35 protein-coding genes, 2 tRNA genes and 1 pseudogene (1 of these 38 cut by a window edge) are annotated in these 45180 nt (G+C 66.4%); 20 read left to right on the forward strand and 18 right to left on the reverse strand.

Features of this window, described 5'->3' with window-relative positions:
• Positions 1-607, reverse strand: partial view of an HAD family hydrolase gene (locus AB0B85_RS22940; RefSeq protein WP_357410463.1) — the 5' portion only. Its footprint begins 377 nt before the window's first position; the window shows 607 of its 984 coding nt (coding positions 1-607); it begins with the start codon at positions 605-607; the stop codon falls past the left edge of the window.
• A gap of 284 nt (positions 608-891) precedes the next feature.
• Between AB0B85_RS22940 and AB0B85_RS22945 the strand changes: the two genes are divergently transcribed.
• From AB0B85_RS22945 to AB0B85_RS22960, 4 genes are all read left to right on the forward strand, one after another.
• Complete coding sequence (locus AB0B85_RS22945) at positions 892-1146, forward strand: type II toxin-antitoxin system prevent-host-death family antitoxin (RefSeq protein ID WP_357410465.1); 255 nt, start codon at positions 892-894, stop codon at positions 1144-1146.
• Positions 1143-1517: a type II toxin-antitoxin system VapC family toxin gene (locus AB0B85_RS22950; protein ID WP_357410467.1), complete on the forward strand. Its 375-nt coding sequence runs from the start codon at positions 1143-1145 to the stop codon at positions 1515-1517. Before AB0B85_RS22945 ends, AB0B85_RS22950 begins: the two co-directional genes overlap by 4 nt.
• Before the next feature lie 350 nt (positions 1518-1867).
• Positions 1868-2260 carry a hypothetical protein gene (locus tag AB0B85_RS22955; RefSeq protein WP_357410469.1) on the forward strand — a complete coding sequence of 131 codons (393 nt, stop codon included), beginning with the start codon at positions 1868-1870 and terminating at the stop codon, positions 2258-2260.
• Entirely contained in the window at positions 2257-3027 is a 771-nt protein-coding gene (locus AB0B85_RS22960) for a DUF2637 domain-containing protein (protein ID WP_357410471.1), read from the forward strand. Before AB0B85_RS22955 ends, AB0B85_RS22960 begins: the two co-directional genes overlap by 4 nt.
• Here AB0B85_RS22960 and AB0B85_RS22965 read toward each other — a convergent pair.
• Positions 3011-3307: a hypothetical protein gene (locus AB0B85_RS22965; protein ID WP_357410473.1), complete on the reverse strand. Its 297-nt coding sequence runs from the start codon at positions 3305-3307 to the stop codon at positions 3011-3013. The genes AB0B85_RS22960 and AB0B85_RS22965 overlap by 17 nt on opposite strands.
• A 76-nt stretch (positions 3308-3383) precedes the next feature.
• Between AB0B85_RS22965 and pglX the strand changes: the two genes are divergently transcribed.
• Positions 3384-6836 carry a BREX-2 system adenine-specific DNA-methyltransferase PglX gene (gene pglX, locus AB0B85_RS22970; RefSeq protein ID WP_357410475.1) on the forward strand — a complete coding sequence of 1151 codons (3453 nt, stop codon included), beginning with the start codon at positions 3384-3386 and terminating at the stop codon, positions 6834-6836.
• A gap of 241 nt (positions 6837-7077) precedes the next feature.
• Here pglX and AB0B85_RS22975 read toward each other — a convergent pair whose 3' ends face one another.
• The 6 genes from AB0B85_RS22975 to AB0B85_RS23000 all read right to left on the reverse strand — a co-directional run bounded on the left by AB0B85_RS22975 (position 7078) and on the right by AB0B85_RS23000 (position 17624).
• Positions 7078-8922: a hypothetical protein gene (locus AB0B85_RS22975; RefSeq protein WP_357410477.1), complete on the reverse strand. Its 1845-nt coding sequence runs from the start codon at positions 8920-8922 to the stop codon at positions 7078-7080.
• A gap of 205 nt (positions 8923-9127) precedes the next feature.
• The gene (locus tag AB0B85_RS22980; RefSeq protein ID WP_357410479.1) at positions 9128-9964 is read right to left on the reverse strand and encodes a hypothetical protein; all 837 of its coding nucleotides are present in this window, start codon (positions 9962-9964) and stop codon (positions 9128-9130) included.
• On the reverse strand, positions 9961-14019 hold the full coding sequence (locus AB0B85_RS22985) for an AAA domain-containing protein (RefSeq protein WP_357410481.1): 4059 nt from the start codon (positions 14017-14019) through the stop codon (positions 9961-9963). Before AB0B85_RS22985 ends, AB0B85_RS22980 begins: the two co-directional genes overlap by 4 nt.
• A gap of 337 nt (positions 14020-14356) precedes the next feature.
• The gene (locus AB0B85_RS22990; RefSeq protein ID WP_357410483.1) at positions 14357-14851 is read right to left on the reverse strand and encodes a hypothetical protein; all 495 of its coding nucleotides are present in this window, start codon (positions 14849-14851) and stop codon (positions 14357-14359) included.
• Positions 14845-15219, reverse strand: coding sequence for a hypothetical protein (locus tag AB0B85_RS22995; RefSeq protein WP_357410486.1), 375 nt, complete (start codon positions 15217-15219; stop codon positions 14845-14847). The genes AB0B85_RS22990 and AB0B85_RS22995 overlap by 7 nt, the downstream gene beginning before the upstream one ends.
• Positions 15216-17624 carry an AAA family ATPase gene (locus tag AB0B85_RS23000; RefSeq protein WP_357410488.1) on the reverse strand — a complete coding sequence of 803 codons (2409 nt, stop codon included), beginning with the start codon at positions 17622-17624 and terminating at the stop codon, positions 15216-15218. The genes AB0B85_RS22995 and AB0B85_RS23000 overlap by 4 nt, the downstream gene beginning before the upstream one ends.
• Before the next feature lie 299 nt (positions 17625-17923).
• Here AB0B85_RS23000 and AB0B85_RS23005 point away from each other — a divergent pair, with 299 nt between their 5' ends.
• The 4 genes from AB0B85_RS23005 to AB0B85_RS23020 all read left to right on the forward strand — a co-directional run bounded on the left by AB0B85_RS23005 (position 17924) and on the right by AB0B85_RS23020 (position 25894).
• Positions 17924-19810 carry an SAM-dependent DNA methyltransferase gene (locus AB0B85_RS23005; RefSeq protein WP_357410490.1) on the forward strand — a complete coding sequence of 629 codons (1887 nt, stop codon included), beginning with the start codon at positions 17924-17926 and terminating at the stop codon, positions 19808-19810.
• 65 nt (positions 19811-19875) lie between these two features.
• Positions 19876-21447 carry a class I SAM-dependent DNA methyltransferase gene (locus tag AB0B85_RS23010; RefSeq protein WP_357410492.1) on the forward strand — a complete coding sequence of 524 codons (1572 nt, stop codon included), beginning with the start codon at positions 19876-19878 and terminating at the stop codon, positions 21445-21447.
• Positions 21440-22648, forward strand: a complete 1209-nt coding sequence (locus AB0B85_RS23015; RefSeq protein ID WP_357410494.1) for a restriction endonuclease subunit S — start codon at positions 21440-21442, stop codon at positions 22646-22648. The genes AB0B85_RS23010 and AB0B85_RS23015 overlap by 8 nt, the downstream gene beginning before the upstream one ends.
• A 48-nt stretch (positions 22649-22696) precedes the next feature.
• On the forward strand, positions 22697-25894 hold the full coding sequence (locus AB0B85_RS23020) for a type I restriction endonuclease subunit R (RefSeq protein ID WP_357410496.1): 3198 nt from the start codon (positions 22697-22699) through the stop codon (positions 25892-25894).
• 275 nt (positions 25895-26169) lie between these two features.
• Here the strand turns inward: AB0B85_RS23020 and AB0B85_RS23025 are convergent, their stop codons facing one another.
• On the reverse strand, positions 26170-26760 hold the full coding sequence (locus tag AB0B85_RS23025) for a BTAD domain-containing putative transcriptional regulator (RefSeq protein ID WP_357410498.1): 591 nt from the start codon (positions 26758-26760) through the stop codon (positions 26170-26172).
• A gap of 302 nt (positions 26761-27062) precedes the next feature.
• Here AB0B85_RS23025 and AB0B85_RS23030 point away from each other — a divergent pair, with 302 nt between their 5' ends.
• The 6 genes from AB0B85_RS23030 (at position 27063) to AB0B85_RS23055 (ending at position 32555) form a co-directional block, all read left to right on the forward strand.
• On the forward strand, positions 27063-27350 hold the full coding sequence (locus AB0B85_RS23030) for a hypothetical protein (RefSeq protein ID WP_357410500.1): 288 nt from the start codon (positions 27063-27065) through the stop codon (positions 27348-27350).
• A 488-nt stretch (positions 27351-27838) separates the two neighbouring features.
• Positions 27839-30307, forward strand: a complete 2469-nt coding sequence (locus tag AB0B85_RS23035) for an FtsK/SpoIIIE domain-containing protein (RefSeq protein WP_357410531.1) — start codon at positions 27839-27841, stop codon at positions 30305-30307.
• Positions 30304-30975, forward strand: a complete 672-nt coding sequence (locus AB0B85_RS23040; RefSeq protein WP_357410502.1) for a hypothetical protein — start codon at positions 30304-30306, stop codon at positions 30973-30975. Before AB0B85_RS23035 ends, AB0B85_RS23040 begins: the two co-directional genes overlap by 4 nt.
• Positions 30976-31040: 65 nt before the next feature.
• A complete protein-coding gene (locus AB0B85_RS23045) occupies positions 31041-31301 on the forward strand; it encodes a hypothetical protein (RefSeq protein WP_203173648.1) in 261 nt (86 codons plus the stop codon).
• 25 nt (positions 31302-31326) lie between these two features.
• Complete coding sequence (locus tag AB0B85_RS23050; protein WP_357410504.1) at positions 31327-31962, forward strand: hypothetical protein; 636 nt, start codon at positions 31327-31329, stop codon at positions 31960-31962.
• Positions 31963-32126: 164 nt separating this feature from the next.
• A complete protein-coding gene (locus AB0B85_RS23055) occupies positions 32127-32555 on the forward strand; it encodes a hypothetical protein (protein ID WP_357410533.1) in 429 nt (142 codons plus the stop codon).
• A 48-nt stretch (positions 32556-32603) separates the two neighbouring features.
• Here the strand turns inward: AB0B85_RS23055 and AB0B85_RS23060 are convergent, their stop codons facing one another.
• From AB0B85_RS23060 to AB0B85_RS23070, 3 genes are read right to left on the reverse strand one after another with little or no spacing between them, the layout of a single operon-like run.
• Complete coding sequence (locus tag AB0B85_RS23060) at positions 32604-33008, reverse strand: hypothetical protein (RefSeq protein ID WP_357410506.1); 405 nt, start codon at positions 33006-33008, stop codon at positions 32604-32606.
• Positions 33005-33286, reverse strand: a complete 282-nt coding sequence (locus AB0B85_RS23065) for a hypothetical protein (protein ID WP_357410508.1) — start codon at positions 33284-33286, stop codon at positions 33005-33007. Before AB0B85_RS23065 ends, AB0B85_RS23060 begins: the two co-directional genes overlap by 4 nt.
• A 1-nt stretch (position 33287) precedes the next feature.
• Positions 33288-33635: a hypothetical protein gene (locus tag AB0B85_RS23070; protein WP_357410510.1), complete on the reverse strand. Its 348-nt coding sequence runs from the start codon at positions 33633-33635 to the stop codon at positions 33288-33290.
• A 371-nt stretch (positions 33636-34006) separates the two neighbouring features.
• Between AB0B85_RS23070 and AB0B85_RS23075 the strand changes: the two genes are divergently transcribed.
• Both AB0B85_RS23075 and AB0B85_RS23080 read left to right on the forward strand, forming a co-directional pair.
• Positions 34007-34894: a helix-turn-helix transcriptional regulator gene (locus AB0B85_RS23075; protein ID WP_357410512.1), complete on the forward strand. Its 888-nt coding sequence runs from the start codon at positions 34007-34009 to the stop codon at positions 34892-34894.
• The gene (locus AB0B85_RS23080) at positions 34891-35094 is read left to right on the forward strand and encodes a DUF397 domain-containing protein (protein ID WP_203173654.1); all 204 of its coding nucleotides are present in this window, start codon (positions 34891-34893) and stop codon (positions 35092-35094) included. The genes AB0B85_RS23075 and AB0B85_RS23080 overlap by 4 nt, the downstream gene beginning before the upstream one ends.
• A gap of 139 nt (positions 35095-35233) precedes the next feature.
• Here the strand turns inward: AB0B85_RS23080 and AB0B85_RS23085 are convergent, their stop codons facing one another.
• Positions 35234-35905 (reverse strand): hypothetical protein, encoded by a 672-nt coding sequence (locus AB0B85_RS23085; protein WP_357410515.1) that lies wholly within the window; start codon positions 35903-35905, stop codon positions 35234-35236.
• Positions 35906-36536: 631 nt separating this feature from the next.
• On the opposite strand from AB0B85_RS23085, the gene AB0B85_RS23090 reads away from it, so the two are divergent.
• The 3 genes and pseudogenes from AB0B85_RS23090 to AB0B85_RS23100 all read left to right on the forward strand — a co-directional run.
• Positions 36537-37412 carry a replication-relaxation family protein gene (locus AB0B85_RS23090; RefSeq protein ID WP_357410517.1) on the forward strand — a complete coding sequence of 292 codons (876 nt, stop codon included), beginning with the start codon at positions 36537-36539 and terminating at the stop codon, positions 37410-37412.
• A 418-nt stretch (positions 37413-37830) separates the two neighbouring features.
• Positions 37831-38079, forward strand: coding sequence for a hypothetical protein (locus AB0B85_RS23095; RefSeq protein WP_357410519.1), 249 nt, complete (start codon positions 37831-37833; stop codon positions 38077-38079).
• Between the two features lie 87 nt (positions 38080-38166).
• Positions 38167-39204 (forward strand): annotated as a pseudogene (locus AB0B85_RS23100) (recombinase family protein); the annotation flags it as partial.
• 574 nt (positions 39205-39778) lie between these two features.
• Here the strand turns inward: AB0B85_RS23100 and AB0B85_RS23105 are convergent.
• The 5 genes from AB0B85_RS23105 to gyrA form a co-directional block, all read right to left on the reverse strand.
• Positions 39779-39851: transfer RNA gene (locus AB0B85_RS23105), tRNA-Ala, on the reverse strand.
• A 42-nt stretch (positions 39852-39893) separates the two neighbouring features.
• Positions 39894-40022, reverse strand: coding sequence for a DLW-39 family protein (locus AB0B85_RS23110; RefSeq protein ID WP_209444550.1), 129 nt, complete (start codon positions 40020-40022; stop codon positions 39894-39896).
• Between the two features lie 43 nt (positions 40023-40065).
• Positions 40066-40139, reverse strand: a tRNA-Ile gene (locus AB0B85_RS23115).
• Positions 40140-40290: 151 nt separating this feature from the next.
• Positions 40291-41196, reverse strand: coding sequence for a DUF3566 domain-containing protein (locus AB0B85_RS23120; protein ID WP_357410521.1), 906 nt, complete (start codon positions 41194-41196; stop codon positions 40291-40293).
• Between the two features lie 4 nt (positions 41197-41200).
• Positions 41201-44983 (reverse strand): intein-containing DNA gyrase subunit A, encoded by a 3783-nt coding sequence (gene gyrA / locus AB0B85_RS23125; protein ID WP_357410523.1) that lies wholly within the window; start codon positions 44981-44983, stop codon positions 41201-41203.
• Positions 44984-45180: the final 197 nt, after the last annotated feature.

Raw genomic sequence — 45180 nt, forward strand, 5'->3', positions numbered from 1 at the left:
CGAGGCCGCACCCACGGGCTGCCGCCTCGAGAATTTCACGTGCTGGCTTCCGGATGCCCAACTCCCCGGACACTGCCCAGGCATCGACGCATCGGTCCAGCCCCGTACGCCTGATCTTCCCTAGCTGGTTGTCGGCCTGACCGTTGGTCACGATCGCGACCGTCCAGCCGTCGTCACGCAGCAGTGTCAGCGACGCCAACACCTCTTGGGGGCAGCTCACCAACTCCGGCATCCGGCGTCGGTACTGCCTCCATGTCTCATCCACCGAGGCTGCCAGTCCGAAACGCTCGGTCACCTCGCCGAAGAACCAGTTACGGGGCACGGCCCCGTCCTGATCCGTAGCGATCAGCCAGGCCAACGCGTCATACGGCAGTTCGCGATCGGCGCAGAACTCGACCGCCCAGCGCCGGAATGCCTCCGAACGGTCCACGAGCGTGTTGTCGAGATCGAAGAGCGCCAACCGCTGCATGGTCAACAACCGTACCGGGCGGGTAAAGCGGATCTCCTCGTCGGGCAGTCGCCAGACCGTCCGGGGAGGCTGGTAGCCCTTGCGGTGCACGGTGATGGAGTTGCTGGGGCACTCCACGATCCGGATGACGGCCGACACCTACGCGCACGTCCCGCCGGCGCGGGCTCGTCAGGCTGCCTCAGTCATCGACCGGGTGCTGGGCGAGGAGGAGACGGCGTTGCCGCTTGGCCGTACTGATGGCTGCACTCGGGACCGAGATCAACCCGGGAAAGTGCTGGTGGGCCGGAGGCACCACCATGCGCACCACACCGCCACGATCGTCGGCGATCCGCTGCCGATGGGTTTGCCCAGCTCATTCGGTGCGTTCGTGACGACATCGGGTCGATTTGGCTAAGCTGTTAGCTAAAGGAGGAGGTTGAATCATGTCGGCTGAAGCAGTGCACTACAACATGCATGACGCCAAGACCCACCTGTCGCGCATCATCGAACGGGTGGAACGCGGCGAAGAGGTCATCATCGACCGGGCGGGCACTCCGGTGGCGAAGGTGGTGCCGCTCGTACGACGGGCCAACCGCACCGCAGTCGGCTCCCTCGCCGGGCAACTGGACCTGTCAGGCGACTGGGACTCCCCACAGACCAACGCCGAGATCGCCAACGACTTCGGCATCGGCGCATGACCCTGCTGCTGGACACCCATGTCGCGCTCTGGGCCATCACCGGCGATGCGACTCTCGGCACTGAGTTCCTCAACCAGCTGCGCCACGAACCAGACATCTTCCTCTCTCCGGTCAGTCTCTGGGAAATCACCATCAAGCAGAGCGCGGGGAAGCTTGCGGGCCCCCCTGACCTCGCCGAGCGAGTAAGGGACATGGGATTCCGTGAACTTCCGGTGACCCACGCCCACGCCATCGCCGCCGGCCGCCTGCCACCCCACCACCGCGATCCCTTCGACCGCATGCTCGTCGCACAGGCGATCACCGAGAGTTTGACCCTGGCCACCCGCGACGCGTCGATAGCGCTGTACGACGTGGACGTCCTCAAGGCGTGATCGGGCGGGCTCGTCCCGGCGTGCCGAAGAACCGCGCGGAGACATGCGCCGCCCCTTGCCGGACAGCGGCTCGATGCTTACCGAACGTCGCCCGGCAGAGCGCTAGTGGGAGTCACGTGACGTGCTGGGCGAACTCACTCGCTGAACGGCACGCAGTGGGGCGTCGGGCTCGGGCATGGCAGTGCTGCCGGACACCGGCCATGACCTGCATCTGGGCAGATCTTGGACCCCTCCGTCTGGGTATCCGTTTCGGTGGGCCGGAGGTACCACCATGCGAACCACACCGCCACGATCGTCGGTGACCCGCTACCGCTGACTTTGCCCAGCTCACGGGCGTCAGGCGGTGCCCGATGAACCCGGGCCGACCGACCGACCCGCCGGTGCGGGTCGCCGATGCGGAAGAGATCAACCCGTTCCAACTCCTTCTCGATCTTCATGACCATGCCGTTGCTCGGACGCCGGAATCCGGACTCGATGACGTCCTGGCGGAGCTGGCGTTGTCCGCTGCGGTGGTGTCCTGGTGGACTCGCTGGCAACCCTCGACGATCCACTCTGCTCTACGGGCGGGCGCGGACCTGACGGACATCGCGGAAGCGACTGGTCTCGACGCGAGCGACGTTGTCCGGCGGTGGCGGCGATGGGCTGATGTCCAGACGCGGCTGGACATCGACGGGCGTCCGTCCGTGGATCCCGTCGAGGTCCGGGCCATCGAGCGACGGCTCGGGTCGGGGGTGGTTCGATGACGCCGACCCGGCTTGCCCGAGACGTGAGCACGGTGGCGGTGGCTGGGATTGCTGCCTGGTCGTCGTGGAGTCACATGGTCGCCGTGGCGTTGAGGTTCGGTGAGCGTCCCGAGGTCGCCTACGTGCTCCCGCTGTCGGTCGACGGGATGCTGGTCGTCGCGTCGGCGGCCATGGTCGAGGACAAGCGCGCCGGTCGGAGGGTGCGCTGGTCGGCCCGGACGGCTTTCGCGGTGGGGGTGGCGGCCAGCGTGGCGGCGAACATAGCCGCCGCCGAGCCAAGCCTCGGCGCGCGGATCGTGGCGGCGTGGCCAGCGGTAGCGTTGCTGCTGGTCGTGGAGATGCTGACCAGATCCACCCCAGTCCTAGAGTTGGGATCTCAGCGGGATAATCTGGCCGCCGAGGACGGCCCCGCCCGTCGGCAACCAGCGCTTACTAATGTCGAGCAAACAACAGCGCACGCGCCGGAGATTGGCAAGCCGACAGAGGGAGTCCAGCCGGTTCCGGTCGTCAAACGTTCGGCGGCAGGTGGTAAACCAGCAGCGCCGCTGCGGCGTTCCGCCCGGACCATGCGCGATCGGCGTGGGGAATCCGGTGAGCGAACAGCAGACATTGTCGCCCGGCTACGCGCCGAACGCCCTGACGCAAGCCTGATCGAGGTTGCCTCCGCTGCGGGCGTATCACTACGTCACGTACGGCGCCTCATCGCCAACGAACTCGTACGCACCCGAACCAACGGCGCATCCCACCCGATCAAGGCGCAGCAGTAGAAGGGGCGGGCTGCACAGTCGGCTGGGTATCGCGACGGTCGATGGGCCTGTGGTGATAGACGGTACTCATCAGCTCGGGGATGCGGTCGGTGTCACTGCGGTCGATCGCCTTCTCGGCAACATCCAACTCGCGCAGACGCTCGCGGTACCTCAGATACCGATGGACGATGGGGAGGACCAGGAGGAGGACGATGACCACCTGCCAGGGCGCGCCAGCCAGCGCGACGGCGCCCATGCCAGACGGTACGGCGAAGAGTTGCCAGGAGTCGATCTGGGTCATAGCGGGCCCTCCGTCGTCATGGAGGTAGAGTAACAGCGCGCCGCTAACACCGTCAGACCTAATTTTCGGAGCCGGGATGATCGACACACCCCTCCTGCTGTCAACATTCAACCGACTTGTCCGACTCTTGACCGAATCCGTCTCGAGCCATCTCAACGGCGCGGAGCCACTCCACGCGGAGCTGCGCGCGAGCTACGACCAGGCAGTCTCGGCGGGACTTACGGCGGCACCTTGGGAGGAGTGGCGCGACGAGCAGGTGGAACAAATCGCTATCGGATGGCTGCTCGGCACGATCTTTGCCCGCTACGCGGAGGACAACGGACTAATCGCGAGGACAGCTCCAACTGCCGACGCCAGACAGTGGTGGCTGTCGCGCCTCTCTTCGCTGGCGGACGCGCTGGCGACGGCACCGGCCCAACTCTGGCCCGCGCATTCCCACATGATGTCCGAGGATGGAGCCCAGCTGCTGATCGACTTCTGGCAGCAGCACGAGGAAGGCGGGGGCCAACCGGCCATCGATCTTCGTGTCCCGGATCTGGATACAAGGTTCCTTGGCGAGGTCTACCAGGATCTCTCAGAAAGCGCTCGACGTCAGTACGCGCTTCTCCAGACACCGGTCTTCGTAGAGGAGTTCGTCCTAGACCAGACGCTCGAGCCCGCTGTCGAGCGCTTCGGCCTGGAAGATCTCAAGGTCATCGATCCCGTCTGCGGCTCAGGGAATTTTCTGTTGGGTGCCTTCGCGCGCCTCCTGCGGCATTGGGCTGTCGCCGCACCGAACATGGCAGAGGTTGAACGAGTCCGTCGCGCACTCGGAGCGGTGCACGGCGTAGACCTGAACCCGTTCGCGGCGCAGATCACCCGGTTCAGACTCCTTGTTGCCGCCAGGCAGGCTTACGGCAGTTCAACAAGCTTGAAGAGTCCGACCGCCGACTGGACAATAAATGTCGCCGCCGGCGACTCGCTCCTAGCGGAGGGTGACGGCTTCGATGCGCATCCCAGCCTGCTGTCTCCCGGCCAGTATCACGTTGTGGTCGGAAATCCGCCGTACCACACAGTCAGGGACCAGGCCCTCAACGCACGGTATCGCGAGCGTTACGACACCTGCGTCGGAAAGTACGCCCTGACGGTGCCATTTATTCAGCGCTTCTTCGAACTGGCCCGCAACGGAGGCAAGGAGGAAGCAGGGTATGTAGGCGCGTTGGTGGCCAACTCATTCACAAAGCGCGAGTTCGGCCGCAGGCTGGTGGAAAAGTATTTCGCAGAACAAGTTACTCTAAATATGGTGGTGGACAGCTCAGGCGCCTTCATACCTGGACACGGCACCCCCACACTGATCTTGTTCGGCCGTAGCGTTCCCAACTTGGAATCAGACTCCGTGCTCATCGTCGCAGGCCTCCGCGGCGAGCCAAGCAGACCAGCCGATCCGGGAAGTGGATTAGTCTGGCAGTCAATTCTACGCCACGCGCATCAAGGCGGCGGGGCTGATCGGTGGACCGAATCGCGTATCGTTGGCCACGCCGCACTGCAGTCATTTCCTTGGCAGCTGAGCGGAAGCCAACCATCTGCCGTGATGCAGCGCCTACCCAGCAGTCGAATCTTGAGCGAGACCGTCACACGCATCTCGTACTTGGCCAACACTGGCGCCGACGAAATCTTTACCGCACCTCGCCGCGACTGGACGAGGCAGCACACCGAGCAGGCATATGTAGTTGATGTCGTGTCTGGATCCGATGTGCGTGATTGGACAGCAATTCCCGGCCGCTCGGCATTTTTCCCGCGCACGGGTGAGATGCAAACAGTCGACCTCGGCAAGTTACCGGGCCATCACCAAAGGCTCTGGCCGTACCGCACCCTGTTAGGGAATCGTCCGGACTACTCGGGACGATCGTATTTCGAAAGCAACCGGGCTTGGTATGACTGGCATTCCATCGCCGGGAGCCCTGCAGGCCATCCTTTAAGGATTGTCTTTGCGTGGGTCTCAACTCACCCCCACTTTGCCGCTTTAAATGACACCATCGCACTGCCCTCCGCGCCGGTCATTGAACTCGGCCCGCAAAGCTCGTCAACCCAACGGGCTGATTTGATAGCGCTGCTGAACAGCTCGACGGCTTGCTTCTGGCTCAAGCAGGTCAGCAATAGTAAGGGTGTGTCGAGCAGCCATAAGAGCACAGGCGGCGGTGGCGAGCCATGGGAGGCCGTCTACGAATTCACCCCCGGCAGGTTGAAGGAGCTGCCTCTGCCGCTGGATTTATCCACAAGCTTTGGTGAGGAATTGGCCTGGCTGGCCATCCAGTTAGAAGGGGGTACGCCAGCCAAGACTATTACTGCCGGCACCCCTTCGTCGCATCGTCTAGCCGAGGCGCGCGGGCGCTGGAATAGACTTCGAGCTCGCATGGTCGCCCTTGCCGAAGAGCAGGACTGGGAAATCTACGCTCGCTACGGATTGCTGCCCGAGCAGGCTTTGGCTCCCGGACTCTCAGAAATCCCCCTCCTAATGCCGGGCGAACGGGCATTCGAGATCGCGCTTGCTCGTGCAGTTGGAGAGGGAAGGGAAACGACGCAGTGGTTCACGCGGCACGGCTTTGCGCCTGTTGTCGATATTCCAGATCATTGGCCCCGCCATTATCGTGAACTCGTAGAAGCTCGGATTCAGGCGATCGCAACACACGGTCACCTCAACGTGCTCGAACGCCCCGAAAACAAACGGAGGTGGGCGACGCCCAGCTGGGAAGCGATGCAACAACAAGCCCTACGCGACTGGCTACTCGACCAATGCGAATGCCCCGCACTTTGGTACGACAGAGAAGATGGCCGTCAAGCTTCTCAGGTCCAGACCGTCTCGTCGCTTTGGGAAAAGCTCCAACTCAACGATCCAGTAGTTGAAGCCGCATCACTGTACGCGCCAGGCAAAAATTTCGTGGAGGTTCTGCGCGAGCTACTTGCAGACGAGGCCGTACCTTGCCTTGCCGCATTGCGCTACAAGGACAGCGGAATATCCAAGCGCGCCGACTGGGTTAGGGCATGGCAACAACAGCAGATCGAGGATCAGGCCCGAGCGTCCGGAGACGATCACGCTGCGCGTGATATTCGCAGAAGGACAGCGGTGCCACCGAAATTCACGGCGGGGGACTTCCGGAAACCCAGCTATTGGCGACTACGCGGGAAGATCGACATGCCGTCTGAGCGTTTTTTCTCGTATCCAGCAGTTGATGATAGGGAAGGGGGTCCAGTTCTGGGCTGGTCGGGATGGAACTATGAGGAACGAGCCCACGCTCTGACGACTGTGATTGAAAAGGCGCTCGCAAGCGGGAAGGACGATTTCGATGCACTGATCGCACTAACAGCCGCCGCACAAGAACTACTAGAAGTCCACAATCTTACCGAGATTAAGGCGGCTCCTATCGACGGTTTCAACCGCATGCCCTTGGACGACTGGATCAATCGAAGCGGCGCCACACATGAGAGTATTAGAAGGTGGCGCCCAAAGCCGGCGAAGCGAGGGCGACCGCCGAAGAGTTCTGCCGGATAATCTTCGGTCAGGCCACACGGCGAACGCGCCGTCGTCCTCGACGCCCCCACCGGCAAGGGCCGGGTAACCGCTCCCGGCCTCACACCGTGGCTCGTCAACGAACACGCCGCGTCTCCAGCCGACCCGATGCCAACGGCGGGGTGCGGATCTACCGCGCCACCAGCCGACCGTGCGCACGAAGCCAGCCGTGGATGCTCACAGCCGAGTGTGTCGCGTCGCAGTAGCCATCCTTCAGGTCCCGTCAGTTCGTCTGTCCGGTCGGTAAGTGCCGGCCGATGTAGCCGACATAGATCCGGCCGCTCTGCGCTGTGTTGTCGTAGTAGTGCATCCGAGGGCTGATCATGGCGAACTGAGCGATCTTGAAGTGCGCTCCCATGAAGGTCTGTCCAGCCGGAACGACGGAGGTTGGCACAGGCAGAACACGCCTCCTCCGGAACGTCGGGTTCGTCCGCACCTCCTCGCTCTCATCGCGGGCGTGCCGTCGCGTTGGCCATTCGTGGCAGCCATCAGGGGTGTGTTCAAGAAAGCCGTGCACGTCCCGATCCCAGCGTCCGTCCGCCTTCGCCGCTGCATAGTCGTGGAGCACCAACAACGCGTCCCAGGTCTTCGACGCCCAGGCGCCCAGGGGGTCGTTGCTGTCGAGTTCCTCAGCGTGGTCAGGATCGCCCGTGAACACGACGTGCTGGAGCCTTGGCAGCCAACGGAGCAACTCGCCGAAGCTGTCCGGCCGGGAGACGTCCGCTTCCGATGGCTGTGCCGTCCAGGCCACCTCTGCTTGCCCCATAGAGGCGAGCCGTTGGCGTAGCGTCCGTTCAGTCTCCGCAGACCGGGTCAGGCGGTCGACCGCGTCCCGGTTCTCGATCTGCTCATCATCCAGCTGCCATTTGACGTCGTGATACGCCTTCTGTGTCTCATCGAGTTCGGCTTGGAGTTGCGCGAGTCGGGATGCGATGTCGTTCTGCGCCTCCTGCGATGACCGACCGACCTCGATCAGACGCACGATCTCGTCGATCCGGTCGACAGTCAGGTCATCGATCCCTACCTTGATCGTCAGGTAGTCCAGCAACATGCCCTGCTGCGCGCTGACGTCGTCTTGCCGGCGATCACTCTCTCGCGTCTCGACGGCCGCCGCCCGGGGCTGCGACGGAACGAGCGATGGCCGCTTCGAACCGACGTCGCCAAGCCGGTGCACCAACATGTCGTCGGCGATGCGTTCCAGCATCCGGTGTACCCGCGCCACAGATGCGGGTAGCGGCTGTTCGAGAGCCTGAAGTTGGGCGTTGGAGGCGAGGACCCGCGCGAGGCGGGGCTGTTCGCTGTCGTCGGTGATCCGTTCGGCGCTCAGGACCCGGTGCCGTAGCCCATCGACGACGGAGTCCGGTTGAACCTGAGAGCGAAAGGTCCGAAGCCGGCCGGGCACTACGGCGTGGGCCTGGCCGAGCCGGTCGTTGAACAACTGTGTGGCCTCCCCGTCCAGCACGTAGCACGAGGCCATCCCGATGGTGAACCGGGTCAGGTTGGCGATCCGGTTCGTCCATGGGACTGACGGCAGCGAGTCGTCGTTGCCGGCGACGAAGACAACACCTCGTCGCTCGGTGTCCATGAGCGCTCGGTGGACCTCGTCGACTTCGTCGCCGCGGATGACGATTGGTCTGGTCGTGAGGCGTGCGGCACCGTCCCAGGCATCGACGATTTCGAGCATGGGCGCGAGAAAGCGGGGTGTGCCTGCGAGGCGGGGGCGGCCGCGTGGGTCCTCACTGTCGGGGTCGGGTGATTCGATGTCGATCCAGGCCCACGCCGCCCGCTCTCTCGCGTTGGGCGAGTGTACGGTCAGTTGGATGATCCACTGCCCGTCCGGCTTCGTTTCGACGATCCGTACGCGCGTTGACGTCGATCCATCCTGCCCCTCGTGGTGCAGTAGGAGGGCCCTGACGTTGTCGCCGATGGTCGCCCACCGATTCTCCTGAAGCGCAGACGGATCCCAGCACTTGGGGCCCGCGATCCACCGGTCGAGTTGTTCCCGAACCAGTGGCTGCAGATGGTTACGTTCGCGGTGGGTCGTGAACACAGACCTGAAACCGAGCATTGTGCCGTCCTAAGGGGTTAGAGGCGAGAGGGCTCCGCCGTAAACGTCGCCGCACTCGCTCGATGCGGCCCCGCTGACCTCCGCCTGCCACTCCAGCACCTGGTCTTGGTTCGGAAACTGGAGTAGCAGCGGCGGTGTCGAGGTCGGCATCTGGACAAGGAGAGGTCAATCCGCTTGCTTGCTGGTCACCGAGATGAGCTTTTGATCATGGTGCGGATTCCAGGTCGTTGAGAAGCGCGTGTACAGGCGCCCAGCACATCCGCACCGTGTCCAGGTCGGGCACGAGTCCGTACTCGACCTGGTGGCGGGGGTGGACAAAGTTCCGGTAGTCCCGGACTTTCTCCATGAAGTCCTTCGCGTCGGTCTGGACCCATTCCTGTCGATGCGCGTACTCGAGAAGCAGGTGAAGGCCCGCTCGTTCAGCCGGAACCCGTCGGCCACCCCGGCCGACCAGGCCGTTCCTTCGCACCGTCTCGTCGCGATCAGTCACCACGACGTGCAGCAGCCCTTCGACGAAGCTGCCGATGCCGATGATCGCCAGCGCGTAGGCCCCGTTGTTCTGGCAGATCGACGCTTCGTCGGCGCGGGCCATGAGGATGTCGGTCGCCTTGCTGTTGGGGGATAGTCGCCGCACCCGCTCGTGGAGGTCCGGCGGCGGCCCGTACAGGGGAACGTCGCTGCTCTGGCTGATCTGACCGAGCACAGGGCGCCCGCCGACGTAGGTGATGGTGAGCTGCTCGGGAGCCAGAAGGCGGTTCAGCTCTTGCGCGATCGGTTCGGCGGCCTCGACGCCGCCGTCGTACTCCAGCGGATCGCCGATGCGACAGAGCAGCCGGTCGAGGGCGGCGGCGTCATCGGCATGGGAATTGAGTACTTCTGTCAGCCAGGGGATGCGCGGAGAGCCGTCGTACTGCGGATCGCCAGGCCACCGGACTCGGTGAAGGAACCGCTCGATCTGCGTACCGGTCCGCTCGTAGGGACCATCGACGTCGCAGATCAGGCGGGCGACGCGTTCCAGAGTGAGCGGGTCGAGGGCAATCATCGGGATACCTCCCGGTCGGCGCGCTGCTGCGCGATGTCGAGTGCTTCGGTCAGGCGCTGGAGGATGGTTGAGCCGCGCTTGCGGAAGCCAAGTTCGCTCATGGCCTCCTGGAGGCGCTCATCCCGATCACGCTGAAGCTGGTCACTCACCAGCCAGGTGCAGATCCGTACCAGCTGTTCCCGCGTGTAGTCGGTGATCCGCAGACCGATCGGCACGTCGGGGCGTGGGCCGCGGCGGGTCGCCGGCGGCGCCGGTGGCTGATCGGGCCGGCGTGCCGGCGGTACGGGGTGGCTCCTCGCGGCGTGGTTGGCGCGGTCGACCGCCTGCTTCCAGCGGGCGATGAGTCGGGCTGTCTGGCCTGCCGGATCCACGTACCAGTCGGTCGACCAGATGCGATGGAACTCCCACCCGAGGCGCTCGAGGTGTTGCTGGCGCAGCCGGTCCCGGTCCCGGGCGCTGTGTGCCTGGTGGTACGAGTGACCGTCGGTCTCCACAGCGAGGACCATGCGGCCGGGCTGGTCTGGGTGGGCGAGGGCCAGGTCGATGCGGTAGCCGGAGACACCCCACTGCGGCACGGCGTTGATGCCCTGCTGCTGGAGAGCCTTGAGGACGCTGCGTTCGAGGCCGTTGAGCTCGACCCCGGTGTGCTGTCGCGCGCCGAGGTCGCCGCCTAGGTCAACGAACTCCAGGTAACGGCGGAGCAGTTCGGGTCCGCGGTTCCGTGTTGCCGCGGTCTGGTTCGGGTCCATATCGTGATGGGAGAAGGCGCTCACCACGGTCATCCGACTCCGCGCTCGAGTGACCGCGACGTTGAGGCGCCGCTCACCGCCCTCCTGGTTGAGCGGTCCGAAGCGCAGCGGAAGTCGGCCGTCTCGAGTCTTGGCGTAGCCGATGCTCAGGATGATGGCGTCCCGCTCGTCGCCCTGGACGTTTTCCAGGCTCTTGATGAAGAACCGCTGGCTCGCGGCCTGGTCCTGCGAGAAGAAGTCGTCGAGGTGCTCGTGCTCGCGGCGTCGGCTGCGCAGGGCCGCTTCAATCCGCAGGGCGTGCTTCTGCCCCATGGTGATGACGCCGAGGCTCTCGTCTGGTCGCTGCTCGGCGTGCTCGAGGATCAGCTCGACCGCTCTGTTGACCTCCTCGGTTGATGAACCGCCCTGCCCAGGGGAGACACGGCCGTCCACCGTCTCCAAGCGCAGCGGACTGCCGACCTGGACGCCAGGGAACGTGACGAGGGAACGGTTGTAGATCTCGACGTTCGAGAATGCGATCAGACGCTCGTCTCGGCTGCGGTAGTGCCAGGTCAAGCGGAACCGGTCCGAGATGAGGCCACCGAGGACGTCAAGAATGGACTCGTAGTCCTCGAGACTCTCGTCGCCGAAATCATCGTCTTCGCCAGCCGGGCTCTGCTGAACGAGGCGCCGGAAGAACGGCGTGGGTGGGAGCTGCTTCGGGTCGCCGGCCACGACGAGTTGAGTTCCACGCATGATCGAGGCGACCGCGTCGTGCGGCTCGATCTGGCTCGCCTCGTCAAAGATCACCACGTCGAACGACCGCTCGGCCGGCAGGATGCGGCTGACCACCAGTGGTGACATGGCCCAGCACGGGAAGGCGGCGAGGAGCACCTCCGGTGCGCTGCTGAGCAGCTTCCGAAGAGGAAGGTGCCGGCTCTTCTTGGCCGCCTCCCGCCGGACGAGGCCGTTCTGGTCGGGATAGGCGTCTCGGGCCTTCCGGAGGTTCACTGCGACGTTGCGGCGCACGTGCCGGGCGGCCATCTCAATGTGCCGGCTGTCCGCGACACGGAAGTCCTGGACCACTGCGGCATGCTGCTGCCCGACGAACTGACCGAGGTACGGGACCCGCATGCGCATCTCGTCGAGGACCACCTGCAACCAGGACCGCAGCAGGGTGTCGGCTGCCTCATCGCTCGAGACCTGCCGGGTGGCCAGGTCATCGAGCATGTGGCTCAGCCCCAACGAGCGGAACAGCTGCTGCTGTTTGTTCAGGTCGGGCATCAGGAACAACGTCTCGCGGTCGGCATTCAACTCGGTGAGGGTGCTGACTGCGGTGGTGGTCGGTCCACGCTCAAGGCCGTCGATCCGGGCACATGCCGCCACCGCAGCGAGGTGGTTACGCACCTGGGTGAAGGACGACATGCACAGGTCGGCGCCCGCCAGAGCAGTGGGTGCGCTGTCCTGACGGCTGAGCTTCCGCCACCGCTCACGCTGGTCAGCCGCAGCGACCAGGCCCTGATACATCTCGGATCGCTTCCGGGGAGCGGCCGGACAAGTCCGCCGCAGCTCGCGGCGCAGTTGAAACCGGCGGAAGATCCCGAGCGGCTCCGGCCGGCGCGGCCGGGATCGCCCTGGCGCTGTCGCGTAAAGGAAGTCGTCCAGATCCGGGCCGAAGACCTGCTCGCCGTACCTGGCGATGGTGCGGTCGACCTCGCTGAGCAGGTCGAACAGGTCCCTCCAAGCAGCGAGGTCGTCCGGTACGTCCAGCCCCGCCCGGTCGACCAAGTCCCGGATCTGGCGCTGTGTGCCCTGCAGGGCACCGGCCGCGAGTTCGTCGAGATGCACCAGCACCTTGCCGACATCGTCTGGGGTGCGGATGGCAGCCTTCGCCCACGGCGACTCCCCGCGCCAAATCCTCAGGCCGCCACGGCTCACGAACGTCCGAAGGTCCTCCCTCGCGGACTCGAGCCTCGATCGGTCGAGGTTCCGCAGCTCGGATGCGCGCAAGTTGTAGCCGGTGACATCGAGAGTCGGAAGCGCGAGGAGCTGCTCAATGACCTGAAAAGCGCTCATCCCCCAGGGTTGCCGAACCTCGTGCAGCTCGGCCGGGTGCCGTTTCGCCGCGGCCCGGCGGCTGTGCAGGCGGCGATGCAACTCGTCGGTGTCGACGGGTGGTTCGGCACCGGCTTGGGTGAGGACGTTGGCGATGCGCTGGGCGACCTGCCGCTTGCTGATCTTGCGGTCGTGCAGGTCGAACACCAGATTGTCGAGCCCGACGTCGCCAAGGCGGTTCATCACCGCTTCGATCGCGGCCCGCTTCTCGGAGACGAACAGCACGCTGCGGCCCATCGCGGCCATGTACGCGATGATGTTCGCGATCGTCTGACTCTTGCCCGTGCCGGGTGGACCCTCGATGACCACATGCCGACCGGACAGCACCGCGTCGATCGCCGATTGCTGAGAGGAGTCCGCGTCGTGGACCAGGAACTCCTTGGCCGGATCGATCCGATCGGCGCTGGAGCTGGACCCCTGAGCTTGTTCAGTGCGCAGCTGTTGCCGAGCGTCGCGGTCGCCCGCTATCGCGCCGATCACCGGATGTGATGCGAGCAGCTCGGCCGAGTTACGCAGGTCCTCGACCATGGGGAGCTTGTCGAAGCTGAAGACACCGGCAACCACCGCGGGCTCGAGCCGGAGAGACAGGCCGCTGGGAGCGACTGCCTCGGCGATCAGCTGGTAGGCGGCGCTCAACTGCTGGTCCGGTTCAGCGATCTCGGACAACATCGCGCTCAGCTTCTCGCCCAGGGCGCTGATGTCCGCCTCCACGCCGTACTGCCGCTCCAGCGCGTACAGGAGGACGGGATTGATCTCAGGTGACTCTGACAGCTCCAGCGTGAAGTCATTCTCGGTCGCCGTCCTGCTGTCCAGCGCAAGCTGCTGCAGGATCAGCGGTGCCCGCAGCGGTTGCATCGGCACGGACCCGCGGGTGTACGGACCGACCATGCAGAGCAGGCCGCTGGTCACCCAACCGGCCTGGATGCCCTGCTCCTCCTCCAGCTCGACCAGCTTCCGGCGGAGGCTGCGGGCAGTGTTGCAGGCGGTGTTGTGCCGGTCCTGGTCCGGGAACAGCGTCCGTAGGCGAACCTTCTGTCCTCGGAGCAGGTCAGTGACCACGCCGGGAGCCGCGTCAGCGAGATCGAGGGTGGTGGTCTGTCGCTCCTTGAAGTAGAGCAGCGTGTTGCGCGGGCCGAAGTCGATCAGTTGGTCTGCCCACCGGCCAGCGGCCTGTTGAACGAGGTGGAGTACATCCGGTTGGGTCAACAGCATCTCGTCTCCAAGTCAGTCGACGTACGCCAATGCTGATCCGCCGGGCCGTCGGCCCGAGGCAAAGCCCTCCAGGATAGGGCGCATAACACGTTCATCTATGCATCCGATTTCCGACACCCGACGTCATCGGAACGACCTCTCTCAGCAACCTTCACCTCCGCGCCCGGAGCACCGCCGTGCCTTGTCGGCTCATCGAGCAGGCCGAAATGTTGCAGCGCCGCGCGGCTTGACGCAGCTGAAGCCCAATTCGAACAGGTGTTGCGTGGCCCGAAAGAGGCCGTAGCGCGCGATCCTCGCCGGGACTTGATCTTCGACGCATCGATGGGGGAAGTCAGGGTCAGCGGGAGACGGCGGCCGGCGGCTTCGGCGGCTCGTGAAAAAAGTTGGTGGCATCGACGGTGGCACTGACCAGGGCGCACGTCGTCGCGGTGAGGGCGAGCCAGAATGTCACGGTGCTCTTCCAGTCCTCGGCGATCTTCACGGTCACCACTTCGGTGACCTCGGTAGCCTCGGTAGACCGGCTTTGACGATTGCTCGGGTCTGGCTGACGACGCCAACCGAAGCGGGCAAAGAATTTGGCCCAGGTGTGGTTCGACCGGCCGCAGCCGAAGATCACCCCGTTGACCTTTCGTCCGCACCGGCCGCCGTTCTGGGTGGTCACGCCGCACGTCGTCGGCGCCTTCACGGCAAGCAGCCAGGCCGGGATGGCGATCGCGATCGACGCCGACCAGGCAAGGCTGATGAGATCGAGCGTGAGGAGGTAGTAGACGACGCCGACGATGGCCAGCGCCTCAACGCCGAGGATCAGCATGGCCTGATCTCGCTTCAGCATGTCGGGGCCTCCGAGTGGTCAAGGAGCGCGACGAGGTCGAGGAGTTCGGCGCGGAGCCGGGTCAGCTCGGCTGCGGTGACGCCGAGTTCGTAGTGGTGGTGGTGACCGGCGCGGGACAGCGCCCACCACAGGTAGCTGGCCCGGCGCCCGAGGTCGGGGCCGGCGTAGTGGGCGAGCAGCAGCAGTTTCGGTCGCTGCACCCGGGTCTGTCCGATCTCGGGGCAGACTCGGGCCCAGTACCGGTCCATCGCTGCTTCCAGTTCGTGGCGAAGCAGCCAGGCGCACGCCCGGGGCCAGGCTCCGCGGGTGCCTCGGATGACGCTGCTGAGCATCCGGTCGGCGGCGGCGAGGTACAGGGACGTCGTCATCGCAACCGCCCCACGAGCGCAGCGGTCTTGGTGACCATCGCTCGGGCGGGCATGCTCCGGTGGCCGTGGACCGCGTCCGCCACCGCTTTGACCGTCCGGGTGGCCTGGGTGCCGTAGTCACGGTCGAGACGAGCGAAGAGCTCCGGGCGGGGTACGAGGCGGCCGAAGAGCCCGAGGCTGAGCCGGTCCTTGACCGTGTGCGCTCGGCTGAGTCCTTCCAGGATCTCCTGGTAGGGCGTGCCACGCCGGTGCTCGGTGGCCCGGTAGCGATCCATGCTCACCGACTCGATCGCGGACCGGCAGAACCCGGCGACCATCAGGTACTTCGCCTCGTCGGGGATGTCTGCGGCGACCAGGGCGCGGGCATCGTCGAGGTAGCGGTCCGCTGGGTCGCAGACCTTCCGGACCTCGACGATCGAGCCCTCGCGGCGAGTGACCTCCCGGACGTCGGCCTCGATGTCGAGGCGGCGGATCGCTTCCGGCAGCCGGTCGTCGTGCGTGAACACGATGACCTGCCGGGTCAGGGCGACCTCTCGCAACACCTCGGCCAAGCCGTCGATCTTGGTGGGGTCCATGCTCTGCACCGGGTCGTCGATGATCACGAACCGGTACGGGCTGGTCTCGGCGCAGGCGCGGGGCAGGAAGACCGCGAGGCCGAGGGCGTGTAGCTCACCCTGGCTCATCACCGCGAGCGCGTTGGTCTCGACGCCGTCGGCGGCCACGGGGAACAGGACCCGGCGGGTGTTGTTCACTCCTTCCATCTGCAGCCGGTGCAGCTCGACGTTGCTTTCCTGCCGCAGCTTCTGCCACACCCGGTCCGACTGGGCGACGAAGTTGCTCAGCCGGTCGGCCCGGATCGCCTTCTCGGCGGTGTCGAGAGCCGCACGAGCCTTGGTGAGCAGAGCCAGGGCCGGCGCCTCGGCGCGGACCACGGCCGCAGCGTCGACCCACCGGCGGATCGCAGCGCCGGGCTCGCGCCAGGCGTCGTGACGCTGGGCGAGCCAGCCGGCCGCCGCCTTCACGAGGGTGGTGTACGCCGCGACGACACTGTCCCAAGCGGCCCGATCGGGGCCGAGCCCGACGAGAACGTCGCGCATCGCCGCGCTCTCCCCAGGGATGTGGGGCGCCAGCGCGGCGGCGGCCGGCTCCAGCAGCCGGTGGATGTCACCGAGCAGCTCGTCGACCGCACGGCGGGCGTGCGCGTGAGACTGCTGGGCCGCGCGTGCCACCGCGGCGAATGCGGCCGTCGTGGCGAGTTCCTCCTCGGCCTGCGTACGCCAGTCCTGGTCCAGGGTCCCGACGCGACACACCGGGCAAGGGCCGTTCCCGCGGTCGTGGTGCACGTCGAGCGCGGCCCGCAGCAGCCGAGCGCTCCGATCCGCGGCGCCGCTGTCGGTTGCGGTCGCCTCACGCATCGCCGCCGCAGACTCGGCGAGGGCAACCAGCGCTGCACCCAGGTCGGGCAAGTCCTGCTCGGCGAGCCGCCGGGCGGCTGCCGCTGCAGGCTCCTCCGACCTGGCGGTGTCGCCGCAGGCGAGTTCGGCCAGCCGGGCAAGGTTCGCGCGGAGCGGACGGGCCCCGAGCGCGCTCAAGGCGTCGCGAGCGCGGTCATCGTCGATCTGGCCGAGCTGTTCGCGTAGCTCGGTGAAGGCCACCTTGAGCGCCTTGGCCCGGTCGTCGTAGACCTTGCGCCGCCGCTGCAGCCGGGCATCGGTGTCGCGTAGCGGGCCCAGGCCGAGGATCGGCGCGATCGCGTCGTACAGTTCGGCCGGCTTGGCGGTGATGACCCGTTCGAGGTCGCGGGCAGACAGGAACGGCCGGTACCTAGCGGCCTGACCGATCCACTGCGGCACCTGACCGGGCGGCATCGCGGCGCCGCCCGTTGTCGTGGTGACCGTCGCGGAGGTCAGATCGGTGGCCCCGGCCGGCCAGGTGCGGTGGGTCGCCACCTGCTGGCCCGAGTCGAGCCGAAGGCTGAGGCGGATCTCCGATGCACCGTCGTGATGCAGGTTCCGCCAGCCCTCGCGGAAGGCCGGCGGGCGCTGCGCCCAGCGCACGGAATCCTCGGTCAGCGCGTACTCGACGGCCTCGGCGATGCTGGACTTCCCGGAGCCGTTGCGGCCCACTAACACGGTCAGCCCGGTCTTGGGCAGCCGCCCGACCGTGACCTGCTGACCGATCCCGCGGAAGCCGGCAACCCGGACCTCTTCCAGGAATGCCTGCGGCGTTGCACCCCCCGCCTCACTCGGCTCGAGCGACGGCGGAAGGGCCTCACCTCGCAGTACGTCATCGAGAACCTGCTCGCCTTGGAAGGCGGCAAGAACCAGGTCGCTGACCGAGCCGGGCACCTGGGACCGCCGAAAGCGGTCGGTTAGCTCCTGGTAGAGCGTGAGCGTGTCGTTCATCGGACCCCCTGATGTCGTTGGCGCATCGAGGGAACCGCAAATTGGTCGCCTACACTGCCCTACACACTGTTATCCCGGGATAACAGATCCACGTTCTTCTTTGACGCTCCAGGACTCGTACCGTGACCGCCAGAGCGAGGAGGTGAGCCATGGAGGCGGAGCTGATGACGCAGCGCGAAATCGCGCAGCTCGCGCGCGTCAAAAGGCCTGCGGTCACGACTTGGCGCCGGCGGCACCCCGACTTTCCCGCTGCCGTTTCGGGCAACCATGGACAGCCCTTGTTTCCCGCCGAAGCGGTCGTGGCTTGGCTACTCCGGACCGGGCTCGGCAACGCCGACCCGGACAGCCTGCGCGCCGAGCGGTCCATGCACACGCTGGCGGCGTACGCCCGGCGGCACGGCGGCCGACGCACGATCGTCGTCCTCGGCGCTGCGCTCTGCCTCCGCCACCTCTCCAGCGAGGCACTGCCCGCCGATCCTCTGCCGCTGGCTCGACGCCTCGATCCCGATGACGAGTTTCTGCTGCACGAGCTGGCCGACGCCCCGGAACCGGCCGGGCTCGCCCAACTGGTCGAGCAACTGATCGAGGGAGCCTTCGACCCCTGGCACAGCTGCCAGTTCCTGCTCAGCTCCGCCAACCGCCTCGGCTGGCCCGAGCTGACAGCGGATGCACTCACCCCGGAGACGGTGGCCCTAATCCGTCGGGTGGCCGACGTGCCGACCCGGCTGCGCGCCCATCGCGCCGTCACCATCGCCGACGGCAACGCGGGCGCAGGCGACCTCCTGACAGCGCTGGTAACCGACCAGGACCGCGACAATCTGCGATTCAACGCGGTCGTCGCCGACGAGGAACTCGCCCGCCTGGTGCGCCGACAGTTACTCCTCGCCGAGTTGCCTGAGTTCCAGTTCGACGTGCGCGCCGATGAGCTGGACGAGGAGTTCGCCGAACCGGACCTCATCGTCACTCGGCTCCCCTACCAGCCGGCGGAGAGCCGAGACGCCCTCGCCGACCTCGACCGGGTCGAAGCGATCGCTGATCTGCTCGGTCCGAGCCGCACGGCCATCGTCGTCGGCCCTGCCAGCAGCCTCGTTGACCAACTACGGGACGCGCCAGCGGCGTTGCGCCGGTCTGCGCTGCTGAGCAGCGGCATCGTCGAGGCAGTTGTGCAACTGCCGGGCGGCGTCTACCCGGCCAGGCCAGGTCATCGCGCCGCTCTGTGGCTGCTGACCCGAGACCCCCTCCCCACCACCAAGGGTCGCGTGCTGCTCGCCGACCTCAGCGGTCACTCGCTTGACCACACCACTGTCGAGTCCGCAGCCGAGGACGTCCTCCTCTGGCGCGCAGAGGGGCACCGCAGCGACGGCCACGACCCTCGGAACGGCCGAATCGTCCCGCTGGAGAGCCTGGACCTGCGTCGGGCTGCCGCGCTCCGGCCGCCCGGACCAGCGTCAGTTACCCTCCGCGCCCGCCTGGCCGCCGACCGCCCCGCACTCGTCGGCGAGGTCGAGGGGCGTCTCACCGAGGCTGAGCAAGAAGCCGTCCGGTACGGGAAGGAGAACGGCTTCCTGAACACCGGAGCGGTACAGCGCGAGGGAATCAGGCCGAAGGAGCTTTCGTGCGAGGCGCTCCGAACGGCTCGCCGGGTCCGCCCCCTCACCGGGCACCGCCTGAACCCCGAGCATGTCGGACCGCGAGGTCACCACCGGGTCATCGGCGCGGCGGAGGTACTCGCGCAGTCGTCCAAGCGCTGGATGGACCGGCTCACCCTCGCCGCGCAGTACCCGCAGGTCGCCCTCACCGAACCTGGTGACATCGTGGTCACCAGCGTCCCCCGGTTCGGGGTCCTTCTCGACAACGACGGCTTCTCGGTGATCGAGTTCCCCGCCAGAGGCCTGCGCATCTCATTTGGCGACCCGCTCACCCCCCGAGTGCTGGCGGCACTCCTGGGTACCGCCCGCAACATGACACGCAGCCCTGGTGCAGTGCGGGGCCCGAGACTGATGGACGCCACGATTCCCGACCTGGCCCGGGACGAGGCGGCCCGCCTGGACGACGTGCTGCGCCGTCTGGAGGAACGTGATGACCTGCTGCAGCGGCAGGCCGACCTATCGGCCACGTTGCGCGAACTCATCGTGACCGGCTTCGCCGACGGCACCCTCACGACTCTGTACGGTACGAACTCCTGAACGAGAGATCGGAACACACAGTGCCCCCACGCAAACGCGCCAACGGACAGGCCGAGCTGTTCGGCGTGTCCAGCACCAAGCAGATCCAGGACATCCTGTGGAAGGCCGCAGACAAGCTGCGCGGCTCCATGGACGCCGCACAGTACAAGGAGTTCGTCCTCGGCCTGGTTTTTCTTAAGTACGTCTCGGACGCGTTCGCCGAACACCGCACCCAGATCAAGAAAAGCCTCTCCGACATTCCCGAGAACCGCCACGCCCAGTTCCTGGACGATCGTGACGAGTACAGCGCCGCGAACGTCTTCTGGGTTCCGGAAACCGCCCGCTGGGGCTACCTGGTGGAGAACGCGCCCGGTGGCGTCGGCGAGCTGCTCGACAACGCCATGGACGCGATCATGCGAGAGAACCCTGCGTTGACCGGCGTCCTCCCGAAGATCTTCAACCGGGACAACGTCGACCAGAAGCGGTTGAAGGAACTCCTCGATCTAATCAGCGACGCCCGCTTCACCGGCCACGACAACCGGGAGGCGAAGGACGTCCTCGGTGAGACGTACGAGTACTTCCTGGAGAAGTTTGCCCGTGCCGAGGGCAAGCGGGCTGGCGAGTTCTATACGCCGCCTAGCGTGGTTCGAGTCCTCGTCGATGTGCTGGAGCCCTATGAGGGTCGGGTCTACGACCCGTGCTGCGGATCCGGCGGCATGTTTGTACAGTCCAAGAAGTTCGTCGAGGAGCACGCCGGGCGGGACCACACCCACGACATCGCCATCTATGGCCAAGAGAAGAACGAGCGCACCTGGCGACTGGCGAAGATGAACCTCGCCATCCACGGCATGGACCCCGTGGGCATTGGCGACCGCTGGGCTGACACGTTCGGCGACGACAAGCACCACGACATGCGGGCCGACTTCATCATGGCCAACCCGCCGTTCAACATGAGCGATTGGGCTCGCCGAGCGACGGACCCACGCTGGCGCTACGGCGTGCCGCCGCAGAGCAACGCCAACTACGCCTGGCTCCAGTACATTCTCTCCAAGCTCGGCGACCGCGGCAGCGCTGGCGTTGTCCTCGCCAACGGCTCGATGTCCTCCAAGCAGTCCGGTGAAGGTGAGATCCGCCGCGCGATGGTCGAAGCCGACCTCGTTGCCTGCATGGTCGCTCTCCCGGCAAACCTGTTCCGCACCACCGCTATTCCCGCCTGCCTGTGGTTCTTGACCAAGGACAAAACCCCGCAGGGCGCGAAGGCTCTGACCGACCGGCGCGGCGAAATCCTCTTCATCGACGCCCGCGCCCTCGGCACCATGGTCGACCGCACCGAACGCATCCTCACCGACGAGGACATCGCCAATATCGCGGACACTTACCACGCCTGGCGTGGGACTGAATCCGCCAGAACCAAGGGCCAGACGTACGAGAACGTGGCCGGCTTCTGCTACTCCGCGAAACTCAACGAGGTGGCAGCTCATGATCATGTGCTGACCCCCAGCCGCTACGTGGGTGCTGCTGAAGCCGACATAGACGTTGATGCGGAGCCTTTCGCTGAGCGCATCACCCGCCTTACTAAGGAGTTGTACACCTACTTCGAGGAGTCCACCCGCCTGGAAAACGTCATCCGCCAGCAACTGGAGCGCCTCGATGCCTGACCGCACCATTTTCTCCAAACTGGTCAGCGAGCGCCTCCTTGAGATCGGCGCGGGACGGCCACGGACCGTAAATGTTAACGGACAGGACCTTCCTATCCTACGTGTCGCCGATGTCCTAGATGGCAGGGTCGAACACGGGCTTCGGGATTGCCCGTCGAATCAAAATTTAGAGGGCGATAATTCGAAAGTTTCAAGGCCTGGTGACATTGTTTTAACAACCAAGGGCACCGTAGGGCGAGTTGCTCTGATGCCCTCACGTGGGCCAACATTCGCGTACAGCCCTCAACTTTGCTACTTCCGCCCTGCTGCTAATGGTCCACTAAGGCCACGCTTTCTCTACTATTGGTTCAAGAGTGCCGAGTTCTGGCTTCAGGCCAACGCGGTCAAGGGTCAGACTGACATGGCCGACTTTCTCAGCCTCCAGGATCTCCAGAGGATGCGGATTAGCATTCCTACCCTTGGTCGGCAGGATGCCGTTGTTAGCATTCTCGTGGCACTCGACGACAAGATTGAAGTCAACGACCGAATTGCCGCTTGCGCGCTCGCGCTTACCGATGCACACTTCAAGCTCGTAGTTGCAGGGATCACCTCCGGCCCGCGGACATTCGGATCTGTTGCCGAAGTGGGCGGAGGCGGGACGCCCAGCACCAAAGTGCCGGCGTATTGGAACGGCGATATTGCCTGGACCACACCGTCCGACGTCACAGCACTCAGAGCTCCCTACCTATCTACCACGAGCCGAACGATTACTGCCGCAGGTCTGAACAACTGCGCCTCGAACGTTTACCCGGCGGGTTCAATCTTCATGACATCACGGGCCACTATCGGCGCGTTCGCGATACCGCAAATGCCTGCAGCTGTAAACCAAGGCTTCATCGTAGTTTTCACGCCTGACAAGGAACTCACAATGTGGTTGTTCCACGACATGAGAGATCGCGTAGATGAGATGCGCAGCTTGGCCAACGGATCTACGTTTCTGGAACTAAGCAGGAGGAACTTCAAAGCCATGGGCGTTCGTTTGGCGGCGCCTGACGTGATCGGCGCCTTCGCCGAGAAAGCTATTCCGCTCCATCAGAAAGCCGCAGGGGCTTCGGCGGAGAATTCTACGCTCATCGCGCTGCGGGACACGTTGTTGCCGGAGTTGATGTCAGGGCGTCTACCGGTCAAGGACGCCGAGAAGGCTGTCGAACAAGCGATTTAGACAGGCCAGGGGATTATGGGGAGGGGCCGGATGGGATTGGACGGGCGGATGAACGAGGCAAGCTGGGAGGCGCTTGCGCTGGAGCAGCTCGGCGAACTCGGCTGGGAGCCTGGGGTGGGTAAGGACTTCGCACCGGGCTCGGGGCAGCGGCGGGATTGGTCCGATCTGGTGCTCTTCGAGGACCTGAGGGTGGCGGTCGAACGTCTCAACCCTGAACTGCCGCCGGCAGCCGTCACCGATGCAGTGCGGGCCGCCAACAATGCCGCATCCCGGGAGGCATTCGCCGAGAACCGGGAGGCGCACAAGCGGCTGGTCCAGGGCATCCACTCGATCGTCTACACGGACTCGTTCGGTGCCGAGCACAACCCCACCGTGCGCCTGGCCGACCTGCAGGATCCCGGCCGCAACGTCTACCGGGCGATCAACCAAGTCACCATCGCTGACGGTGACTTCCGGCGTCGCTTTGACATCGTGCTCTACCTCAACGGTCTGCCAGTCGCCATCATTGAGCTGAAGAACGCTGCCGACGAGAACGCCACCCTCACCGGCGCACACGCTCAGGTCCAGACCTACCTCGCGGAGTTCCCGCTCGCCTTCCGGCATGCCGTGCTGTGCCTGATCTCCGACGGTATTACCGCGAAGTACGGCACCCCGTTCACCCCGTACGAACACTTCGCTCCATGGAACGTCGACGACGAGGGCGAGCGCGTCGACAACGCCAGCCCTGACTACGACGGCCCGGAGGCGCTGATCGTCGCCCTCTACGGCCTGTTCAACCAGCGGCGCTTCCTGGAGCTCATCGGCGGGTTCGTCAACTTCACGTCGAGAGGCAAGCGGGTCGCCAAGGCACACCAGTACTTCGCGGTTATCCGGGCCGTCGAGTGCATCGTGCGGGCGTCGAGGCGCGACGGAAAGGCGGGCTTCGTCTGGCACACGCAGGGCTCCGGCAAGTCCGAGGAAATGGTGTGCACGGCGGCGCTGGCCACCCGCCACCCCGCTCTAAAGAACCCGACCATCATCGTGCTCACCGACCGCACCGACCTCGACGACCAGCTCTACGACACGTTCCAGGACAGTCAGGGCCTGCTCGGCCAAAAACCCATCCAAGTCGACTCGCGCGCCGAACTGCGAGACGAACTGTCGAACAGGAACTCCGGCGGCATCATCTTCACGACCTTGCAGAAGTTCGGGCGTACGAGCGAAGAGCGGAAGGCCGGGAGGCCGCATCCGCGGCTCTCCGACAGGCGCAACATCCTGGTGATCGTCGACGAGGCGCACCGTAGCCACTACGACAGCCTGGACGGCTACGCTCGGCACCTGCGCGACGCGCTGCCACACGCCACGTTCATCGCCTTCACCGGCACCCCGATCGCCACCACCGAAGTGAACACTCGAGCCGTTTTCGGCGAGAGAATCGACTTGTACGACCTCAAGCGCGCCGTCGACGACGAGGCGACCGTACGGGTCTACCATGAGCCCCGGATCATCCCGCTGTCGTTATCACCGGACATCGATCCGGACAGCATCGACGATCAGGTGGCGACACTCACCGCCAGTCTGGACGACGCGGAACGGCGCAGGGCCGAGGCCTACGCGGCCACCATGAACAACATCTACGGTGCCCCCGACCGCGTCGAGACCCTTGCGAAGGACCTCGTCGAACACTGGGAAAAACGACGCGAGCTCGTGCGGCCGCAGCTCGGCGGGCCGGGTAAGGCGATGCTCGTCTGTGCGACCCGGGAGATCTGCGTCCGCGCCTTTGACGCCATCAAGGAACTGCGGCCCGACTGGGCGGACTCCGCCGTCAACAAGGGCAAGATGAAGATCGTCTTCCACGGGGTGCCGAGCGACGAGGCGGAACTGCGTCCGCATCACCTGCGTCCGTCACAGCAGCGGACGGTCCAGGCTCGCGCCAAGGACCCGAACGACGAGTTGGAGCTGCTCATCGTGCACTCGATGCTGCTCACCGGCTACGACGCGCCGCCGATCCACACCATGTACATGGACCGGCCGATGAAGGGCGCCAACCTCATGCAGGCGCTAGCCCGGGTTAACCGTCGTTTTAGAGAGAAGCAGGACGGGCTGCTGGTTGGCTACGCTCCGCTAACTGAGAACTTGCGGAAGGCGCTCACCGAGTACACATCCAGCGACCAAGAGGACCAGACCCTCGGTAGGGAGATCGACCGGGCGATCAGCGAGGTTCACAACGAGATCTCCGTTATCGAGGCCATGTTGGCTTCGGTGAAATGGCGGGCGATGCTCGACGACGAGAAAAACCCGACCCGCTGGCTGCGGGCGGTGCGGCAGGCCGCCAACTTCCTGCGTGACCCGCAGAATCCCGGCAATGTCGTCGAGCCCGGCACGAAGCCGCTGCACCAGCGCTTCCGCGACTCGGCGGGCCGACTGGAGCGGTTCTACACCCTCTGCGCCACCAGCCGCGACTTCGTTGACCGTGCCGGTGACATCCAGCGCCTGCGCCGCGACATCCACTACTTCCGCGACGTGCGGGTCTGGATCGTCAAGGAGGAGGCCGCTGACCGAGAGGCCAAGGGTCTGCCCAACACGGCCGAGGTAGAACGCTACCTGTCCCAGCTCGCCGCCGAAGTGGTCGACGCCGCCGACATCACCGATATCTACGAGGAGGCGGGCCTCGGCAGGCTCGACATCACCGAGCTCAACGGGGTGGCGTTGCAGCGCCTGCAGGACTCGGAGACCCCGCACTTGGCTGCTGCGGCGCTGCGCCGGCTGATCGAGCGGAAGATGCGTGAGGTCACCAAGCACAACGTGGTTCGGCAGGAGCGCTTCTCCGCCCAGCTCGAAGATCTGATGAACCGCTACATGCGCCAGCAGCTGACCAGCGCGCAGCTGATTGTTGAGCTCGTTGAGCTGGCCAAGCAGGTATCCGCGGACGCCCGGCGCGGCCAGCAGTTTGACCCTCCGCTCAACCACGCTGAGCTGGCCTTCTACGACGCCGTGGCGCAGAACGGCGCTGCCACCGAGCTCATGGGTGTCGGCACCCTGGCGGAGATCGCCCGAGAGTTGGTCAAGTCGATTCAGACCTCGATCACGGTGGACTGGTTCTCCCGTGAACCGGTGCGTGCCAAGCTCCGCAGCCATATCCGCCGCCTGCTGGCTCGCTACGACTATCCGCCCGATCACGAGCGTGCGGCCGTCGACCTGGTCATTCGCCAGATGGAGACGTTCGCGAACGAGTGGGCTCCGAGAGGTGCGGCCTCGCAACGGTGACAGGAACGGGCGCTCAACCTCCCAGTCGAATGGTTGGGGCTACCCATCTCGGTGATGCCGAGTGAATGGCGCTCCGATCGGCATCTGGCGACGGTGCGTATGGTGACAAGATGGTGTCGGGCATAAGATGTTTTGTCCGGCTTCAAGCGTCAACCTTTCGGATGAATCTTGCAAGATCACAAAGTTGAGGCGTTCGTAGAATCTGACAGAAGCCGTTTTGGTTAGTGCAGAGACCTTCAGGTCGTTCGTGGCAGCGGCGGTGGTGAGGGCGGCAGTCAACCCAGCCGAAGGCGGATGGTGGCAGCGGCGGCGGCCAGGATTTCGTCGTCCGGGTGGTGGTGGGCGGCGATGTCGAGGACGGCGTTGGCTTCGGTGCGGCTGTCGGCGAGTGCCTCGGCGAGGTTGACGGCCGCGGTCAGGAACTCCCGAGATACGGCTTGCCGATGCCGGACGAGCCATAGGTATCCGGTGTTGGCGGCGAGGGGCCCGCGGTAGACGGAGATTGCTCGGCGTAGGGCGGCAGTGCTAGCTGCCGGGCTGCTGGCGTGTTGGGCTGCGGCAATGGCGTCACGCATGGTCCACAGGTCGACGTCGAAGGCGTCGATATTGAGGGTGTAGTGGTGTCGGCGTAGCCGCAGGTAGACGTTGTCCCCGCTGATGGAGCGGAAGATCCGGCGCAGGTTGTAGGTGTACGTGTGCAGCCGCTGCGTGGCCAGGCGGTGCGGTGGCTCGGGGATGAGGTCGCCGAGGATGTCGTGCTGGTAGGCCGATCCTCCGCGCACGATTAGGTAGGCGAGGAACTCCATCGCCTGTGGGCGGATGTACTGCCCGTTGGGGACGCCGAGGATGGTAGGTGTGCCGAGCACCTGGACCCGGATCCGGTTCGCTCCGGCATCGGCCTGCCGGCCCGAGGGGTGGGCGGGGACGTGGACGCTCGGCGGTTCAGCGTTGTGACCGCCCTCGGAAGTGATGGCGGGAGGGTTCCCTGGTCGCGAGTCGTTCATGGCTGGGTGCCAGTGACCGCCCTCGAATCCGCTTGTGAGGACTCGTTGCTCATTGACGCAACGGTACAGACGCCGTCGACCTGTCGGTCCGGTCGAATGCGTACCGCCTACTCGACGGCTGGACAGGTGACCGTCTGCGGTGTCGAAAGTTCTCAGTCCTCCGCGTGACTGTGTTGCCGCTGGTTTTTCGCGGCATCGAACTCGATGTCGGGGTGGTTGTGTCCGCGGTCTGCGCAGTGCCGCCGCAGTTCGTGCAGGTGTTGAAGCATGCGGGCGGTGGCGGGGTGGGGGTGGGCGCGGCGGTGCGTGGTGATGGTGTCGGCGAGGAGGTGTCGGGCGGCGCCGCAGTGGCCAAGGTCGCGCAGGACGAGGGCGAGGGTGGCCTGCGTGGCGAGGGTGGGGTGGGCGTCCCGCCGGCGGTGACGGTGAGTTGGTCGGCGAGGTGCCGGTAGGCGTGGTACGCGCGTTGGTGATGCCCCGCCTGCCGGTGGGCGGGGGCGAGGGTGTGCAGGGCGGCGAGGACGGGCTGGCCGGAGGGGGCCGTGCTGGTCTTCGTCGGTGTCCAAGGGCGCACCGACGTGGAGTCGACGGCGGCGGTCCTGTCGGGCACTAGTCGTAGACTTCCGATAGGCCTAGCCGGAGTTCGACGCGCTGCAGTCGACCCGAAATCATCGGCTCGGCATTTGATCAGCACCCTGCGCTACACAGGGCTGACTGCAGGTGGCGCAGTTGGGTAAGGTCGGCTCCAGAGATCGCGGTCCATCGGTCCTGGGGAGACGTTGGCATGGAGTCGGTGGCGTCGGCGTTCGGTCGGGCGGTGACGGCACATCGGGAGGCTGTGTCGCATGTAGAGGCCGCCAGAGTGCGTCTGCGCGACCGCGCTGGCGAGGATGGCGTCTCGACGCAAGCCCGCGAGGAGGCGCGGCGGTTCGCCGCGAGGATGCAGCGGCTCGCTGAGGGGTTGACGCCGGGCTGGCTCGGCTGCCGGCTGTCTCATGCCGCTGCCGACCTCCCAACCGGCGCCGACGCCGCACTGGGACGCCCGATCCCCGTTCGGCTGGGAGACGCGTCGCCCGTCGTCGGCAGCGCGTTCAGTGTCGTGGTGCCGTTCGTGGGCGCCGGTCATCTGGCGGTTGACAGTGATACCCGTGATCCGTCGGTGGCGCGCTGGCTGCGTGGCTTACTGCTGCGGGTGCTCGCGGCGCTACCGGATGGCGCGCTTCGCGTCGCGGCCGTGGACGGGGCGACTCTCGGGGCGGTGTTCGGCCCGTTCCGGGCGATGGTCGATGCGGAGGCGTGGCGGCGGCCCGCAATCGACCTGCCCGGCCTTCAGCAGGTGCTGACCGAGGCGGAGGAACGGATCGAGCGAGCCCAAGCCGGCGAGACGGACCCCTCGGTACTGCTGGTGTGCTGTGCGGCCCTGCCCGAGGGCGCGGGTCGTACGGAATGGTCGCGACTGGCGGCAATCGCCCATGCCGGTCCGGCGGCCGGGGTGTTCTTGCTGCTCGCTGGCTATCCACCACCGCAGCATCCGGGGCTCAACGCGGCACCCCGCCTGGAGAGCACCACGCATCTGACGGCGGTCGGCGGCGGGTTGTTCGCCGTGTCCGACCCGCCGGGGCCTTACCGGTTCAGCTCTGACGGGTCCGGGTTGGCGGTGCCGATGCGGTTGGACGCTGGGCCTCCAGACGATCTGGTGGAGGCGGTCTGCCGCAAGTTGGCGAAGTCGGCGCGGGTGCAGGCGTCGACGGACTTCGCGGCGCTGATGCCGGCGCAGATTTGGCAGGAGTCGTCGGTCGGCGGGCTAAAGACCGTGGTGGGCCGGGACGGCCGCAACGAGTGCGTGTTGGCGCTCGATGACGCGACACCGCACTGGTTGGTGGGTGGTCGTACCGGGTCGGGTAAGACGGTGTTCCTGCTGGACGTGCTCTACGGCCTGGCGTCGCGCTACTCGCCGGACGAGCTTGGCCTGTACCTGCTGGACTTCAAGGAGGGCGTGTCGTTCGCCGAGTTCACCCCGACGGCGGTGGACCCGTCCTGGATTCCGCACGCCCGCACCGTCGGTATCGAGTCAGACCGGGAGTACGGGCTGGCGGTGCTGCGGACGCTGTCGCGCGAGATGACCCGGCGGGCAACCGAGCTGAAGCGGGCCGGGGTGACCAAACTCGCCGACCTACGCATCGGCCGGCCGGACGTGGCGATGCCGCGGCTGCTGGCGGTGATCGACGAGTTCCACGTGCTGTTCGAGGGCAACGACGCAGTCGCCCGGCAGGCTGTGGCCCTGCTAGAAGAGCTGGCGCGTAAGGGGCGCTCGTACGGCATCCACCTGATCCTGGCCTCGCAGACCATCTCCGGGGTGGAGGCGCTGTTCACCAAGACCGAGTCGATCTTCGGCCAATTCCCGCTGCGGGTCGCCCTCGCCGGCGGCGGCGGCATCCTCGACCAGCTCAACGACGGCGCGGACAACCTGCCCATCGGTGGCGCAGTCATCAACTCAGCGGCCGGGATAGCGGGGGCGAACCGGGTCATCCGCTTCCCCAACGCCGACGCAGAGTCGGTGAGCGCGCAGCGGCACCTGCTGTGGGACGCTCGGCCACCGGGCGACGCCCCGCCAGCAGTGTTCGCCGGCTACGCCGAGCAGCACCCCGACCAGGACCCCACCTTCGTCCGCCTGACGCCGGACGTGCGCCGACGGCGAGCCCTGGTCGGCCGAGCCGTGGATGTCGGCCTGCCCACTGCCGGGTTCACCCTGGACGCGACCCCGGGCAGCCACGTAGCGGTGCTCGGCACCTCGTCGGTCGGGGCCGACGTCCTCTTCGCGGCCACCGTCAGCTTGGCCCGCCAGCACGCCCCCGGCACCGCCAGGTTCCTCGTCGCGCCGTTGGTTGCCGCAGCCGACGAGGCCGCCGACGCCACTGTCGGCGCGATCACCGCAGCCGGCCACTCATACGAAACCGTCAGCGCAGCCCAGCTCCGAGCGCGACTGGCGGACCTCGCTCAGGCGACCGCTCCCGGTGGTGGGCAGACGACCTATCTGGTGATCTTCGGCGCGGACATCGCCAGTAGTCTCCTCGCCGCCAGCGACCCCACCACCTACCGCTCCGGACACGACGACCTCCGAGATGTGTTGGCCAATGGGCCCACACAAGGTGTCCACCTGCTCGGCTGGTGGCGCACCGTGAGCCGGTTCACCGACGACCTCGGGCCCACCGGTGGCAACGAGGTCGCCTGCCTCGTCGCCCTCAACCTTCCTGGGAACGACTTCGGGGCCCTGCTCGGCGACTACGCATCCGAATGGCAGTCCCGCCCCAACCGCGCTCTACTGATTGATCGGCACGACAACCGCCGCGCCCTCATCGTTCCCTACGTGCGCCCCGGCACCCTCGACCAGATCGACGACATGGAATGACAGACCAGCCCGTCACCCCGATGCCCCGCGACGGCGGCTGGGCTGCCTACACCGATCACTCCCGTCGCCTGTCCGCCCTGCTGCACGACGAACGCGTCCGCTCCGAGCACCAGGGCGCTACCAGCCGCAACGGACAGGCCGCCGTCGACCAGATCACCTACCGGCTGGGGGCTCAGCGACAACACCTTCAACAACTCGCCGTCTCCCTGCGCCTGCCCGAGCCACACATCGGAGGTATAGCGCCCGGTCCCATACCTGACCCCGCCGAGGCCCTGCGCCGGGCCGCAGCAGCCGCTGACGCGGCTGACGCCGCCGCGGAGAACGCCCACCGGCGGGCGGCTCAGCCACCGCTGCTGCCTGGGCTGACGCCGCTGGCCCGCAACGCCCTCGTCTATGCCGCTGCGGCGATGCTGGGCACCTTCGCGTCGCTGCTGATGTTTGCCGTCAGCCCCGACACCGACCTCGACCGGATCCCTTGGCAGCTCGTGCCCTGGTCCCTGTGTGGGCTGCCCGCGCTGGCCTTCTTCGCCGGCTATCTCACGATCAGCCTCGTCGGACAGCCGCGCATCGGCAGCGGTGGCACCCGGTCCGCGCGGGCCGGTGGAGTGATCTGTTTTGTCGGCATGCCGATCTTGTGGTTCATCTTCATCGCCGCGACCAGAGGCTGAACCGCAGACGCTTCTGCCACCAACGGCGGTGCGTTGGACACCACGAATCAGGGGAGGAACATCCAGTGGCCACCATCGGAGACATCAAGGCGGGCCTGGCTCACGGCAAGTCCGAGGCCGAAAAGGCACTCGCCCAGCTCGCCGGCGTCAACGCCCAGGTCGACAAGGCCATCGCCGTGCTCCAGGCCCTCGCCGCCGGCACCCAGCAACCCGCCGTCATGGGTGCCATAGGCAAGCTCAGCGCCGCCAAGCAGAAGTTCGGCGAAGGCGCCGGCCTGATCCAGGCCGCATCCGCCCAGACCGACAAGTACAACGCCGTCCTCTGACACCGAATCCCGGAAGGTTCCCTCGATGCCCACCGTCATTGTTCCTGTCGGCCTCAACCTTGGCCCCTCGTACCGGTACGCCACTCCGCCTGACTCTGAGCCGGAGTTCTACCGGGTCAGGCTTGGCCAGGAGTTCGCACAGCTGACCATCGACGAGTTCAAGGTGTGGGGACGAGCTTTCCTTGACCCTGAGCGTCACTCCCGGCTTGAGATCAACCGAGGAACGCTGCGCGACGATATCGATGCGTCTGGCGACGGTCCCGCAAAGCCGGAGCACATCATCGAAGGACTCCTGGAGCGGGGATTGCTCATCGAGTTCGACCCGGACGACTCGCTCGAGAGAGCGTTTAGGCAGCTCAAGCTGTTTCCCACCGCCGAAGGCATGGGCAACACGCCGGACGAGCCTGCTTGGGAGCGCATAGGCCACAACGGGCAGCCTCTATTGAAGGTAAGCGCGACGGTCTACGGGATCTGGGCGTTCTCCAACATCGAAGAGTCGCTCTGGGCCGCCTGCTCTGGCCTTGCTGAGGACGCCGAGCAGGGCAGAGCCGACGGCGAAGAGCTTGACGCCTTGACCGCGGACGAAGCCGCAAAGGCGATCGCCGGCAACGTGCCGCTACTCGTTTCCGCGGGCTGCGCAGTTCTCGACAAGACTTCCTAGCGATGGGATGGCGTCGGCAGACTAACCGGGCCGGAACCTCCGGTTCCCGCCTCGGCAACGTAGGACGGTCAGCCGGACGCGCGCTGGTGGATACAGCGGTGGAATCAGCGCGGGAAGGCATCACCAAGGTCAGCGAGAAGGTCGGGAAGGTGGCTAGCGCTGGGATCGCGGTGGCGGCCACTGCGGCAGTCGATGCCGCTGGCCACCAGCCCTCGCCCTTGGTCGCGGTGGGTGCGGCGTACGCCGGCATGAAGGTCGGTGGGTTGGTCGGCCGTGCCATGAACGCCGGGCTGGATCGGATCACCGCTGGGCGGGGTGGTGGTCCGATCGGTTCGGTGATGGCGGAGTTGAGCATGGTGCTGCAGACGCTCGATCAGGTGGGTCGGGGCATCGCGGAGGTTGTCGACTCGGTGAACAATGCTCAGGCCCACTTCCAGAAGGTCAGCCGGGGCGGCGGGAACAACCTGCTGAACAGCGCGGTCCGTGCGTGCCGGCAGGCGCCTGTTCGCCTTGAGGAGGGTGTAGACGAGGTCAAGCAGGCTCAGGACCTCGTAGGTAAGCACTTGGTGGCGGTGGCGACGGCTGGTGGCTGAGCGCCGCCAGCCGCAAGCCGCTTAAAAGATGTTGTCGAGCCCGAACGGTCAGTGGGCCTGCGGATCGTGTGGTGCCGACTCATCGGATTGCGAAGGTGGCTGGCCGTCGGGATGGTCGAAAATGGTTTCGCTTTGCTCGTCGTGAGTCGGCTCGATCTTCCGCTTTTCCTTGGCGGGCTGCTGAGGGAGGTCGATGCCGATTGCTCGCGCGTACTCGGCGAGGATGCCGCCTGCTTCGGCGAGCAGCCATGAGCCGTCGCGGAGCTTGACGATTCCTTGGGCGTAGTTGCCCAGTGCCCGGTTGACCAGTGGGTTGGTGGCCCCGGCGGTGAGAGCGCGGAACTCGGCTCGGGCGTTCTCGGCATCCTGGATGACGACCTTGGCAAGGTCCTGCTGCTGGCCGATGGAGACGTGCAGGTCCCGCAGCGCGGCGGCGATGTTGGGCAGGGTCACGGTTGATACCTCCGGGTGAGGCCGGCCGCGGAATCAGGGCTGGCGGTGAGTCGGCGGGCGTTGATGAGTTGTGGGCGGGTGGCGCCGGGCGTTCTGCGGGGTAGGCGGCCGTAACGCGTGAAGGTGGCGGCGGCCTGCTCGTTCGTGGGGCAGGGGCCAACCAGACGGCAGCGCAGGCAGTAGCCGGTGGCGCTGGAGGTGACGTGCTCGGCGAGCGTTCGCTGGGCGGCGGTGAGCTGATCGATGGCCGCCTCCGACAGGTAGATGGTGGCGGCCATCTCATGCCTCCGGTCGCGGGAGGGCAACCACGCGGGCGAGCACTTGCCGGAAGCATCCTGCCTGGCTGTGCGCGTTGATCTCGATGCCTTCGAGCCACACCCACTGGCCGTCGTACCAGGTGCTTAGGTCAAGGCGGACGTGGATGATTCGCAGCCAGAGCGGACCGCAGCTGTGCTGATAGTCCTGCTCACGTAGGTGCACAGCGTCGCCGGGCGCGACCGTCACCTCGGGTATGAGGGGTGTCGGGATCACAGCCCGCCCATCCAACCCGTTTGGCCCGGATGTGGCCGGGATCTGCGGCTTCCGCAGGCGGGGCAGTTCAGCACCGAACCGCACCGTCGGCACCACCGGGATTTGATCTTGAACAGGAACAGCCCAGCGGCGAAGCCGAGTACCGCAACCGCCACCAGGGCGAGGGATGGGACCACTGCGTTGCCTCCCTGACTCGGCCCCTCAAGGGACGCAGCCCGCTTCGGGTGACGGGCTGCGTCCGTCAAGAGGCGTCCGAGGCCGGACGAGCGGCGGGCCCCTGGGAGCGCGAGCCCACCGCCGCACCGCGCGGCTTTCGGGCCGCACCGGCCTGACATGCTCAAGCCCATAGTGCCTATGCACTAGTGAGAATGCAAGGATTGCATTCGCAAGTAAGTCACTTGCCTGGCCTGCCTAGAGGTTGCATCCGCATGGCGGGCACACTCTGACTACGACAGGAGCGAAGGGACATGGAGTTGTCAGCTCGACGGCAGCCACCCACCGTGCGCCTCCGGCGGCTCGCTGCGGAGCTGCGTGGACTGCGCACCGCGGCCGGCCTCACCCGCGACGAGGTCAGCGAGCAGACCGGCATCAACCCCGCCACGCTCTATCGGATCGAGACGGCCAAGGTCCGCCCACAGCGGCGCACCCTGATGGCGATGCTCGACAAGTACGGCGTCACCGACGAAGACAAGCGCAGCGAACTCATCGCCCTATCGAGTCAGGCCGCACAGCTGGGATGGCTCCAGGCGTACGAGTCCGAGCTTCCCGAGCTGTACACCACGTACATCAGCTTCGAGGCCGAGGCCCGATCGGTCCGCAACTACGAGTCCCTCTTCGTCCCCGGCCTCCTCCAGACCGAGAACTACGCTCGGGCGGTGATCCGCGGCGTCCTACCGTTAGCCACGGACACTGACGTTCAGGCCCGAGTAGACGCGCGGATACAGCGACAGGTTTCACTTCGCAAGACGGAGCCGCTGCGTGTCTGGGCAATTCTCGACGAGGCCGTCCTGCACCGGCAGACCGGCGGCGCTGAGGTCATGGCCGCGCAACTGGAAGCCCTGGCGGAAGCAGCCGACCAGCCGCACGTGACTCTCCAAGTCATCCCATTCACGGCCGGCGCCCACGCCGGCATGCCGGGCTCGTTCGTCGTCATGGACTTCCCCGACCCGGCCGACCCGGCCTTGGTCTACGTCGACAGCATGGCCGGCGATCTGTTCCTGGAGCGCGAGGCAGACGTACGCCGCTACGCCACCACGTTCGAACACCTCCGCGCCACCGCGCTGGACCCCACCAACTCGATCAAACTGATCAAGGCCCAAGCCGCCGTGATCGATCAACAAGGAGGTACGGGATGAACCAAGCTGACGCGTCCCGCGCCCAGTGGAGAAAGAGCAGCCGATCGAGTGGGAACGGTCAGTGCGTCGAGGTCGCCGACTTCGACACCACTGTCGCGCTGCGTGACAGCAAGGACCCCTCGGGTCCGGTACTCGTCTTCGAGCGCGCCGCATGGGCGAGTTTCTTGGCGGGCGCAAAGAACGGCATCCCGAGGTCGTAGCAGGGCGATCCGGGTGGCAGTAGGCGCGGCACTTGCGCCACCAAGTCGGTCGTCCGTCGCACTGACCAAGATCGCGGGTAGCCCTCATGCTCCCGCTGCCATTGTCGGCTCCGCCTGAAAAGTTCAGCATCGACGGCCATCAGGTCGCCATCTTCTGGGGCCGTCGCGGGAGCTTCGCCCCGCCCCACAGGCAGCCCGGCTGAGCGGACCTGATGCCGTCCTGCTCATGGTCATCCGTAAACCACCACGCTGGAAGGCGGTACGGATCGGCCTCGCGCCCCTCGATGCTTTCGGACGTGAGAAGGCAGGCGATCGTCTGATCGACTAATTGGACGTAGGTGGCGAGGACGCTCCGGGCGATGCTTGTGTTCAACGTCCGGCCCGACCATCGCGCCTCGCCGCTCCGCCGACCGGGACCCGCGTCGCTGCCCATGCCTTCGTAGGACGCCGCTGCCATCTTGTCTGGTAAGACCCGGTGCGCCACGCCGTTGCGTAGCTCGATGAAGTCGTCCAAGCGCTTCGATATGTCGTCGTAATTCTCGACGGCGCTCAGCTCAACAGGGGATCCGAGCCGCTTCCCAGCAGCGCTGTCGAAGAAGTTGAGGATCAACGCGCCGGGAAGTTGGAGCGGGGCAGGACACTGCGCCGTTGCCTGAGCCAAGATTCGTGCGGCCTTCGACTGCTTGTTCCGCCAGCCCAGCCGGCCGACAGTCTCCCGCTCGCTCACAGGGAAGCTGACGGCGGTGCCGACCTCGTACACCAGCCGCTCCCATGTCGATACAGCCAGCATCACCACCAGCGGGTTCAGCACCCCCCGCGGCTGATCACCACCGCCCGGACGTTCATTGTGAATCAGTACGAGATCTATTGCGTCGCCCAGCGCTCCACGAGCCCTCAGGCATGCACGCACTACTGGTGGTAGAGCGTCAACCTTCTCGTTAGTCAAGTCACCACGGATCGATCCGAACGGCATCGGAACATGATTCCAGGTCGCCGCCGATCGTGTAAGCCCGTGCTCCTGCCGGCCGTGTCCGTCCTGCTGTGTTCAGTAGACGTTGGTTGTGACTCCTTGTGGCCTCACCTGACATCACCCGACTCATTACCGGCATGCCCTCATGCCACCACCACGGCCGCGAAGTCTACGGCTCCGCTTCCACCCACCCTCATCTCGATCATGGAGTACACCTTGACCACGCATCACGCCTCTTCCGCGCGAAACGCAAGAGCCCTCGCTTTCGCGAACCCCGGACCCGACGGATTCGGCCTTGACCTCCCGTTGCGGGTCCGGCCGACTCTCCCACTTGGCGTCCCGCTTCAACAGGACCCCCGAACGGACCCTTCGGTTCGGCTCACAGCCCAGGTCAGGGCCGCTGTCAGCAACGTCTGTCGTGATGCGACAGACCCTCCGACTGGGTCTCTCCCCCCTGGGATGGTGACGGCGCATGCCTGATCAGCTGCTTCGTGTGCAGTCCCAGCTCACCGGCCGCGACCTGGTCCTGCTCGGTTGGCTGGCCGATCACGGTGTTCTCACCTCCTTCCAGATCGCCGATGCCCTTTTCCCCTCGGTCGATTACGCCCAGGAACGCCTGCGGGCCCTGATGCAGAAGTTGGGGGTAGTGGACCGGTTCCGGCCGCAGAAGCCCGACGGCGGCTCCTACCCCTACCACTACGTGCTGGCGCAACTCGGCGTCGAGGTCGTCGCCGCGCAGCGCGGCGACGACCTGCCGCGCAGGGACCAGGCCCGGCGGAAGCGTTGGCACCTGACGAGGCGGGCGAACCTGCCGCATCTGCTCGGGGTCAACGGCTTCTTCACCGCCCTGGCCGGTCACGCCCGCACCCATCCCGGCAGCGAGTTAACGCGCTGGTGGCCGGCTGGACGTTGCCAGCAGACGGGGGCCTTCGCCGAGCCCGACGACGATGTCGCGGCCCGCGCTTTTACGCCGAGGTCGCGGCCGGATGGGCACGGCATCTGGGTCGAAGGCGACCGCAGGGTGCCGTTCTTCCTGGAGTACGACCTCGGCACCGAACGGCCGCTTTCCCGACTGGTCGACAAGATCGACGGCTACCGGGAACTCGCGCACGCCACCGGCCGGATCTGGCCGGTGTTGTTCTGGCTGCACTCCCCGGAGCGGGAGCGGCACCTGCATCAGGAACTCGCCGCCGCCGGGACCATTTACCCGGTGGCTACCGCCGTGCACGCCGAGGTCACCGGCGTCACCCCGGCCGAGGCGATGTGGTGGCTGCACCGCTACCACGGGGCGTCGATGCGTTTGGCCAACCTCCCTGTCGGAGGCAGCCGCAGCGAACAGGCCGGCTGACCCACAGCGGCGGACCCATCCCCGGTGACCGGACACGCGCCCACGCAGGCGGCGACAAGGGCCATCCCGCCGTTGACCAGGCGGCTCCGCGGCGCGCGTGCGAGCGGTAGCTGTCCGCGCCTTTCTCCCGTCGAGGAAGGGCGGAGGCTACCTCTGCTCTCGCCACGACAGCAAGCCTTCGAAACTGTCAGCCGCTCTCCGACCCCTGCGTGAGTTGTCGTGAGTCGCTGACAGTCCGAATCGTCTGCCGGTGACAGCGCTGCGAGCTATCGTCCGCGCCCCTCACGCCAGGCAGCCGTGACCGCCGCAGCGGGCTCTTCCGCATCAATCGGATCATCGCGCGCATTCGCGCGCAGAAAGGAAACCGCATGAACGAAGGACTCCGACCCCAGCAGCGACACACGCTTTTCGGAGGACCGTGGCCACCGCGCCCCATGACGACGAAAATGCCGTCCGGAGCTATCCTGACGACCCGCATTCCGGTACCGCCACCAATAAAGGCGGTGCGAAAACCACCTCGACCGGCGGAAAGGGAACGACGATTCCGATGCGTATCGCACGCGTCGAAACCATTCCCATGACTGCCGAAGACCTCGACAACGCCGCCGAAGCCCTCGCCGTCCTACTCAACCAGTTCTGGCGCGAACACCCCTACCTCGCCGCCTGAAACCCTCGCCCGACACCGGGCGGCCCACCCGCGCGTGGGCCGCCCGTCGGCCGAGCCACCCCAACCCCGCACGGAGGAACCACCCTCATGTCAGGCAAGCCCACCCCCACCAGCGCACCGAAGCGACGCGGCCGACGCGCCCCCACGAGCACCCAGCCCGACACGTCGACCGGCCCGTGCCGGGTGTGCATCTACATCCGGCGCTCCACCGACGACGAGCACCAGCCCTTCAGCCTGCTCGCCCAACGCACCGCCCTGCGTAAGTACGTCGAGAGCCACCCCGACTGGGTCATCGTCTGCGAATTCGAAGATGACGCCTCCGGCGCCACCACCGACCGCCCCGGCTTGAAAAAGGCACTCGACGCCGCGAAAGCCGGCATGTTCGACGTCCTACTCGTTTACCGAGTAGACCGATTCAGTCGAAGCCTCGCTCACTTCATCGATCTCGCCGCCACCCTCGACGCCGCCAACGTGCGATTCGCCTCCGCCACCGAACCCGTCGACACCGGCGGCGCGATCGGTCGCATGATGCTCCAATTCCTCGCCGTGTTCGCCGAATTCGAACGCAACATGATCATCGACCGAGTGAAGAGTGGTATGACCGCGAAAGCCAGCAAAGGCCAATGGGCAGGCGGCAACCGCCCCTACGGCTACCTCGTCGACCGCGACACCCAACGCCTGGCGCCCCACCCCGACGAGGCACCCATCCTGCGCGACATCTTTTACCTCTACACGCGCGACCGTCTCGGCACCCGCGCCATCGCCACCGAGTTGAACTCCCGCGGCGTCCCCAACCGCACCGGCAAAAAGTGGTCCGGACACACCATCAACCGGATCCTGGACAACCCCGCCTACGTCGGGGACATCGCCTACCGCGACATCCTCGTCCCCGACGCCCACGACGCACTTATCGACCGGGACACCTTCCGACGCGCCCAGGACATCGCCAACGCCCGAGGCGACGTCCAAACCCAGCGGGCCATGTCCGACTCGGACTACTACCTCACCGGCCTGTTGACATGTCCGCAGTGCGGACAGCGCTACATCGGCACATCCGCCAACGGCCGGACCCGCCGCTACCGCTACTACACCTGCTTCACCCGCACCCGCTACGGCAAACACGCCACCTGCACCGCACCCCGGCTCCCCGCCGACGACCTCGACCACATGATCCTGCAGGCCCTGCACGACTTCTACACCACCGCCGAACCCGTCCTCGCCGCCATGATCGAACGCGCCCACGCCCAACACGACACCACCAGCGACGACCGGCGAGCCGAACTCACCGCCATCGCCCACCAGATCACCAGCACCGAGAACGCGATCGACCGGTATCACGCGGCGTTCGAGAACGGCACCATGGATGACGCCACGGCCGGACCACGCATCCGCGAACTCCGCCAGCGACTGGCCCAACTCCAGGCCCGGCACACCGAACTCGACGCTGGCCTGACATCGCAGCCCGAACCCCCGCCGCCCGGCACCGTCGCCCGAATCCGCGACCACCTCAGCGCCATCATGACCAGCGGCACCGCCACCGAACGCAAAGCCGCCATCGAGGTACTCATCGCCGAAGTCCAACTCACCGACCAGGGAGTCGTACCCGTGTTCAAGATCCCCACCGACACGACAATGCCCCCGCCCGGAACGGACGGGGGCACCTCAGGAGTACCACCGGTTCGCACAATGGTGCGGTCGGTGGAGCCCAGGGGACTCGAACCCCTAACCCCTGCCTTGCAAAGGCAGTGCTCTGCCAGTTGAGCTAGGGCCCCGTGGACGGCCGCGGCGACGATCGCTCGTCACCGTGTCAGACGTCAGCGCAGATCGGGCGCGGTGGTCGCCTCGTGCCAGAGGGCACGCTCGTCGTTCGAGGCCTTGATCTTGTTGAACACGACGGCGGCCACGCCGACGACGCCAGCCAGAATCAGCAGCTTCTTGAACATGCGGCGACCCCTCGTGCTCGACTAACGTCGGACGACCGTGCGGTGGGGCTAGATGGAATCGAACCATCGACCTCAGAGTTATCAGCTCTGCGCTCTAACCGACTGAGCTATAGCCCCGCGTTGCGACGAGCAAGATTAACCCATCCGCTCTGCCAGCCCCAAATCGGGGTCCGGACCTGCGAGCCGGGTCGTCGCCGCCTGCCAAAACCTATCCGAGTACGGGACGCCGGGGCGACCGCATTACGCGGTGCCCCGGCGTCCCGGTCGCTCAGTCCCGCTCGGCGAGCGTCAACTCGATCCCGCCGACCAGGTCGGCGCAGACGTTGTAGACGAACGCTCCCAGCGTGGCAAGCGCGGTGAACAGCACCACGTTGACCAGACCGATCAGCGCCGAGCTGAGGATCACGCCCTTGGCGGTGATCTGGAAACCGCTGGTGCTCTGTCCACCGCCGGCGTTGACCAGGTCGCTCAGGCTCTCGTTGACGCTCTTGAAGACGCCCATCGCGTCCAGCGCCAGGTAGAGCACCGAGGTGGCGACCACCACGACGATGAACAGCACCACCGAGACGGCGAACGCGAACTTCATCACCGACCACGGGTCGATGCGCTTCAGGTTCAGCCGGGCCCGGCGCGGTCCCCGGGACGCCGCCGAGCTGACCGACGTACGGGCGGCACGTACCGCGTCACCGACGCGGGCAGCCCCGACGGCCGACGCGTTGCCGATGCCCGGCGGCAGGCCACCGCCGCTGACCGGGCGACCGCCAGCGGAGGTACGCGCCCCGTCCGACGGCGGCTGGGTCATGCCGGGTGTGATCCGGGGTTGGGTGCCGGTGGCCCCGGTCGACGCGGCCTGGCCGGGTCGGACGTTGATCGGCTGGGTCGTCGCCGGCCGGGCCGAGGGTGCCGCCGTACCCGAAGGGGTGGCGGCGGCGGACGTTGGCGCCTCGGCACCGGACGTCTCGGTCTTGTCACCCGAGCCGGCATCATCGCTTGGCTCCGGCGGGGGTGTCATGCCCGGGGCCCTGGTGAACTTCGGGGCAGGCGCGTCGGCGGGGACCGTCGCCCGGCCCACGGCCGCGCGGCCGGTCGCTGGTGTGCCGCCCTTGGCGGCCTCCTCGTCGACCGGGTTGGCCGAGGTCCCCGTGTTCCCCGACTTCGCCTGTGTCTCCGTCATTCAACTAGTCCTGTTCGTCAGGCTCGTCGGCATTGCGAGCAATCGCCACGATAGTCACGCCGTCCGGGAGGTCCATCAGCTTGACCCCCATTGTGTTCCGGTCACGCGTACGGCGTACAGGCTTCACCGGAGTCCGAATGACACCACCGTTGCTGGTGATCGCGAACAGCTCGTCGTCCGGATCGATCACCACCGCGCCGACCAGACCACCGCGCCGTTCGGTGATCTTCGCAGTCAACACGCCCTTACCTCCCCGGCCCTGCACCGGGTATTCCTCGATCGGGGTCCGCTTCGCGTATCCCCCGTTCGTGGCCACCAGAACGTCCAGACCCTCCCGCACGACCTCCATGGCGAGCAGGACGTCGTCGTCCGTGAAGCGCATGCCGATCACACCCGAGGTGGCCCGGCCCATCGGCCGCAAGGCCTCGTCCGAGGCGTTGAACCGGATCGCCTGTGCCTTCTTGGAGACCAGCAGCAGGTCGTTCTCCGGCGCAACCAGCGCAGCACCGACCAGCTCGTCCTCATCGCGCAGGTTGATCGCGATGATGCCGCCGGAACGGTTGGAGTCGAACTCCTCAAGCCGCGTCTTCTTCACCAGGCCGTTCTTCGTGGCCAGTACCAGATAGGGGGCTACCTGGTAGTTCGGGATCTCAATGATCTGCGCTATCTGCTCGTCGGGTTGGAAGGCGAGCAGGTTGGCCACGTGTTGGCCCTTGGCTACCCTACTGGCCTCCGGCAACTCGTACGCCTTGGCCCGGTACACCCGGCCCTTGTTCGTCAGGAACAGGATCCAGTCGTGTGTCGAGCAGACGAAGAAGTGGCTGACGATGTCGTCCTGGCGCAGCGTAGCGCCACTGACCCCCTTGCCGCCGCGACGCTGCGAGCGGTAGAGATCGACCTTGGTCCGCTTGGCGTACCCGGTCCGGGTGATCGTAACGACCACATCCTCGCGGGCGATGAGGTCCTCCATCGAGACCTCGCCGTCGAACGGAATGATCTGCGTACGCCGGTCGTCGCCCCACTTGGCGACGATCTCGCCCAGCTCCTCGGAGACGATCTTCCGCTGCCGCTCGGGCTTGGCCAGGATGTCCTTGAGGTCGGCGATCTCGATTTCGAGCTTGGCCAGGTCGTCCACGATCCGCTGCCGCTCCAACGCGGCGAGGCGACGCAACTGCATGTCCAGGATCGCGGTGGCCTGGATCTCGTCGATGTCGAGCAGCCGGATCAGGCCCTGCCGGGCGTCGTCCACCGTCGGCGACCGCCGGATCAGCGCGATCACCTCGTCAAGTGCGTCAAGCGCCTTGCCCAGACCGCGCAGGATGTGCGCCCGCTCCTCGGCCTTGCGCAGCCGGAACGCGGTCCGCCGGCGGATCACGTCGATCTGGTGCTCGACGTAGTAGCGGATGAACTGCGCCAGGTTGAGCGTGCGCGGCACCCCGTCGACAAGGGCCAGCATGTTGGCCCCGAAGGTCTCCTGAAGCTGGGTGTGCTTGTAGAGGTTGTTCAGCACGACCTTCGCGACCGCGTCGCGCTTGAGCACGAGCACGATCCGCATGCCGGTACGGCCGGAGGACTCGTCGCGGATGTCGGCGATCCCGGCGAGCTTGCCCTCCTTGATCAGCTCCGCGATCCGCTCGGCGAGGTTGTCCGGGTTGACCTGGTAGGGCAGTTCGCTGACGACCAGGCAGGGGCGGCCCCGCTTGTCCTCGTCGACCTCCACCACGGCGCGCATCCGGATCGACCCGCGACCGGTGCGGTAGGCGTCCTGGATGGCGGTGGTGCCGACGATCAGGCCGTAGGTCGGGAAGTCCGGGCCCTTGACGATGCCGAGCAGGGCTTCGAGGGTGGTCTCCTCGTCCTCCTCGGGATTGTCGAGGCACCACTGCACCGCCGCGCCGATCTCCCGCAGGTTGTGCGGCGGGATCTTGGTGGCCATGCCGACCGCGATGCCCTCGGAGCCGTTCACCAGCAGGTTGGGGATCCGCGACGGCAGGATCGTGGGCTCCTTGGCCCGGCCGTCGTAGTTGTCCTGCAGGTCGACGGTGTCCTCGTCGATGTCCCGCAGCATTTCCATGGCCAGCGGGTCGAGCTTGCACTCCGTGTTGTGGCTGACGAACCCGTCGGAGACGAACGAGTGGTCGTCGGTGTCGACCCGGACGCTGTAGACCGGCTGCACGCCGGCGTCAGTGATCTGCGCCACCTCGGCGTAGTAGAAGCGCCCGTCGACAAGAGGCTCGACGACATCGAGCACGTCGGTGTTGGTGATGCGGGCAGCGATCTCGTCGCGGTCGCGCTCCCACCGCTCGACCCGGTCCACGTTGTGCCGACGCAGCCAGTCCTGCTCGGCCCAGCGCTGCGCGCCGTGCTCGCGGATGAAGTCGGCGACCAGCGGCACGTGGTCGCTGGAGAGGGCGGTGCTGCTCGCCGGCACCTGGGCCAGCTCGGCCTCCAGCTTGGCCTGCTTGCGGCCGAGGAAACCGACGTGCGCGGCGAAGATCCGAGCGTCGCGGCGGTTGGTCACCACGACCTTGATCTCGCCGTTGTCGTAGCGGGTCTGCCGGCTGATCACGCCGAACTCCAGCAGCAACTGCTGGACCTCGGCCGCCAGGCGCTCGCTGCGCGTCGAGTACGAGATCTGCATGGCGTTGCGCGGCAGCAGCGACGACGAGCCGTCACCCTCGAACAGCGCCTGGAGGAACGCCCGCTTGACCGCGGCCGGCCCCTGCCAGACGAACTCGGGAACGAACTTCGCGGCGCTACGCGCGCCCATCAGCTCACCCAGAAGGCTCGACCGCAGCGCGGTGAGGTCCTGCACGTCGAGTTCGTGCAGGGTGCTGCCGGAAGCGATGACCCGCTCGCTGACGTAACGCGGACCGCCCACCGCCAGGTCGTAGGCCGCGAGGACGCGGACGAAGAACTCGCGGTCGACGTTGTTGAAACCGGCCCGTCCCGTGGAGACCCAGCCCTCGCTGACGAAGGCGCCGGCGAGGACGGCGGCCTCGACGTGCTCCAGCATCGGGTAGCCGATCTCGTCCGGCACGCTGCGCTGCAGGACCACCCGGTCGCCGGGGGAGATCTCGGCGAGGAGCTTCCACAGCAGGGTCGGCACGCCGGCCACGTCCACCAGGCAGAGCACCGGGTGGTTGTGCGTGCCGGTCAGCTCGTACCCCTCGCTGGTGCGCAGCCGCAGCGTGGGGTGCTCGCCGGAGTGGAAGAACTTCGAGGCGCGCACCAGGTCGCCGTTGCGGTCGCGGACCTTCAGGTCGATGTCGGTCTCGCTGGACGGTGCGGCGTCCGCCACCACGTCCGCGATCCGCACGCTACCGTCGGCGGTACGAATACGGACATCTGCCGTGATGCAGTAACGCATCGCGGCCGCCGGATCATTACCCGGCGAGCCGAAGTTGCCGTTGCCGTCGACAAGCGGGTAGCGCAGCGACCAGGGCTGCGCCATCCGGACCAGCGCGTCGTAGATCGCCGAGTCGCCGTGCGGGTGGAACTGACCCATCACGTCGCCGACGACGCGGGAGCACTTCACGTAGCCGCGGTCCGGGCGGTAGCCGGAGTCGAACATGGCGTAGAGGATCTTGCGGTGGACCGGCTTGAGCCCGTCCCGCACGTCCGGCAGCGCACGCCCGACGATGACGCTCATCGCGTAGTCGAGGTAGGAGCGCTGCATCTCCACCTCGAGCCCGACCGGTTCGATCCGGTCGTGCGCGACCACCGCGGCGATGGCCTCGGCGGGGACCTCAGGCTCGTTCGGTGTGGACTCGGGAGAATCGGTCACTGTATACCCTTATCAGACTCAGAGTCGTTTTTGTGCTGTGGATAACCGCTGTGGATAGCGGCGAAGCTGTGGATAACTCTGTGGACCGGTGGAGGGGGGGGGGGGCGGCCCCCCCCCCCCCCCCCCCGGGTGAAGAATGAGATGAAACACACCGGCAGGGGGGGGGGGGTGAATTAAAACACCGCCCCCCCCCCAGC

This window comes from Micromonospora sp. NPDC049044, assembly GCF_040649215.1.
Taxonomy (GTDB): Bacteria; Actinomycetota; Actinomycetes; order Mycobacteriales; family Micromonosporaceae; genus Micromonospora.

Excerpts from the sequence above, each read along its gene's own strand:
- AB0B85_RS23065 (WP_357410508.1), bottom strand. The coding sequence starts at position 33,286 with ATGGCCGCCACCATCTACCTGTCGGAGGCGGCCATCGATCAGCTCACC.
- AB0B85_RS22950 (WP_357410467.1), top strand. The coding sequence starts at position 1,143 with ATGACCCTGCTGCTGGACACCCATGTCGCGCTCTGGGCCATCACCGGC.
- AB0B85_RS22955 (WP_357410469.1), top strand. The coding sequence starts at position 1,868 with ATGAACCCGGGCCGACCGACCGACCCGCCGGTGCGGGTCGCCGATGCG.
- AB0B85_RS23075 (WP_357410512.1), top strand. The coding sequence starts at position 34,007 with ATGGAGTTGTCAGCTCGACGGCAGCCACCCACCGTGCGCCTCCGGCGG.
- AB0B85_RS22975 (WP_357410477.1), bottom strand. The coding sequence starts at position 8,922 with ATGCTCGGTTTCAGGTCTGTGTTCACGACCCACCGCGAACGTAACCAT.
- AB0B85_RS22980 (WP_357410479.1), bottom strand. The coding sequence starts at position 9,964 with ATGATTGCCCTCGACCCGCTCACTCTGGAACGCGTCGCCCGCCTGATC.
- AB0B85_RS23035 (WP_357410531.1), top strand. The coding sequence starts at position 27,839 with ATGCAGCGGCTCGCTGAGGGGTTGACGCCGGGCTGGCTCGGCTGCCGG.
- AB0B85_RS22945 (WP_357410465.1), top strand. The coding sequence starts at position 892 with ATGTCGGCTGAAGCAGTGCACTACAACATGCATGACGCCAAGACCCAC.
- pglX (WP_357410475.1), top strand. The coding sequence starts at position 3,384 with ATGATCGACACACCCCTCCTGCTGTCAACATTCAACCGACTTGTCCGA.
- AB0B85_RS22960 (WP_357410471.1), top strand. The coding sequence starts at position 2,257 with ATGACGCCGACCCGGCTTGCCCGAGACGTGAGCACGGTGGCGGTGGCT.
- AB0B85_RS23080 (WP_203173654.1), top strand. The coding sequence starts at position 34,891 with ATGAACCAAGCTGACGCGTCCCGCGCCCAGTGGAGAAAGAGCAGCCGA.
- AB0B85_RS23015 (WP_357410494.1), top strand. The coding sequence starts at position 21,440 with ATGCCTGACCGCACCATTTTCTCCAAACTGGTCAGCGAGCGCCTCCTT.
- AB0B85_RS23040 (WP_357410502.1), top strand. The coding sequence starts at position 30,304 with ATGACAGACCAGCCCGTCACCCCGATGCCCCGCGACGGCGGCTGGGCT.
- AB0B85_RS22965 (WP_357410473.1), bottom strand. The coding sequence starts at position 3,307 with ATGACCCAGATCGACTCCTGGCAACTCTTCGCCGTACCGTCTGGCATG.
- AB0B85_RS22990 (WP_357410483.1), bottom strand. The coding sequence starts at position 14,851 with ATGCTGAAGCGAGATCAGGCCATGCTGATCCTCGGCGTTGAGGCGCTG.
- AB0B85_RS23090 (WP_357410517.1), top strand. The coding sequence starts at position 36,537 with ATGCCTGATCAGCTGCTTCGTGTGCAGTCCCAGCTCACCGGCCGCGAC.
- AB0B85_RS23120 (WP_357410521.1), bottom strand. The coding sequence starts at position 41,196 with ATGACGGAGACACAGGCGAAGTCGGGGAACACGGGGACCTCGGCCAAC.
- AB0B85_RS23000 (WP_357410488.1), bottom strand. The coding sequence starts at position 17,624 with ATGAACGACACGCTCACGCTCTACCAGGAGCTAACCGACCGCTTTCGG.
- AB0B85_RS22985 (WP_357410481.1), bottom strand. The coding sequence starts at position 14,019 with ATGCTGTTGACCCAACCGGATGTACTCCACCTCGTTCAACAGGCCGCT.
- AB0B85_RS23020 (WP_357410496.1), top strand. The coding sequence starts at position 22,697 with ATGAACGAGGCAAGCTGGGAGGCGCTTGCGCTGGAGCAGCTCGGCGAA.
- AB0B85_RS23050 (WP_357410504.1), top strand. The coding sequence starts at position 31,327 with ATGCCCACCGTCATTGTTCCTGTCGGCCTCAACCTTGGCCCCTCGTAC.
- AB0B85_RS22995 (WP_357410486.1), bottom strand. The coding sequence starts at position 15,219 with ATGACGACGTCCCTGTACCTCGCCGCCGCCGACCGGATGCTCAGCAGC.
- AB0B85_RS23110 (WP_209444550.1), bottom strand. The coding sequence starts at position 40,022 with ATGTTCAAGAAGCTGCTGATTCTGGCTGGCGTCGTCGGCGTGGCCGCC.